Below are 56,582 nucleotides of genomic sequence, written 5' to 3' on the forward strand. Positions count from 1 at the left end.
TCATGTGCAGGCCCGTGGCGATGGAGCGCGTGCTGCCCCGGTGGTAGTCCGTGATCAGGGCCAGGGCGGCGGGAATGTAGAAGGCTTCGCTGATGCCCATGGCCCCGCGGGCGATGAGCAGGGAGGTGTAATCCTCCGCGTGCCCGGTCCACCAGGTGACCACGGACCAGACGACCAGGGAGCAGAGAATCATCAGGCGGCGGCTGTAGCGGTCCGCCAGGAAGCCTCCCACCGGGCTCAGCAGCGCGTAAATCAGCAGGAAGACGGAGGTAACCATGCCGAACTGGGCTTCCGTCTGGGGGATGTCCCGCACGATGGGCTCATGCAGGGCGGAAAGAAGCTGGCGGTCAAAGTAGTTCAGCATCACGACGAACCACAGCACGATGACGGCCACCCAGGCCCACAGGCCGGGCCTGGTGTTCGGATCCGTAACGGCGGAGACGTTCCTGACGCCGTTGCGCACGGCGGAAATGATGATGATGGCCAGCACGATGATCGTGAGGATGAGAACGGCATAGTCCACCGTGCTCATTTCAAAATGGTATCCCGCCGTTGCGGAGGCGTTCGCTGGGGTACGCTCCCCGGGAGCGGTTTCTCCGCTGATGGTGACGATCTCATTGCCCCTGGTGACGGCAGGCGCCGTGGCGATGCCTGCGGGCCATTCTCCCAGGCGGCTCCATTTATCCTTCACGATGTCGTAGGCCAGGATGTCGTTGGACTGCACCACGGGCCTGGACGGGTCCGGCGAATTGCCGCGCTTGTCTCCCCCAATCAGGATGATGGTGTTTTCCTTGACGGGGGCGGGGCCCGCCGCTGCCGCCACGGGAGTTCCGGGGCCGGTGCGCTCCTTCTTCGTCTTTCCCCACTCGGCAGGGTTCGTGGAGCCCAGGTCGTAGTCGATCAGGTCGGAAAGGTAGGTTCTTTGCGTTTCCCCTGCGGCATTTTTGGAAAGGGAACATCCTCCTACCAGGAAAAGGGTGCTGTCGGAAAAGGCGGCGGTGGCAAGAATGCGCCCCGGCCCCTGGAACGGAGGCAGGGTCTTCCATTCCATGCTGGCCGTTTCAGGGGAGGTGTCCAGCACGTACACGGTATTCAGGGCCGTTTCCGGTTCGTCCCGGTCCCGTCCCCCGATGACGTAGAGCTTGTCTCCCGAACCGACGAAGGCGGCTTCCGTCACGGGCCGGGGAAGGGGCGGGAGCTTTTCCACGGACCCGTCCGCCCTGATCAGCAGGGTGTCCTGCCGAATGCCCTCTTCATTGTGGCCTCCGGCCAGCACCACGCCCTTGCCGACACTGGCGCATGCCGCGTAGCCCAGCGGAACGGGCAGATTGCCGACTTTATTCCATTGCCCGTTGGAGAGTTTGAAAATGTCCCGGTGGTACGCCTTCGGGCCGCGTTCCTCCGGCGTGGCGGCCCCGGGGGCGGCATGGGGAAAATTGGCCCCTCCCGCGGCGATAATGGACTGGGAGCCGTCTTTTTCCGCCACGGTTCCGGCAATCATTCCGGCGCGTCCCGCAGGATCGGGCAGGTCCGGAATGCTGCCGGAGGGATGGACGTCCACGGAAAAGGATGCGTGAGCGGCCGGGACCGCCATCAGCATCATGCCGGCGAGGGCAGCGCACCATGTTTTGGTGAACCGGTTCAGGTAATGTAAGGAGTGCATCATATGATTTGTTGGTCGGGGCTGGAAGAATCAGGGAAGGGAAATGCTCCAGACTTCAGGGGAGCGTCTGCCGGGTTTGAGTTCGCCGTTGACCGCGATGAAGCGGCCTTCCCAGGCGCAGCAGGGAAGCACCGCCTGCGGCGCTCCGATGGGGCCGCCGTCGTGCCATTCCGCCGTTGTCGTGTCCAGGCACAGCGATTGGTTGTTGAAGCCGGGATTGGTCTGCGGCGTGTATTTCCTGCCGGAGCCGTCGTCGCCGCCCAGCAGGTAGATGACTCCGCTCCGGGAAACGGGCGCCGGAGTGGGTGCGGCGGCGATGGCATAAGGCATGTCCGGCTGCCGCATCCATCCGCCGGACGGGGTGAAGCTCCATGCCTCCGTCAGAAGTTCCCGTACCTGCCTCCCGTCCTCTTCTTTCAGGCCGATGCCGCCCAGGACGTACAGAACGCCGTTAACCGCAGCCATCTGATGCAGGAAGCGGCCTCTCCCAGGCAGTGGAGGAAGCTCCTGCCAGCCCTGGCCGGGATTTCGGGAATCCAGCATGAACATCCGGCTGGTACAATCCTGCTCTCCCGGACGTTCACAGCCGCCCATGAGGTACACCTTGCCGTCCAGCACGGCTGCCGCCGTGTAGGCCAGCGGGAGCGGAAGGGAGGGAAAGGCGGAGATATTCAGGGTGCCGCCGCAAACTCCCAGCAGGTAAACGTCGCTGCGGTGGCCTTCCCGGTCGCATCCTCCGATGCACAGCAGGCCGTCTTCCAGGCTGGCGGAGGCTCCATAGGCATAAGGGGCGGGCAGTACGCCCGCTTCCCGCCACGCGGGGCTTTCCGGCGCCAGGGTGAACACACGGTCCGTCCAGGTCTTGACGCCCCCTTCCAGCATGGGCCTGCCGGGGAAATTCGTTCCGCCTGCGCAAATAAGAATATTTTCGTGGGTTCCCGCATACATGCCGGCAAACCCTTCCGGATCGGGAAGTGGGGGTAAAGGACTCCAGGATGACGAGTGCGAATTCATAAACGTGTAAATGCTTCACAAAACTTTAACGAAAAGGGAACCGCCGTGCCAGTAATAACATCTGGTCATCTTTTTTTGAATAAATTTCTTTTCCGGCGCCTCTTATCTAGGTAGAACCGTTGAATCGTATGAAACCTGGAGCCTGTCTATTAATCTTGTGCGCCCTGCTGCCCGCCTCCCTGGCGGAGGATATGGCCTTGCGTTCCGGCAGGGTTCTGAAAGATGCCAGCGTAGTATCTTCCGGGGATGACTTCGTCAGCGTCCAGTACACGGACGGCGTGGCGAAAGTCTCCTACAAGGAGCTGACGGACGAACAGCAGAAGGCTTACAAAATGACGCCGGATGAGGTGGCCGCGCGGCTGGAACAGCGCCGGAACGAGGAAGCCGCCCGCAGGCAAAAGGCGGAAGCGGCCAAGAAGGCGGCTGAGGAAGAGGCCAGGAGAATCCGGGAATCCCTTTCGGAAGCGGAACGCCACCCGCGCTATTTGGAAGGAGAGGACGTCGTCCGCATGTTCCTGCTGATGGGGGATCTTTCCCGTGTGGAGGCTGAAGTCATCGCCCTCCAGTGGAACGCGCAGGAAGCGGACCGAGTGGGGCTGCCGCAGGATGCCAAAGTATTCCGCACCAGGGCCAGGACCTACCAGGACCAGATCAGTTCCATTCGTAAAAAAAGGGAAGATGCCGAGCTGTATTGGAAGGACCTGGAAAAGAAATACCTGGCCCTGAAAGACGGCACCCAGAAAAAAATCACGGACTTGAACAAGCAGGTCAACCAGTTGCAGGGTGAAATCCGTGAGGTAGCCAGTCAGCCAAAAACGGAGCGCGTTGTGGTCACACCCATCGTCAGGCCCTGGAACTATCCGCCGCCCGTCATTATCCGGCCCAATCCTCCTCCCCCACCGCCCAGGCCCCAGCCCGTTCCTCCGCCCGTGCGCCCGATACAGTCTCCTTACGGGACCACGATTGGAAGATGACGGGAAACCGTTCAGGCGGGAAAGTGCAGTCTTGCTTTCTTCGGAGTCAATTCAGGGGATGCAGCAGCATATTCCCTGAATCGAAAGAGGCGAGTTGTCTGAATCCGGCCTGACGAGTTAGTTCTGCGTCTCGCTTAAAATATCTTTAGGCATGTTTGGAATCAAATATGAAAAATGGGTGGATTATTTCCCTTTTTGAGTGGAAGGGATGACTGTTCTTGTGTAGAGATTTTTTATTTTTTCTGAAAATGGAGCAGATGGATGCGGGTGGGGCTTTGGCAGGGGAAAGATGAAATAAGGGGGTACCTGGACAATTTTCTTTTCTACTGCTGAGCAGATATTGGCGTCTCGGAATTTGCCGTTGACTTCACATTTTCAAGTTCATAAAATCTAGAGAGAAATGTTGTTTATCTCTCTCGAATTTGTTTATTTTTTAATCATTGTTTTCCTCTTATATTATATTCCCGTTCCTGGCAGATGGGGAAAAGCGTACCAGGTTACTTTGCTGTTGATAGCCAGTGCCGTGTTTTACGGGTGGGAAGACGCGCGCCTTTTAAGCATCCTTCTGGTTTCCTGCATTGGGAATACGGTTTGCAGCCTGTTTATTTTGCGCCACAGGGAAAGGGGAGATGATGCCAAAATTCGGGGATGGGTGCGGAATGCCGTGATTTTGAACCTTCTTCTTTTGGGATCATTCAAATATGCCGGGTTCTTTGCTGATATCATTCCGGGGCTGCCGTTTTCATGGACGGAATGGCTGAAATCCATTCCATTGCCTATAGGTATCTCTTTTTACACATTTCATGGCATCAGCATGATTATTGATGTGTCCAAAGGAAATGTGCGTTCCGTGGATTCCCGTGAAATTCAGATCAATTCCAGTCCTCTCGGTTTTGTCAAGGCAACCAGGGATGTAGGATTTTACATGCTGTTTTTCCCTCAGTTGATTGCAGGGCCTATTGTGCGTGCCCGTCAATTCTGGCCTCAGATAGAATCCAAAAGGTTTAGGGATATTCAGTGGGGCACTGCCTTTAAATTCTTGACGCTCGGGTATTTCCTGAAAATGGTAGTAGCGGACAATTTGGCTGAATATACGCCTTATCTGAAAAGTCTTGAATTGGTGGGAAGCATGGGAGGCAAAGAATTGCTGACGCTCATGTTTGGCTATTCATTTCAGATCTTTTCTGACTTTGGAGGTTATTCCATGATCGCCATCGGATTGGCGGTTTTGTTCGGCTACCGCCTGCCGGACAACTTCAATTTCCCTTATATCAGCACCAGCATCACGGAGTTTTGGCAAAGATGGAACATGACGCTTTCCCACTGGTTGCGAGACTATCTCTACATACCTTTGGGCGGTAACCGGAAAGGACAGGTAAGAACTTATATCAATCTTTTCATTGTCATGTTTCTTGGTGGTTTGTGGCACGGAGCGGAATGGAAATTCGCGTTGTGGGGGACTTGCCACGGCTGTTTTCTGGCGCTGGAACGTTTTCTATGGAGGGGGCGCAGCTCCACCCACTCTTTTGTCAAATGTCTTGGGGGAGTCTATTGTTTTCTTACAGTAAGTTTTTTATGGATGACTTTTTTAATGCCCGACATGGAAACTCTCTCGCTGTTTTTCCAAAGGCTTGCGGTGTGGGATAAACCTGTGTCCAATATCGTTGCTTATGCAGTGATATTATATGGTATCCCCGTCATCCTGTTCCATCTGGCTGGATGGATCAGGGAGCATCGGATTTCCTGGAATGCCCGGTGGCATGGGGGCGTGCTGGAAGGGGCCCTGTATGGCCTGATGATCTTTTTGATTTTTAATAACTCTGGTCCTGCGGAAGGATTTATCTATTTCCAATTTTAATCGTATCCCCCATCATGGATTACAAGCTTGTTGTTGAACGCAAGGAACTTTCACGCTCCTTTCTGGTTTCCGTTTTTGTGACGTTCCTGCTGTGCATGGTCGTAGTTGCTGCATGGAAATACAGCCTGGATAAGCGGGGAATTCAATGGAAATCCCATTCCAGCTATTATAGTTCCAAAGGCAGAATATTTGCTGCGAACGAATCGAAAAACCGCATAGATACGGTATTTTTGGGGTCATCCATTACGGGCAGAATTCCGGGAGTGGAATCGGGGAATGCAGGCTGGGCGAATTTGGGCATTGATGCTTCTTCTGCCCGGGAAGGATTGGAGCTAATGTTAAAAGGGCTGCTTCCGCCTGCAGAATATGTGGTTGTGGAAATGGATAGGGTGTTTGCTGATCAAATGTTCGTTTATAAAAATCCGGAACATGATTTGAGGCAGAATGTGTCCTGGTGCCCTCTATTCAATCCCTTGTTCCGTGCCTCAACATTGCTGTACACGGAATTGAGAAATGAGCGTTTTAATGTACAGAATACGGAGGGATGGGCTCTTCTGCCAATGCCTCCCGTTATTTCGCCTTTGGAAACGGAATGGTCTGAGAAGGATGCAGCTCTTCTTCAACAACTGACGGCCGTGCAGGAAAAATTCGGATCCCGCCTGGTATTGGTCTTGTTCCCGGTGAAGAGCCGTATTTCTCCCCCTGCCATGCGGTGGAAAGTAGCGCGTTTTGCCAAGGAATTAAATGTACCCTGGCTTGATTTCAATGCGCAGATTCCTCCGGAGGAGGAAATTCGCTTTTCTGATGCGGTGCATATGCAGAGCAATTTTGCCATGCGGGCGGCCGCAACAATCCGCCGGGAGGCCGAACGTTTATACCGTGAAAAAAACTACTCAAATTCCGGTCAGGGGAAATAACCGCATTTTCCCGGCAGTAAAGGAGGCCAACTGACTGAACCCGGCCCGGCGCGCCAGTTCTGCGGCCCGGTCAAAATCCCGGCCGACGTTTTCCGGAGCGTGGGCATCCGAGCTGATGGTCAGGGGAATATCCATCTCTGCGGCCAGCCGCAGGAAAAGTTCGTCCGGGTACTGTTCTGCGCACTTGTTGTACCATCCGGCAGTATTGATCTCCAGACAGGCCCCGGACCGGCTTATGGCTTCCAGGGCCGGTTCATAATAGCGGCGCAGATCCCCGCCGGGCCGGAAGCCGAACTTCTTGATCAGGTCCGCATGGCCCATGATGTGGAACAGGCCGGAGGCGGCCATGTCCCGGAAACGTTTCCAGTATTGTTCCCAGGCGTCCTCCACGTCTGTCGTGTTCCAGAAATCCATCTTGTAGGGATTGTCAAATTCCTCCTTTTCTCCCAGGTAGTGGACGGAACCGATCAGATAATCCCATTCATACAGGCCCCGCAGGTGGTCTGTCCAGGGTTCAATGCCCGGAAACCAGTCGCATTCCAGTCCGGCCTTTACCGTCAGTCCGTGCGGAGCGGCAAGTTCCGTGGCCTCTCTGATCCAGTCCAGGTAGGCGCCCATGTCCGCCTGCTTCATGCGCCAGTCGTCAAACGGCTCCTCCTGCATGGGGGCGTGGTCGGAAATGCCGTATTCCCGCAGTCCGGCGCGAACGGCTGACTGCACATATTCCTGCGGCGTACCGGAGGCATGCAGACACAGGGGCGTATGTGTATGGTAATCGCAATACATGAAGAGGGAACCCCATGCTAGCATGGCGGCATGCCCGGTTCAATCCGAAGAACGGTTTTTCCCGATTATTTGCGGTCTTTGACTTTATGAGTTGCTTTTATGGACGCGTTTTTTTAGAGTCCCATTGAATAGGACACGTGACATTATGAGTGATTGGCAAGGTTTTTCTCCGTTGAATGACTTCACTGGGCCGCTGCTGGACAACCTGAAGCGGCACCCCAAGCGCATCGTTTTCCCGGAAGGGGAGGATGTGCGCGTGTTGCGCGTTTCCGAACGTTTCGTGAGCGAACAGGCCGGCGTTCCCATTCTGCTGGGCCGGAAGGAAATCATCCGGCGCATGGCGGAAATGAACGGCATTTCCCTGAAATTCGTGCGCATCATTGAACCGGAAAAAAGCTCTGACCTTCAAATGTTCTGCGACCGTTATGAACGGGCGGAACAGATGTTCGGGAACGGCCTGCCGATGAACACCCGTGAAATCGTTTCCGAACCGGTGCACTTTGCCGCCATGATGGTGCTTTACGGCCAGGCGGACGCCATTGTGGCCGGGAACATGAAAAGGGTGGCTTCCGTATTCCGCGCCGTGAACAAATACCGGCAGGACCCCGTGCCCACGAAGCCCCTGTTTGCCATCTCCATCGTCATGGTTCCGGAATTTGCCAAAAAATTCGGAGGCCGCGGCATCTACTTCCTGGCGGATACGGGCGTGACCGCCGATCCCACGGTGGAGAACATGGCCTACTTTGCCGTGGAAACGGCCAAAATGGCCCGGCACATGCTGGGCAAAGGCGTCCGCGTGGCCATGCTCAGCGCCTCCACGGACGGTTCCGTTCCGGAACTGGCTGCGGACCGTACCCGCGCCGCCACGGCCCTGGCCCGGAGCGTTGTGGAAAAGGAATGCCTGGACAACGAAATCACCGTGGAAGGTGAAATCCAGATTGACGCGGCCCTGTCTCCGGACTCCTACAGCGTGCGCGTGCACCGCACCTCCATGCTCCAGCCCAGCGATGTATGGGTGTTCCCCACGCTGGATGCGGCGGATATCTCCAAAAAACTGATTTGCATGATGCCCTCCGTATGCAACTACGGCCTGATTCTGGGGGGGCTGCTTTTCCCGATCGCCCAGCTTCCGCGCTTGACGGATGAGGACAGGATGTTCGGCACCGCGCTGGTGGTGGGCAATGAAGCCATCAAATTCCACCTGCTGTATCCGCAGGGCGTGGCTCCCCTTTATTGATCTGTGGCGGAGCGTCTTTGACAAACAGCCGCTTTTCCTTGCGCACGGCCATCTTTCCGCCGGGCAGGGACGTGCGAGAAGGGCCGTCGGCATTCAGAATCTTCATAACCCGGAGCACGGCGGCTTCCGTCAGGTCCGGTACGGACTGCTGCCGGAGGTAATGGTGCACGGCGCATTGTTTCAACTCCTCTGGGAGCCGGTTGACGCCGGGGAGGTACAGCCGCCCCTGGGGGTCGGTCAGGTCCATGGTCTCCAGCGCCTGGGCCAGGGCGGTGCGAATTTGGTTCTCAATTCGGCAGGCGCGTGAAAAGGAAAGGCTGGTGTCCCTGCGGAATATTTCGTCCAGCTGGGGAACGACGTGGTGGCGCAGGGCGTTTCTCGTGTATTCGGTGGACTGGTTGCTGGCGTCTTCCCTCCACGGAATGTTTCTCTCCTCCAGATAGGCGGTGATTTCCTTTCTGGAAAAAGCCAGCAGAGGGCGTACGACAGTTAGCCCGTTTTCCCAGATGGACACGGGGGACATACCGTGAATGCCGGATGCCCCGCGGCACAAATGGAGCAGGGCCGTCTCCTGCTGGTCATTGCGGTGATGCGCCAGGGCTACGAGCGCCCCGGGATATTCCGCAGCCCATTCCAGAAACAGGTTCTGCCGTGTTTTCCGGGCCGCTTCTTCCGTGGAAATGCCCTGGGTGCGAGCCATGCCGGCCACGTCCGCCCGCCTCCAAACGCATGGAACGCCCGCGGATGCGGCATACTCCCGGACGAACTGCGCTTCTTCATCCGCTTCCGGGCGCAGGCCGTGGTGCACATGGCAGGCAATGACGCGGCACTCTTCCATTCCGGAAAGCAGGGAAAGCAGGGCCATGGAATCCCGGCCGCCGCTGATGCCGGCCAGCACGGGACGGCCGGAACGGAGGAGTTCCGCAGACTGGCTGTCAAAAAGGTCCGGGGTCAGCGACATGATAAGTCCAATGAAGCAGAAAAGCGGGGCAATGAGAAGCCTGCAAATGAAAAACCCCGTTTTCCAGGAAGAAAACGGGGCGGGAAAATGGAAATGAAGCGGCTCTTACTTGTTGAGCTTGGGCTTGCCGCCGCTGCGGCGGACGGAACCGAAACGCTTCTGGAACTTGTCGATGCGGCCTTCGGTGTCCACAAACTGGTTCTTGCCGGTGAAGAACGGGTGGGAATCGGAGGTGATACCGCAGGAAATCACGAAATGCTCAACCCCGTCGATAACTTCCGTCTTTGCGGAACGGGTGGTGGAACGGGTCACGAAACGGCGGCCGGTGGAGATGTCGACAAAGACAACCGGATTGTACTGGGGATGGATATCTTTCTTCATGATCATGTATTGCGTTTCCGACGCAAGGGAGCACAAGTATAGGGACCTTAACCTCCATGTCAAGCGTGCCTTTGAAAAAAACGGAACTTTGGCGATGACGGTGCCGGAGCTTGATACGAGCCTTGTTATCGGGATGATGTTGCAAAAAATGGAACAATTCTTGAAGAGGCCTCCCTGGTGGGCGTGGTTTTCCCTGATGGGGCTGGAAATCCCTTGTGCCGCAATGGCCTGGGCTTTTGCCGTCAGCCAGTCCCATCTGGTGGTTGTTTCTTCTCCCTGGCTGTACCAGTTCCTGTTCGTGGCCGTCTGGTGCGTCAACATGCTGGACAGGGTGCTTAAAGTCTTCCGCGGCGATCCCGCCGTTCATACGGATGAATGCCTGATGTTCGCCAGAAGGCACTGCTTCGTCATCTGCCTGCTGATTGCGGTGGCTGCCGTGACGGGGTTGTGGATCATGTTCTTCCAGCTGGGTGTCGTGATCTTTGAATTTGCCCTGCTTCCAGGCGTATTCAGCATTCTTTTCCTGTTTTTTTCCACCAATCCCTACCGGAAGGGGGGAATATCCACGGGATTCGGACTGGGGGCTTTCTTTGCCTCCGTAGCCTTTGCCACCGGAGCCGGCATCCCGGCCTATTTTTACGGCAATCTGGGCGGCGGCTGGGGCTCCCAGCTCTCTACGTCCACCTGGTATCTCGTGGCTTTGGTGGTGCTGGGCATGTTCAGCCGGGAAAGATGGAACGAGGAAGAGCGGGAAAAAGAGGGGGAGGATTCCGTTGCCCGGGACATGGTGTCCCTTGTCTGGATGGGCGTTATTGTGATCTACGTTGTTTTCTGTCTGGCCGCCGCGGCGCAGGAATACACGGCGGATGCCTGGATTTATTACGGCCTGGCCATGGCCGGCGCCTTCATGTTTGTCCTGGACAGGCTGAAAAAAAACATGCCTCCCCTGATGCTGCACACCTTGTCCTGGGTGGCGCTCATCTTTCCGATGGTGCTGAGCGGTCTGCTGGCGCAGGCTTCCTCCTGACGGGTCCGGCGTGGATATAAAAGAGGGCAGGGAGATTGGAAAGGATTTTTTCACTCCCGTGTCGGGCATGGGTCCGGGAAAATGAAAAAATGGTATTTTGTTGTTGCAATCCTGAAAAGGCGGTGATAGATTGCGCCCCGCAAGCACGTTCCTCGTGCAAGCAAGTGGCTCGGTAGCTCAGTCGGTAGAGCAGGGGATTGAAAATCCCCGTGTCGGCGGTTCGATCCCGTCCCGAGCCACCATTTTTATCCCAATCCTTTTTAATCCCCTCTTTTTATTCGGGAAGTAGCTCAGCCTGGTGGAGCGCCTGCTTTGGGAGCAGGATGTCGCAGGTTCGAATCCTGTCTTCCCGACCACTCTTTAACTGCAGGTTTCATGGCTTGCATTTTTTTGTCCTGTTTTCGGGGTGGCTTTCCGTCCAGTTTCCAGCTTGGAATGGCGGCTGTGATAGTACGGAGCGGAAGAAACTGTCCTGATGATGGCTTTACGATTGTTTGAATGGGGGCTGGAAATACTTTGGCCTTGCGGTTTTTGAGGGGGCCGTTCACAGTAAGGGCATGCATGGATTCCGGCGGAGAATTGCGTCCTTTCCCTGGCTTGCGGGGTTGAGATGGTCGTTTGTCGGATATGTGGCGGGGACGCTGCTGGCCGCGGGTGCAGGCGCGGCGGGAATGCCCATGATGGCGGGGATTATTCTTTTGCTGGCGGCGGCGTGTTTTGTGTTTTCCGTGGTTTGTGCGTTTCTGTCTGCCCGGAGAAGCAGGATAGCCCTTTTGTATCTGTTTCTTGCTGCGCTGATGATCGCCGTTGCCCTGCTGTTCGGGAATGGGGGATCAATTAATTAGTCATTTGTATATCTTTTGATTGACCGCTTGCACGCGCGCATATATTTTCCCGTCATGTCCATTCGATTTTTGTCGAGTCTCTCTCTTGTGGCCGGCATGTCCCTTGCAGCCCAGGCTGAAACTCTCCCCTACCCGGATTCCGATTCTTCCGACGGTTATGATTCCGCCTATTATGCCGAGGCTTATTCCGGAAGCTATCACAGTACTCCGGCCCTGGAGTCGGAATCTTCTTCCAAGTCCATTTTCCCCACCCAGTCTTATTTCGAGTTGCTGGGGCCCATGGATTCCAGAAACGGCCACGGCCATGTGAATATCCAGAACTGGGTAACGGACGTAAACCTGTGCCGCATGTCCAGCGGCTCCTGGAACTTCTCCGCGATAACGGGCCTGCGCATGACCTGGTTCAATGGGCAGGGGGCGGATGAAATGGACGTGGACCGCCTGTACACGATCTGGCTGAACATGAACGCCTCCTGCGTCATTTCAGGAAAAACGCGCCTGGTGTTTGGCTTCACGCCGGAGATTTCCACGGATTTTGATACCTGGACGCATAACAATATCTTTTTCGGCGGGCATGCCATGATTACCGGCCCTCTGAATGACCGGTTCAGCTACGGCATCGGGATCGGCTATTACCCCCAGCTTGGAGAAGCTCCCTTGCTCCCCGTATTACAGTTCAAATGGAAGACGGGCAATAACTGGAGCCTCCAGCTTGAAGGCGCGCGTCTTTCCTACACCAAGAAGGTGGGCGAAGGATTGACGTGGGGGCCTTTCGTTTCCATCGTGTCCGGTACGTGGACAATTCATCATGACCGCCGCGTGCGGCAGTTCGAGTGGATTTCCGGAGTTGCCGGGGTAGGGGCCAATATCGGGCTGGGACGCTGGGGGAGTGTCCGTCCCCGGCTGATGACGGACGTAGGCTTTTCTTTCGGAAATTCCGGCACGCTCAAGACCAGCAATGGGAATCATGAACTGGAGAAACGCCACTATGATCCCGGGTTTTATTTGCGCGCGGGTATTCAGTTTGAGTTTTAAAGGATTGGCAGGATAGCGCATTAATGATGGAAGGCCCCGGAGCGTTGAACAGCTCCGGGGCCTTTTTTCAAATTGCTTGTACAGGCGCGGGCGCCTGTTGCGGCGAATCAGGCTTCTTCGATGAAAGGACGGCCCACGGAGTGGTATTCAAATCCCACGGCCCGTATGTTGGCGGGGGACAGGATGTTCCTCCCGTCAAAAATGATGCGGTTGCGCATGATTTCCGCCAGTTTTTGCAGGTCAGCATTGGCGTAGTCGCTCCATTCCGTGGCGATGATCAGCACTTCCGCGTCCCGTGCGCATTCGTACATGTCCTCCACCGGAGTGACGCCCAGCTCCTCCAGCCTGGAACGTGCCGTGCCGATGGCCTTGGGGTCCGTCGCGGTGACGATGGCCCCTTCTTTGCGGAGTTTTTCACACAGCTTGAGGGAGATGGACTCGCGTATGTCGTCCGTGTTCTGTTTGAAGGCCAGGCCCCATACGGCTATTTTCTTGTCTTTGAGCACCCAGAGGCGGTCCCTGATTTGATCCAGGAAGTGCGTGTGCTGGGAGTCGTTGATGCGTTCCACTTCCTCCAGCAGAGTGAAGGGAATGCCCAGCGTACGGCTGATGTTGATGAAGGCTTTCACGTCCTTCGGGAAGCAGGAGCCGCCGTAGCCCAGTCCCGCGTTGAGGAAGTGGCGGGAGATGCGCTTGTCCATCCCGATGCCTTCCGCCACGAGTTCCACGTCCGCCCCGGTTTTTTCACATACCTTGGCCACGGCGTTGATGTAGGAGATTTTCAGGGCCAGGAAGGAGTTGGCCGCATGCTTGATGAGTTCCGCGGAGTTGACGTCCGTTTCCAGAATGGGGGCATGGATGGGCTGGTAAACGCGCTTGATGACATTCATGGCCCGTTCGGAATTGGCTCCGATGACGATGCGGTCCGGGTGGAGAAGGTCGTCCACGGCGCAGCCTTCCCGCAGGAATTCCGGATTGGAAACGATGTCGAATTGAACGTCCGGCCCCGCGTAGCGCTTGATGGTCTGTCTGACTTTTTCTCCTGTTTTGACGGGTACCGTGGATTTGTCCACAATGACTTTGTAGCCCATTTCCGGCTTCAGGACTTCGGCGATTTCCCGCGCCACTTTTTCAATGTAGGTCAGGTCCACGGAGCCGTCCGTGTTGGGCGGCGTGGGCACGGCGATGAAGATGACGTCGCTTTGCGGGATGGATGAAGCGATGTCCGGGGAGAATTCCAGCCGCCCCACGGCCACGTTTTTCCTGATGAGGTCTTCCAGCTTGGGCTCGTAAATGGGAATGGACCCGGATTGCAGCGTCCGGATTTTTTCCCTGTTGTTGTCTACGCAGATGACATGGTGGCCCATTTCCGCGAAGCAGGTCCCCGTAGTCAGTCCAACATATCCGCTCCCGATAATGGTTAAATTCATGATGAAGGTAAAAAATTAGTAAAAAAAGAATAAATGCGGGCAGGGGCATATTCAAGCATAATGAGGAATGATAATGGGGAATGATAATGGGGAATGATAATGGGGAATGCTTTTTTCTGCCAGCATAAAAAGTTACTGATTGAGCCTCTCCTCCGGTTGTGTTATACCTGCGGCCAGACAGAGCAAATCTGTCCATTTTTAGTTTAAGTTATGAAAACACCTATCACCGTTACCGTTACAGGAGCCGCCGGACAAATTGCCTACTCTCTGCTGTTCCGCATTGCCTCCGGCAGCATGCTGGGACCGGATCAGCCCATCAATCTGCGTCTGCTGGAAATTCCGCCGGCCATGAATGCCCTGGAAGGCGTTGTGATGGAATTGCGTGATGCCGCGTTCCCGCTTCTCAACGAGATCGTCCCCACCAGTGATCCGGATGAAGCGTTTGCAGGCGCCAACTGGTGCCTTCTGGTCGGTTCCGTTCCCCGCAAGGCCGGTATGGAACGCAAGGACCTGCTGGACATCAACGGCAAGGTGTTCATCGGCCAGGGCCAGGCCATCGCCCGCAGCGCCGCCAAGGATGTGCGCGTGCTGGTCGTCGGCAACCCGTGCAATACGAACGCCCTGATCGCCATGCATAACGCCAGCGGCGTTCCCTCCGACCGTTTCTTCGCGATGACCCGCCTGGATGAAAACCGCGCCAAGAGCCAGCTGGCTGAAAAGGCCGGGGTTCATGTGACGGAAGTGACCAACGTGGCCATCTGGGGCAACCACTCCTCCACCCAGTATCCGGATTTCACGAATGCCAAGATCGGCGGCAAGCCGGTTACGGAAGTCATCAAGGATACGGAATGGCTCAAGGGCGACTTCATCACCACCGTCCAGCAGCGCGGCGCCGCCATCATCAAGGCTCGCGGAGCTTCCTCCGCCGCTTCCGCCGCTTCCGCCGCCGTGGATACCGTGCGCAGCCTGGCTACCCAGACGCCCGAAGGCGACTGGTATTCCGTGGCCGTCTGCTCCGATGGTTCCTATGGCATTGAAAAGGGCCTCATCTGCTCCTTCCCGATCCGCACCACCAAGGACGGCGGCTGGGAAATCGTGCAGGGCCTTCCGATCGACGTGTTCTCCCAGGAAAAGATTGACGTCACCGTCAATGAACTGAAGGAGGAACGCGACGCCGTTACTTCTCTGTTGCAGCACTAAACGTTGATTTGTGTTTTGTAAACCGGGTTCCTCTGCGGGGGAGCCCGGTTTTTTATTGTCCGCATCGTTCCATAAGCCTCATTTTCGGCGGGACAGGAATTGATTTTCATGTTATAGGCAGGGTAATAGACCCGAATGCCGTTTCATTTATGGACCAGGACCGCATATTATACAGGGGAGAAGCGTTTACGCTGACCGGAAGCCGCTTGAGCCAGGATGACTCCCATTGGGCGGAAGTGGAAAAGGACGGCCGGGTGAGGACCATGAAGAACGGCCGGTATTCCGAATGGCGCATTGTGCCGGAGACGGAATACGGCCCGCGCTACCACAGCGGATTTGAAGTCTTGAACAAGGCGTACTGCCTGGCCTTGAACGAGGCGGGAGCCCTGATCAATGAGGAAGGCACCTTCCGTACCGGAGCCAACTGGCCTACGGTGTGGACCAGGGACATTGCGTACGCCACCCATCTGGGGCTGGGAATGTGGAACGTCCAGGCCTGCATGAAAAGTTTGCAGGCCCGTGTGCGGAAGGGGGAGGTGGAGCAGGATACCGGAACGGGCGGTTCCTGGCCCATTTCCTCGGACCGGGTGGTGTGGAGCGTCGCCGCGTGGGAGGTGTATTGCCTGACGGGGGACGGGGACTGGCTGCTCCGGGCGTCCCGCGTGCTGGAAAAGACCTGCCTGAAGGATGAAAAGGTGCTGACCGCAACAGGCGGCCTGATGAGAGGGGAATCTTCCTTCCTGGATTGGCGGGAACAGAGCTATCCGGCCTGGATGACTTCGGCGGACATCGGCGATTCTTCCAGCCTTTCCACCATGATTCTGCATGCCGCAGCCCGGAAAATGCTGGCCCGGATGTTCCGGGAGCTGGGGATGGAAGGAAAGGCGCGGGAATGGGACGGAAAGGGGGAGGCCCTTTCCGGAGTGATTGAAAAGTTTTTCCGCATTCCGGGCAGCGATCTGTACGGACAGTATCTGTATGGCCGGGGGTACCCCGTGCTGTCGGAAAAGGTGGACAGCCTGGGGAACATACTTTGCGTGCTGCTGGGCCATGCGCATGGCGCCCATGCGGCGCGCATGGTGGCCGCGCTGCCCCATTGCGTTTACGGCATTCCCTGTTTTCATCCCCAGATGCCGGAAGACGTGGCCCCGTATCACAACCGGGCCACCTGGCCGTTCCTGGAGGGGTATTACGCGCAGGCCGCCGCGGCCACAGGGAATGAATGCGGGCTGGCGCTGGCGCTGGCCTGCATGGTGCGGGCGGCGCTCCTGTGCGGCACCAACAAGGAGAACCTTCTTCTGGAAACGGGGCTGGACGAGGGGCTCCTGCTCAGTTCCGACAGCCAGCTCTGGAGCATTGCCGGCATGCTGGGAGGTTTTTACAAGGGATTGTTCGGACTCCGCGTTTCCCCGGATTCCCTGGAGTTCCGCCCGTGCATTCCGGATTCCTTCGCGGGCGTGCATGAACTGTCCGGACTGCAATACCGCGGCATGACGGTTGATGTCAGGGTGAGCGGGCAGGGCAGGCGGATTGTCCGGTGCCGGATCAACGGGCAGGATGCGGACCCGGTGCTGCCCGCGGGAGGAAAGGGAAGGATGGGGGTGGAACTGGAACTGGCGTCAGATGGTGAAAACGCCGGACAGGTGAATTTGTCGCATGTAAAACGGAGCCTGGCGTCCCCCGAATGGAAGGCCGGCCGCCACGGCATCGCCTGGGCCGCCGTGGACGGAGCGGATTATTACCGTGTATTCCGGAACGGCATTCCCGTATCCCAGACGGAATATTGCTACTACATTGCCGCCCCTGCGGAAGGGGAAGTGCATTACCAGGTGATGGCGGTTGCGCTGGATGGGCGGGAATCCTTCCTGAATGAGCCCAATGAGTATCCTTCCGCGGATTCGCGCCTGGAGACGCGCCCCTGCGGCCTGGCCGGGGACGAGGCCTGGTCCTCCCGCGTCACGAAGTCTCCGGACGCGCTGTTTTACAACGTGAACATCGACCGTCCGGGCGTGTACCGGGTGGATGCGTTTTTTGCCAACGGCACCTATGACGTTTCCGACGGGAATACCTGCGCCATGCGCAGCCTGTACCTGAACGGGCGGCGTGCGGGCACGCTGGCCTTCCCCCATACGTCCCGGTCGGGCAACTGGGACTACTTTATTTATTCCACTGCCGTGGAGGTTGTGCTGAAGCCGGGGCCGTGCCGCGTGGAGCTGGCGTATGATTCATTTTCCGTAAACATGAACCACCTGGTGAATGATGCGGTGATAAAACATCTCCGTTTCACGCGTATATCCTGACGACTTCATGGATTTTATGTCTAAACGCTTTTTTGTACTCCTGCTGGCCCTGGGGATGGGGAACTGGAATGCCCTCGGCATGGACGGAGATGCCTCCACTGCCGCACCCGTTCAGCCTGCTGCGCCCGCAGCAGGAGCGGAGTTTACCCGCCTGCCCGTGAGCTGGAAGGCGAATCCCCGGGATGTCGCCACCGCAAAAGCGGCCTGGAAGACTTTGAACGCCTATCATCAGGGAAAACCCGTGTCCGGCAGAAAGCTGCATGTGGTTTACGTAACGTTCAAGGACAGGCCGGCCCTGGACAAGTACCGGGAACGGTATGACCATTTGCTGAAAAATATCCAGGCCTATTATGCAGACCAGATGCAGGCCAACGGTTTTCCTCCCCTGACGTTCAAGCTGGACCTGGACGACCGGGGCCGCCTGATTGTGCATGACGCCTATGTGGACAAGCCCATGAGCGGAATGAACGTGCAGAATTCCGGTCCCGTTTCCCGTGAGGCCGCCAGGAAGGTGCTGGCTTCCAAGGGAATCGACATTGAAAAGGAGCATGTGCTGATCATCTGCCAGCTTCCGGATGGCGTGGGGCCCTATTACGGCGGCGGCTTCAGCCACCAGGGCACCGGCTGGACATGTGACCAGGAAGGGCTGGACCCCGCCAATTTCCTGGACACATCCATGATGGAGGGAGGCCGCTTCAAAGTCACCAAAGGCAGGAATGCCTCCATTTACATAGGAGGAACGGCTCATGAACTGGGGCACTCCTTCGGTCTGCCCCACACGGGGACGGGATGGGATTATCCCGATGCCGGAGAATCTCTGATGGGTTCCGGCAATTATACATACGGCAATGAATTGCGCAAGGAGGGCAAGGGTTCGTTCCTGTCGCCCACGGACGCCTTGAAGCTGGCCAGCGTGCCTCTCTTCAACGGCGTGGAAACGTCCCTTCCTCCGGACGCCTCCTTCGGCCGCATGATCGGCAAGTACGTGCCGGGTTCCTTTGAACGGCTGGAGGCCGTTCCCGTCAAGGACGGCCTGCGCCTGAAAGGGAAGGCCAGGCTGGACCGCCCCGCCTACGGGGTTGTGGTCCATCTGGACCCGCCCGGCGGTTCCGACTATGATTCCAATGCCGTGGGCGCCGCGCTGAATGACGAGGGAGAGTTTGACCTGACCATTTGCAGGCCGGGCTTCAAGGGAGGCTTCATCGAGATGCGCGTGGCCGTCCTGAACTGCGACAGCACGCGCTGCATGACCACGCTGCCCGTGTGGCTGGACGGGAAGGGGGCCAGGGTGCCTTCGCTGGCCCAGTCCGTTTACTTCGGCGATGTGCAGAACCTGTGGATACGCGGCCGCATGGATGAGGCGAGAAAAGCGCTGGCGGAAGTGGAACGCAGGCATGGCGCCAGGCCGGAGGTGCAGGAATGGCTTCCTGTCTGGAAGCGCGCCCTGGAGCGCAGGGACGCCTCCCAGGAATTCACGCCCGCCGGAGTTCCCGCCGATCTTGCCAGCATCAGCCTGAATGACTGCAAGCCTTCCGTGGCCCAGGTGGGTTGGGCGGTTCCCCTGTGGGATGTCCTTTTCCCGTCGGATCTGGGGCCCGTTCCGTTCTTCAAGACCATAGGCCGTCCGGAACGTTTCATTCTGGCGCATGCCCCGGCGGTTTTCGCCTATGACCTGAATGGCGCCTGGAAGGAATTCCGGGCGGATGTGGGTCTTCCGTTCGGCTCCCGCGGCAGCGTCAGGTTCGGCGTTTATCTGGACGGGAAAAAGCTCTTTGAATCCCCCGTGCTGAAAGACGGCTCTTCCGTACCCGTCCAGGTGGCGGTGGAGGGCGGCAAAAAGCTGGAAATCCGCGTGGATGACGCCGGAGACGGGAATACGGCGGACTGGGGCATCATTGCCAATGGCGTTCTTGCCCGGTAAAATTTGGCGGCCACTGGCGGAGAAATGTGACATTAGGCTTGTCTTTTGTCCTTTCTCATAGTGTTCTGTGGACTAGCCATGATAGGGATGAACGCAAAGCTATGGGGCGCGGCGGCGCTGATCGCCTTGAGTGTGCCCCTGATTGCGGAAACGGCTGTGGAAGACGCTCCTGGCGGACCGCCTGCCGGAGACGGGGGGAAGGAAGACCGGACGGAACGCGCCGGAAACCTGTTTTCCGGTTCCATGATGCCGGAGATGCCCTCCTATCTGGAAATCTCCAACGACGGCCCTTTCCACTATATCCACGATCGCAAGACGTTCATCTTTGAAGGCGCTCCGCAGGTTCACATCGTTACGGACACCGGGCTGGAAGTGTTTGCCGACCGGGCGGAGGTGGATGCCGCCGCCGACAAGGTTTTTTTCAAGGGCAACCTGTCCATTTACCAGCATGACAGCCGGACGAACACCAGCAGCCTGACGCGCGCCGGCAGTGCGGAATACGACCGGAAAAGCGACTTGTTCACGTCCGATGCGCTGCGGACGAAGGTGGACGGGATGATTCTGCGCAGCGGCAACTTCGAGTACAGGACGGACGAGAAGGGGGAACCCTATCTGGAGGCATTTAATGCTTCCGTAACGGCGGAGGACGTCAGCGACCCCCTCACGTGGATTTCTGCGGACAGGATACGCGTTTACCCGGAAGACAGGTTTTCCTTCAAGAATCTGACGCTCCATTACGGCGGCGTTCCCTTCTTTTATTTCCCCTACCTCAGCCATTCCCTGAATCCGGAGGTGGGGTACCTGCCCATGCCCGGCGTCAGGTCCATCTGGGGGCCTTACCTGCTGAACGAATACGGTTTTCTGCTGGGGAACAGGAGGGTGGAAAACCACATGCCCTCCGCCGATTACCTGGGCACCCTGCATCTGGACTACCGCACCCGGCGCGGTTTTGCGTACGGCCTGGACATCCGGGACGTGCCGCTGGAGGAGAGATGCCCGGACATGACGGGCCTGTCCGTGTACATGACCCGTGACCGTGGGGCGAAGATTTCCGCGGGCGACGACGAGTACCGTGAACACCTGGACCCCGACAGGTGGCGCCTGGCGCTCCAGCAGATGTGGTCCCTCCGGGAAAACGCCCTGACGGAATGGCGTCTGAAGGCCAACGTCAACATGCTGAGCGACGAGTACATGCTGCGTGACTTCTATCCGGAAATCTACCAGCGCAACTCCTCTCCGGACAACACGGTGCTTCTTTCCCGCACGGACGATACCCATGATTTTTCCCTTCTGCACCGTTTCGTGCCCAACAATTTCTACATGGCGGACCAGCGGACGGAGTTGAGCTACGAGCGCATCAAGTCTCCCGTCTTCCGCTCTCCCGTCATGTATGAAAGCCGCACCAGCTTCGCCTTCCTGAAGCAGTATGTGCCTCCCTTCATGCGGACGGATTTACGGGACCTGGTGGACCGCCTGGACCCGGGAAGCCCTGCCTATGACTACTGGGCCCGCATGCTCATGACGGACGGATACAGCAGGTTCCACACATTCCACGAATTTTCCGCTTCCCATAAAATCATGGGATTCCTGAACCTCACCCCCAAGCTGGGCGGCGGCTACACGGGATATTATGATACGGGAGACAACAAGCCGCTCAACCAGGGCATTTTTTACGCGGGGGCGGACGCGGACTTCAAATTCTCCCGCCGCTATTCTTCGGTGTACAGTGATTCGCTGGGACTCAACGGCATGAACCACATTGTCCAGCCGCACTTCACGCTGGCGTACGTGAAGACCAACACGCTGCATGAACTTTACCCCCAGATTGACGGGGAAACGCCTACTACCAATCCCCTTTCCCTGAGCATGGGAAGGTACACGGAAATCGATTCCCTTTCTACCGGACTGGTTTTCCGCTACGGGCTCCGCAACATGCTGATGACCAGCCGGGATGCCAATTCCCACCGCTGGTTTTCCTGGGACGTGTTCATGGATGCCTACCTGTATGATCCCGTTGACCAGCGGGACTTCTCCAACCTGTTCTCCTTCATGCGCTGGAATCCCGTGCCGTGGATGGAGTTCCGGTCGGAAATGCAGGCGCCCCTTCTGGGCAAGGACAAGGTTTCCGGCTGCCGTGAGTATAACAACTCCCTGCGCTTCATGCCCTGGCGGTCCACGGAAATTTCCGTGGGGCACCGTTATTTGAACCAGCACGCCCTGCTGGAGGACAACAGCCAGCTTGACCTGCGCATTCTCCAGCGTTTTTCGGAAGCCTGGGCTTTCAGCGGCAAATGGCGTTTCTCCCTGCTGGATGGCAAGCTGGATATCCAGGAATACAACGTGTATCACAATATGGGTTCATGGTACCTGGGCGTGGGAGCCTTCGTCCGCAAAAACGGCGGCAGGAATGAATTCGGCCTGGGCATTAGCTTCACGATCCAGGAAACCGGGGACCATATGCCGGTCAAATTCCTGTAGCCTTGCACTTGGAGACGGCAAAGGGAAATGCCGTGGGAACGGTGGAGATAGCCTTTTCCGCGCATTCCGCCGTTTCTTCCGGATGACGGCCGGGGCGTTTTGGCGCCATGACGCCTGTGTGCCGGAACCTTGGCTTGCATTCCGGCAGAGAAAAAGGATGATGGGGCATACAGGGCGGAAGCGGATGGCATGAAAAGTGCGTTTGGGCGCCATGCATCCGCAGGAAGCTCCGAACCATTGGTCTTATCATGAATATGAATGCTCAGGAATTGATTAAAACGCTGGAATGGCGCTACGCCACCAAAATATTCAACCCGGACCGCCACATTCCGGAGGCGGACTGGAACGCCCTGCTGGAATCCCTGCATTTGAGCCCTTCCTCCCTGGGGTTGCAGATGTGGAAGTTCATTGACGTGCAGGATCCGTCCGTGCGTGCGGAGCTCCGCTCCGTTTCCTGGGACCAGCCGCAGGTGACGGATTCCTCCCGTCTGGTGGTGTTCTGCGCGCGCAGGGGCTTTTCCCCGGAAGACGTGCAGCGCTATCTGGAACGCATTGTGGAAGTGCGCGGCGTGACGATGGAATCCCTGAACCTTTACCGGGAACGCATTGTTGAGCTGGCGGGCTCCAAATCCCCGGACGTGCTCAAGGCATGGCTGGAACGCCAGGTGTATATCGCGCTGGGATTCATGATGAGCTGCGCTGCGGACCTGCGGATAGACACGTGCGCGCTGGAAGGCATGGACCCGGAGGCATACGACCGCATCCTGAAACTGGAGGATTCCCCGTATTATACGCTCTGCGCGCTGGCGCTGGGCTACCGGGATGAGGAAGCGGACAAGTACGCCCGGCTGGCCAAGGTCCGGTTTGACCGCGGCGACGTCATCCAGGTGATCTAAGGTTTGCCTTCCTGAAGTCCCAGCAGCCTTTTCATATCCTCCGGCAGGGGGGATTCCGCGGTGAAGGTTTCTTCATCAAAGGGAAACTCCAGCCGGCAGGCGTGCAGGGCATGGCGGGGCAGGATCAGCTGCTCCTCCAGTTCCCGGCTCCAGCCGTGCTGGATGTATTCCAGGTAGCAATCCTCGGAGGGGCCGTAAATCTTGTCCCCCGCGATGGAATGGCCCAGATGCGCCAGATGCACGCGTATCTGGTGCATGCGGCCTGTTTCCGGAATGCACCGGACCAGGGCCAGAAGGCCGCTGGCCGATTTCAGGGTGCGCTCTACACGGAATGCCGTAATGCATTCCTTTCCGGCGGGATGCACTGTTTGTTTTACCCAGATGCGGCTTTCCCCTACTTCCCCCTGCCGCAGGATGGGGGCCGTGCAGACTGTTTCCTTCCATTCTGGCCATCCCCTGACGATGGCCAGGTATTCCTTGTGCATCAGCCGCCGTTGCATGGCGCGCCCCAGCTGGCGGGCGGCGCTTCTGTTTTTCGCAATCAGGGTCAGGCCGCTGGTTTCCCTGTCCAGCCGGTTGACAAGGGAAAGGGCGGCTCCGTTGACCAGTTCGTAACGCAGCAGCTCCTCCACGCCTTCCAGCAGGTTGGGTTCCCGCTTCCCGTTGGACGGATGGACGATCAGCGGGGCTCCCTTGCTCACCACAATCCAGTCTTCCGACTCCGCCGCCACATCAAAATGAGGAAAACAGGAAATGGGCTCGTCGGAGATGGGAATCCACATGGAAGGAGGGATTAAATCATGTCCGGACGGATGGGCGTCCAGGCTCCGGGTTCCAGGTTCAGGTCTTCAAGCTTCAGCCTGCCGATGGAAACGCGGCGCAGGGAGGCCACGGGAGCGCCCACGGCGGCCAGCATGCGGCGCACCTGGTGGTACTTTCCTTCCGTCAGCGTCAGCAGTGCGCGGCGCGGTTCCAGGATTTCCAGGCGGGCGGGGGCGCAGGGGTGCCTTTCTCCCTCCAGCGTCAGCGTGCCGGCGGCGAACAGTTCCACGGCCTCCGCCGGGATGTCCTGTTCCGTAACAGCCTCGTACACTTTGGCAACGTGGTGTCTGGGGGAAGTCATGCGGTGGATGAACTTGCCGTCGTCCGTGATCAGGAGCAGTCCGGACGTTTCCTTGTCCAGCCGTCCGACGGAGGAAACGGCGGGATTCCGGTGTCTCCACTGGAAGGGCAGGAGGTCGTAAATCACGTCTCCTTCCTCTTCGTCGTGGCTGCATGTGTAGCCGGCTGGCTTGTGGAGGGCCGCATACAGCCCTTCCGGGAATTCCACCGGTTCTCCGTCTATCAGGACGTCTTCCGCCTGAACTTTGTCCGCGGGGTTGGCGCACGCGCTCCCTCCGGAGGTAATGGAGTGGCGTTTGATCCATCCCGGCGCTTCCCGCCTGGAACAGTACCCGTAGCGGGATAAAAGAGCGTCCAGTCTCATGCGGCGTATTTTTTCCTAACGGGAACAAAAAACAAGATTGAAATATGCCCCACTGATTGATAGTATTAAACTATTACATGCGGGAACTCCCTGTTTGGAGTTTTTCCGATGCTTATCATTTACACTCATATAGTTCCATGATTGATACGATTACAGAAGACCAGCTGACCCCCCAGCAGGCCGAATTTTGGGTGCGCGCCCGCCAGGCGGTGGATATGAACAATTTTCCCTATGCTGTCAGCCTTCTCAAGGCGCTGGTGAAGCAGCTTCCGGGCTTTCTGGAAGGCCGGCAGGCCCTGCGCGCCTGTGAAATCAAGCTGAATCCGGAGCCCAAGAAGGGCGGCCTGTTCAGCGGCATGAAAATCAGCACCAGCAAGCTCACCTCATCCAAGAAGGATGCGGCCACCCAGCTCTCCTCCCTGGAGGACGAACTGGAAAACGATCCTTACAGCATTCCGGTGAACGAGGCGCTGTACGCAGCCGCCATGGAGGTGGACTTTCCGGACCTGGCCGCCTTTGCGCTGGAAACCATCCGCCAGGGGCACCCCACCAACAAGAAAATGCTCCATATGCTGGCTGCCCACTATGTCTCCAGAGATCTTCCGGCCAAGGCCGCGGAAGTGTTCCACGACATCGTGAAGCTGGACCCCACGGACAGCGTGGCCGTGAAAAGCGAGAAGGACTGCATGGCCCGCGCCACGATGCAGCAGCAGAAGTGGGAGGAGGCCAAGAGCTTCAAGGACGTGATGAAGGATTCTTCCGAAACGAACGCCCTGGACAAGAGCGACAAAAAGGGCCTTACCCGTGCGGAACTGGAAGAACGCCTGGGCCTTCTTTCCGCCCGCTATGCCCAGAACCAGCAGGATCAGGCCGTGGTGCGGGACATCGCCAACGTTTACGAACAGATGGAGGACTGGGCCAACGCCTATTCCTTCTATAGCTACGCCTTCAGTCTCAGCAACAACGACATCTCCCTGGAAAACAAGGCCGGGGAAATGAACGAGCGCCTGCGCAAGGCCCAGGTGGAGGAAATCCGCAAGCGCGCCGCTGCGGACCCTGACAACAAGGAGCTTCAGGAGCAGCTGGCCCAGTTCAGCCGGGAAGCCGCCGAACAGCAGGTGGCCCTGTGCCGCCAGCGCGTGGAAAACAATCCCACGGACCCGCAGACGCGTTTTGAACTCGGGCAGGCCCTCTTTGACTGCGGCAACTACACGGAGGCCATCCCGGAACTCCAGCGCGCCCGCAACAACCCCCATATCCGCATCCGCGCCATGCTGCTGCTCGGCAAATGCTATGACGCCAAGAACATGCACGACATGGCCCTTCGCCAATTGGAAGAGGCCAACAAGGAATTGATTGAAATGAATGACACCAAGAAGGAAATCCTCTACATGATCGGCCTGCTTTATGAAAAGCTCGGCAAGAAGGAGGAATCCCTGGCGGCATTCCAGCAGATTTACGATGCCGAATACGGCTACCGGGACGTGGCCCGGCGCGTAGAATCCTCTTACGGCAGTTAACGGCTGCCTGCCGCATCTCAGACGGAAACGGGATATCCCTTTGACGGGGTATCCCGTTTTTTATGGAGGCAGGGGGTGAATGCCGCAGGAAACGGCGGAAAAAAGGTCCGGCAGTTTTCAGTGCCTCCGGAATGCTGATTTTTTCTCTTGCCCCTTGAACGGGAAATGCTAGCGTTAATCATTCATGAAAAATGGTTTTGTGAAGTTCCTGGCTGTATGCGCCTTGTGTCCGTTGGCCGTCCACCTTTCCCGGAGCGGGGACGTTCCGGAGAAGGAAACTCTTTCCGCATCCCTGTGTTCAGCCCATGCCAGAACATGGTGGCGGCCCGGTGTCAAAAATCCGGAAAAGACGTTTCATGTGGATTTGGAAATCATGAAGCCTGCCTTGTGGAGGATGGTGTACTGCAATGAGAAAGATGCCCGTCTGGCTGTGCATGATTCCACGGGCGGCCGTTCCGGCGTCCTCTGTTGCGAAGAATCCCTGTTTATGGAGGACCTGGAATATCCGGTACTGGAAATGGAATGCAGGGACTGGCTTCCTGCGGCCGGGGCGGCATGGGTGGAACTGAAAGGGAAAATTCCGTGCATCATCGGAAAGGAAGAGGCCTTGTCCGAACGTCTTTCCTTCACCATGGGGCAGAAAGACCAGAAGAAGCCTTTGCTTCTGAAACGAGCCGTTCTTGAGGAGGACGGAAGCGAAAAGGATGGACGGGGCTCCCTGGAGATGTCATTTGTCCGGGACAGGGATTCCGGGGGGCACAGGATGGAGGTGAAGTTGAAATCTTCCCAGTATATGGGGATTCTGCGACTGGAGCTGACGACGCCGGAAGGCGCTCCTTTTCCGGCGAAAGAAGATTTATTCAGCCGTAGCAGCTCATCCGGGGAATATTCATGGTTCTGGTCTTATTTATTGAATCCGGATGAGAAAGGGAAAGTTCATGTTTCCGTGAATTACATGACCGGGCTGGAATGGGTGGATATGCCTGTGGAAATTAAATTCGGCATGTCCGGACTGGTGCAGGATTCTCAAAAGGGCGAATGATATGAAGATGATGCAGTCCATAGGACACGGCGCGGGAATCTTTCTTCTGTTTTCCGGAGCGGCATTCTCCAGCGAGGGCGGAAAGGATGTGCCCGCAGAAGTGGGGGTGTCATTTACGCAAGTAGGACTGGAACGTGACATGTGGTTTGACGGAGAGAAGAGTCCATTGGAATGGAGGTGCCGTGCCGTTCTTTTTATCCATGACCGTTGGGGATTCTGGAATCCTTCGAATACGGAGTGGCAATTCATGGAGGCCGTGGATTCCACAGGCCGGGAATTATCTCCGGTGAGGTTTGACTTGGGAAGGATGGATCAAAGCCGTGACAGGGGAATCTCTTATATGGAGATTGAAGGCTTTGCTCCATCTCTTCCTTCTCCCGGGGCGGAGTGGGTGCGGTTGAAAGGGTTGCTGAGGGTCCCCGAGGCACTCATCTTGGAGAGCCCTGTTTATGCACTCCCCCTGCGGAAGGGGGCGTCCGTCCTTATTCCCTTGCCGGGGAATGAAAAAGGGAATACGGGGAAGTTGGAGGATGTGGTGGCGTCCGACGACAGGCCGATGGGGATGCTTTATTTCAAGGATTTTACGTGGACGAGGAAGGATGGGAAAAAGACCTTTTCCGTAACGGTTTGCCTGGACGTGGATACTCCCTTTTATCTGGATGAATTCCAGTTGCTTGACGAAAAAGGCAAATTGCTGTCCGCCGGCATGGACAGTTATTCTTCATCCGGAAATGATAATTCAATAATATGGGAAACCGCGTTGGAGTTTTCCCCCACCACAGAAATGGAGAGTCTAGGGATACGGTTGCGTTATCAAGGAGAACCGGAACATGTATCCGTCCCTGTGGACGTCAAGCTGGGCATGGGCGGGGAAATCCGGAAGGAACCGGAGAAGCGGAAGGAAAGGCGGAATGGATAGGAACTCCGCATGAGGGGAATGATCTGGATTTTTGGAGGCCGGAACTGCGTTTTGACCTTGTTTCCGGGAGGAGGGCTGGTATGGTGAAAACTCCCCCCTGTACCCTCCCTGTCATGCTGTACCGTTTTTTATTCCCTGCCGCCATCGCCTGCGGCCTGATAACGCCGTGTTTTTCTTCCGGAGAAGAATCCGTTCCGGAACCGTCCGTTGACATATCCTTTTATCAATGGTCCACGAACACGTCTTTTCGGCAGACGCCTCCTGTGGAGAGCAGGGAATTCCAGCTGGAAATGAAGGTCGCCGGAAATTCTCCCTGGAAGGTAATCTATTGTGAAGATAAAGAACATGAATTGAGCCTGAAGGATTCCACAGGATCCTCATGTTCCGGGATGGAATGCAGGTATTACGCTTCCCCTAAGCCGGAAAGGGACAGGAGGGATGGCATTGTTTACGTAACTGCGGATTCCTGGCTTCCTTCCCCGGACGCTGTGTGGACGGAAGTGAAAGGCGACATTCCCTGCGTGGTGTCTTGTGCCACGGCTGATTCGGAAAGCGTGAAAATCAAGCTGGAGAAGGGATTTTCCATTCCTGTGGTGCTAAAGAACGCCGGAATGGAACAGGAAGGAGGGAAAGGCGGCCATGATGTGGAAGCTGTGCTGGAGGTGGAAAATTATCAGGCAGGGAAAGAGGAAGACTCCGGCAGCTGGCTGGTGCTCCAGCTGACTTCCTCTGAAAAGATAGGTTTTCTGGATTTTGAATTGAAGGCGGCTGATGGTACTGTGTTATCGGTTAGAACCTCCGGGAGGGGATTTGGAACGGCTAAAGACAAGTATGAATGGAATCGATATTTGTCTGTAGAGGGAATAGAGGGCAATGAACTGTCCGTAACTGTCAGGCATGCGGTGAATTTGAGGAGGATCATGGCTCCGGTTGATGTCCGGAGCGGCCTCTTCGGGCAGATGGAGAAGATGGAAATGAAGAAAGAGGGAGATGGCCATGAATAGGAAAAGTGTGGTAAACATGCTGCTTGTTCTGGGCGCTGCCGCTGCCATGGGCACGGGAGCATGGGGGGAAGAGGCGGCGGAGAAACCCGTAAAGGCCAGATTTATCTCCGTGAAGGTGGCAAGCAAGGAATCATGGGTGAACGGGGAGTTGAAGGAAGGTCCCTTGCAACTGGTTTTTGAGACGAGGCTGGATATCAAGCCCTCTTTGTCTTTCCAAAGTAATTCCGATTCCATTCAATATCTGGAAATGACGGATTCCTCCGGAAGAAAGCTGGCCCCTGTGGAATTCAATCTGGGCTATCTGTATCAGCAGGGTGATGATGGAGAAGCATATGCATGCGTGTTCGGGAAAGCCGGGGAATTGCCTCTTCCGGATGTGGCATGGCTCCGGCTGAAGGGGATGCTGAAGGTTCCCGTCGCCCGGCTGGTGACGGGGCCTGTTCATGAACTCGTTCCAAAAAAGGGAACGGAAATGCATGTTCCGCTGCCCAGGGAGACGGATGATAAAACTGCCGCTCCCAAAGATATCGTAGTGGCAGGAGATCCCTCCACGGGAAGGCTTTTTCTTGATGAATATGAGGTGGTTGAAAAGGAGGGCAAGAAAACGGTTACGGCAGAGATCGGGCTGGAGACGGATGTTCCTTTTGAACTGGAAGGATTCCAGGTTCTGGATGTCAAAGATGCCGTTCTGAAAACCGATTTGAGGGGCAGTTCTTCCGGAAGGTCGGGAGATTCAAGGAAGTGGACAAGATATCTCCGGTTTGAGGCTCCGAAAGACTTCTCGAAAATGAGAATAAGAATGGTGTACAGGGTTCCTGTGGAATCCGTGGCCGTTCCCGTGGATGCCAAAATAGGCATGAGGGGTGAGATACCGGAGGAGCCGGAAAAGGGAAAGGGCGGGGAGCGCCGGTAATGCGTGCTTGGGAGTGAAGATACGGCAATTTTGGGAAGTTGCTGGGATGGGCATTGGTATAGGGACATGGATTCGCGGGTGGTTGTGTCCTTCCGCAGTCTTTTCATGACTTGACGTTTCCCATTTTCGTTCGGATGTGTGTTGCAGGATGGCCTTTGTTGTTCCATCGTTGAAAAACCGGCTTCCGGAAAGTCTGCCGTATCCGTTTCGTGGCACGGTTGTATGCAGCGTGAAACTGCCGGAAATTGGCAAAAGCGTGGAATCCGTCTTCTTTCCGGGAATGTCGTGGAAGCATTTTCCCGTTTCCGCCGGGCATGATTCTCGTCTTTGGCGGGATGTTTACGTTTTCCCGGCAAAGGTATATTTTAAAAGTTGATTCAGAAAATAAAAATGTTACTTGTATGAAATAACAAACTACCTGTGAATGAGATGATACAGTATTTCCATCTGCCCCGGGTGGCAGCCGTTTGCTGTTTTTTGCTTGCTTTCCCTTCCTATGGGGAGAAAGGAACCGAAAATCCGGCTTTTTCCGCTTCGCTGTACAAATGGTCGACAAGGCCTGCCGAATCCGGGGATTTTCCCTTGAAGCGGGAACTTCAAATAGGCCTGAAGATCAAGGAGGAATCCGATTGGAAAATCGCCTATTTCCGGGAAGGAGGGACCGGTGTGACTGTGGTGGATTCAAGGGGTTCCTCCTGCTCCGGCATGAAGAGCGATTATTCCGTTTTTTTCTCTTCCGGATGCCGCATCAGGAATGAAAGAATCCTTCTGTCAACGGAGTCGTGGCTGCCGTCGGCGGGAGCGAAGTGGATTGAGGTAAAGGGAAACTTGCCTTGTGTCGTTTCCCGTGATTCTTCCTTGTCGGAAGATGTTGTGCTGAAGCTGGTCGATGATTTTTCAGCACCCCTGGTACTCAAGGGCGCCGCCCTGGATGGTGGGGATGTGAATGTTGTGCTGAAAGTGGGTTTCAATACACCGAGTCCCTCTAGAGAGGGCATTCGCGGGTTCTCCATCAGCATGAGCTCCGAAATGCCGGTGGGATTTCTGGATTTTGAGGTGCAAAGAGCGGACGGGACAGCGATTCTGGGAAAGTTCGGCGGGGAAAAAGAAAGAAATTCCGGACGGAAATATTCGTGGTACCAGTTTCTGGCACTGGACGGCATGCAGGATGAAGAAGTGATTGTGTCCGTCAAATATCTGGTCAGCTTGAAGGAAGCCGTGATCCCCGTGCAGGGGCGCAGCGGCCTGTTCGGCACGGTGGTGAAGGAAAAGGTTCAACCGGGAAGGAATTGAGATGAAAGAGCATGAGATGATGAGGAGTGCCCGGATTTTTCTCTGTACCGTTTCCATGGCATGGGCTGCCTTGGTGAATGGCGGCAATGCCGCGGAGGAAAATCCCGTGAAAGTTGGAGTGGGCCATGTCGGCTGGGAGCCCCATCTGATGTGGCACAGCAGCGGTGAAGAAGATCTGGGGGATTTTAAAGAAACGGATTCGGAGTTGATAATATCACTCATGTTGAGTATCAGGGAACCGTTGTGTTTTCCGGAAAATGCCAATGGCGGAAAACAGGTTTTAGATCTCCTTGATTCCTCCGGCAGGAAGCTGGCTCCGGTTACGTTCGATGTGAAACAATTATTTCAACAACAGAAAAAAGGAGTTACTTATACATTCATTACCGGAACTTTGAAAGAGGGGCCGGAGCCGGATATCTCCTGGCTGCGTTTGAAAGGGGAATTGAAGATACCCCTTGCGCGGCTTCAGGAAAGTCCGGTTTATGAACTGGCCTTCCAGCCGGGGGCGCAGATGGATGTTCTGCTGCCTCGCGGGAATACGGAGGAAGAGGCGGGAAATGGCGACATTGTCGTAGGTGAAGATGATTCTGCGGGAAAGCTTTCCCTCCATGAGTGCGAGACTTTTGAAAAGGAGGGGAAAAAGATGGCCCGGGTGGAAATTTCGTTGGATTTGGAGTCTCTTTTTGAACTGGCTGAGTTCCAGATATTGAATGACAGGAATGAAGTTCTGGAAACTACATGCCGATGGTGGGAAGGAGGCTTTTTTCTCTCTTCCTACTCGAAGAGAGTGCTTGAATTTGAAGCACCGGAAGATATCCGGAAACTCAGGATCAGGCTGCTTTACAGAGTGCGGCAGAAGACGGTCACCGTTCCGGTGGATATTAAATTTGGCATGAGGGGGGAAATCCGGGAGGAACCGGAAAAAGGGAAGGGCGCCCTCCTCCGTTGATTGTTGCACCGCACCCGGTACTGATTTTTTGGGAAATTATCCATGTTGATGATTGTGAGTAAATAATATATTTATTGGAATGAGACTAACGTTTAACTGTTTTATGTTTTGCCGTTTTTTATTCTGCCCGGCTGTTTGGGGGATGGCCCTTTGCTCTTCCTCTTTTGCCGGGGAAATACCTGAAGAACCTGTCATCACCGTTTCCCCTTACAACTGGTCCACACAATCTGTACGGAGGGGAGATCCTTCAAAGAAGCGGCAGCTTGATCTTGAGTTGAAAGTCACGATGAAGGCCGTAGAAGAGTCCGGTTGGAAAATTGCCTGCTGCGGAGTCGGTGAAGGAGGATTGAAGCTGGCGGACTCGGAAGGTTCTTCCTGCCCCGGCATGGAGTGTTGTTATGATGACTCACCCTCGTTGCTGGAGGGGCTGGAGAAGGGTAAAAGGATTACTTTGTCCACGGAGTCCTGGCTGCCGTCGGCAGACGCGAAATGGATGGAGGTGAGCGGAAAGATACCCTTCCTCATCTGCCGGACTTCTTTCATGTCGGAAAGCGTTTCCCTGAAAATGGAGGAGGGGAGTTCTGTTCCCCTGGTGCTCCGGAACGCCGGTCCGGATGGAGGGGATGTGGATGCCGTATTGGAGGTGGTTCCCTATAAGGTCATCGGGAGCCAGGGGTTTGTATCGCTTCGCCTGTTCGCACCGTCAAAGATAGGTTTTTTGGGAGCTAACGTGGAATCCGAAGATGGAGCCGTACTGCCCGTGGATGGACCGTCGGAATATGTTCCCGGGGAAGTGGGCCATCCCGGCAGGAAATACTGCTGGATCATGAACTTCCGGGAGGAGGACATCAAAGAGGGGGAATGGAAGGTAGCCGTCAAATATGCGGACGAATTGAAAGAAATCATGGTTCCGGTACAGGCTCGGTTCGGTCTGTTCGGAGTAATGGAAAACCGGAATATTCAACAGGAAGAGAATGGAGATGAGAAAGCACGGCATGATAAGTAACTGGCTTGTCCTGGCGGCGGTGGCCGTCTCATGGGTGGCGGTTCAGACAGGAAGCGGAGCGGCGGTGGAAAATGGAGTGGGCGTTGGAATGGACAATGTTGGGTGGGGTAGCGATCGGAGGTGTCGGAACGGCGTTTGGGAAGAAAGCGCTCTCAAGTTGAAATTCTGCATGGTTTTGAGCGTCAGTGAACCGCGATGTTTTGGGCAATATGCCGACACCGGGTTGCAGTATCTGGATGTAACGGACTCTTCCGGACGAAAACTGGCACCGGCGGAAATCCGTTTGTCAGCACCGATTCAGATTGCGGCGGATGGCATGGTGTATTTACGCATTTCCGGGACTGCCGGAGAAGCGCCCGGCCCGGATGCCTCCTGGCTGTGTTTGAAAGGAACGCTGCGGGTGCCTCTTGCCCGGCTGGTAAAGGGAGACGTTTATGAACTGCTTGCGGAGAAAGGAACGGAAGTTTACATTGACGTGCCCGGCAGCAACGGCGGGGAAGGGGAGGCAAGTGAAGATGTGGTGACAGCCCGGACGGCTTCTTCCTCAAGAATTGTTCTGAAAGAATATAAAAAAATTGAGTATGAGGGCAAAAAAATGGTCAAAGCGGAGATTGGCCTGGAGGCAGACGCCCCCATTGAGCTTTCTGCATTTCAAATCTTGAATGACAAGAATGAAGTCCTGGAAACCATGACTGGGGGAATGTCCTATTCTCCAGTGGAATCTTCCTGTAGAGCGGATGCCACGTACTTTTTTGAGGACCCTGGAGACGGGAAAAAACTCAGGATCCGGCCGATTTACAGGGCCTTCCGGAAACTAGTAAAAATTCCGGTAGATATCAAATTTGGCATGAGGGGAGAAATACGGGATGAGCCGCAAAAGAGGAAATAATATCCTCACCGGAAACGGCTCTCCGGTCATTGGAAAAATCTCTTCCGTTTTGAGATCGTCGTTGGTAATGTAATGATTATTACAAGAAATCCTGTTTGTTCCCCTACCCATGCTCTACCGAATCATACCCTGGCTGTCCGTGTTTTGCTGCATGGCCGTTTGTTGTTCCGCACCTGCGGAGGAGGCTCCCGCGGAATCAGCCATATCCCTCTCCCTGGACAGATGGAAAATCAGTACGGATTCTGAGAATATTGACCTGGAACTGTCATTCCTGGAGGAAACTGACTGGAAGGCAGCCTATTTTGATGAAAGCAACGCCAGTCTGCAATTGGTGGATTCCAGGGGAGATGCCAGTTCCAAAGGCGAGTGCCGGTATATTTCCCGCAATGACTTTTCTTTTAACGAAAAAACTGGTGAGATTTCCTTGTCCTGGGAAGGCTGGCTGCCCGCGGAAGATACGGAATGGGTGGAACTGAAGGGTGAAATTCCCTTTTTCATGTACCGGACTGCCGTACTGTCGGAGAAAGTGAAGGTCAAGCTGGTCGACGGATTTTCCGTGCCGCTGACGCTCAAGGGAGCGGGCATGGACGGCGGAGACGTGGAGGTTCAACTATCGGTGGGCAGGTTGGGGGCATGGTGCGGACGGGAAGAGAGCTCCCAGGTGAGTTTTTCCCTGGTTTCCCCCGTCAGGGTGGGACTGCTGGACCTGGAAACGCAAACGAAAGACGGTACCCCGCTGCCGGTGGCGGATTACGGTGGAAGCGGCATTGATCCCGGCGGAAAGCATGGCTGGTGCCGCTATCTGGAGCTGGGCGACAGGAAGGAGGAGGAACTTGATATTTCCGTCAGGTACGCAACCAGGATGAAAAAGATCGTGGTTCCGGTGGATATCCGCTTCGGCTTGTTCGGCATGGGGGAAAAACAGGAAGGTTCAACGAAAGAAAATTGATATGAAGAGATATGGCATTCCGGGCATCTGCCTGATTCTGGGAGCTTCCCTGGGGGCCGCCGTTACGGAGAAGGATGGGAAGAAAGAAAAGCAGCCGGTAAGAATTGAATTTGTTTCCGTAGGATTATCCAAGAGGGCGCGCAAGGAAAAAATCCCGTTGGAGTTGAATGTAGAGGCAATATTAAGTGTTAAAGAGCCTTTGTCCTTTGCGGTGTGGGAGCATTCCGGAGTCCAGTATCTGGAGGCCGTGGATTCCGCGGGGAGGAAGCTGGCTCCCGTGGAGTTTGATATAAGCCCGTTTCAATCCTCCCGGAAAGGATGGCGCCAAACCGGGATGAGAGGTACGGCGGGGGAGATTCCGCCCCCGGGAGTTTCCTGGATACGGCTGCAGGGGGTATGGCGCATTTCCCTGGCCCGGACATTGAAAAGCCGCGTTTATGAGCTGCCTCTGTCAAAAGGGGCGGAAATGGATGTGCCGTTGCCCGGAAACAGTGAAGAAGGGGAGGAAGGCATCGACGTTGTATCTGTTCAGGGGCCTTCGGCAGGAAAGCTCGTGCTGGAGGATTACAGCACGTATGAAAATCAGGATGGGAAAATGGCCAGAGTGATGATCGGTCTGAAGGCTGACTCCGCTTTCCGTCTGGATTCCTTCGAGATACTGAATGAAAAGGGTGAATCATTGAAGGCATCCTCTTTTGGTACCAACTATTCTTCTGATGAAGACGATTCTTCCGCCTCCTGGGCAAAATGTTTTGTCTTTAAAGAACCGGAAAAGCTGGAAAAACTCAGGTTCCGCATCCTTTACCAAATTCCCCATGAAACGGTAGCTGTTCCCGTAGATGTCAAACTGGGCATGAGGGGGGAAATCAGGAAGGGCAAGTGAACCTGTCCGGGGGCCGAACAGGAAAAACGATGCGGAAGCCGCTTGTATTCATTCATATGTAAGTTATACTGAATGGAGAATCTCTCTTTGACGTGATGTTCCGTACCTTGTTTTCATCCGTGCTGGCGTGCGTGCCGGTGTTGCTTCATGCGCAGCCAGTTTCCGAACCTGCCGTGAAGGCGGTTATCCACTCCGTGAATATATGGAGCGGCGAAGGCCGGTTCCATGGAGAAGACACGGTCCCGCATCTGACCATGCACATGCTGTTCCAGTGTACGGCTCCCTGGAAAATCGCCTCTGTGCATTTGGGGAAAACGCGGCTGGATTTATGTGATTCTCTGGGAAGCCGCCCTCCCGGCGTGCAGTTGCTTCATCAAGCTTCCGTGACAGAACGGTGGATCGTAAGCCCTCTCCGGCCGTGGCTTTCCGTGGAGGGAAGGGATTGGACGCCTGGGCGGGATGCCCGCTGGGTGGAAGTTCGGGGAACTGCCGCCGTCACGGTTTCAAGCATGGACAGGGATTCGGAAGTGGTGTCGGTCCCGTTGGAAAAGGGGGCCAGAGTGCCCGTGGTGCTGGAAAAAGCCGCGTTGAACAGCGGGAAGGAGGAGGACGTGCATACGGAGTTGACCGTGACAAACTGGGGTTTTTCCATTCCCGGTCAGAAAGATAGTGTATGGGTGGAGTTGAGTTTGGTCCTTCCGGACGGAAGCGGAGCCCGCGAATTGGAATTAGTGGATCAGGACAATCCGGAGGAGAAGAACAATCACTCTCTGCTGCCGGGAAATTTCAGGAACGGGAAGTCCGCATGGGCGGCATTCTTTGTTCTGCAAAGACCGGAAGACAATCGGTTGAATTTCAGGATCCGGTATGCGTCGCGATTGAAGGAAGCGGAAGTTCCGGTTTCATTCAGGATTGGCATGGCGGGAATGGTTCTCCCGGCGGGGAGGCCGGGGAAAACTGTGAAATAAACGGGAACGGAAAATGATGATGAAGAAAAGTTGCGGAATATTCTGGATGGCAGGCTTGGCGGCGTTTGCCGGAACGCAGGATGCGGGCGGCTTGAAAAGTTCCGATGTAAAAGTGGAGTTCCCGGTAGTCCAAATAGGGTTGATGGATAAAAAGGGAGAGTCCCTCCCGGTTCCGAAATTGATATTTGGAGCCATGCTGAGTGTCCCTGCCCCCCTGAATTTTGAATCTGACGACAAGGTTCAGGAGCAGGTTCTGACGGCGGAGGACTCCACGGGAAAAAAGCTGGGCGTCGTGACATTTAATCTTGGTTTTCTTGGGGATCCGTCCAGGGAGAGCGTGAACAAGGTTGTGGTTTACGGCGAGTGCCCCCACCTGCCGGCTGCGGGCGCGGCATGGGTGCGTTTGCGGGGAACGCTCCGTGTTCCTGTGGCGCGCGACCGGGAGACGCCCCTTTATGAATTTCCGCTGGAGGAAAAGGAAGTCAAAAAGGATGTGCCTTTGTCGCCGTATGCGGAAAGAGAGCAGAAAGGAGACATCATTGTTGCAGAGGAGGGACCCGCCTGTGAATGGACGGTAAGTCTGGCGGAAAGGAAGGGAGAGGAGTTCACCGTACGTGTGTCACTGGGCAGCGAGCACCGTTTCATGATTGATGAATGGCAGTTGTTTGATGGAAAGGGAAAGAAAATTGATTCTTCGGTGTTATCCTTTTTCGGGAGTGTTTCGGAGAATTTTCAGGAGGATGGCTATGTCCTGCAATTCCCTTATCAGGGAGAGTTGCCGGTGTTGAAAGTCAAGCTGCTGTACAAGCAGCACGTTGATATCGTCACCGTGCCTGTGGATGTCAGAATAGGATTGGGAGGCCAAAGAAAGTAATGGAGGCCTTCGCAAACAGGAACACCATGGGTCCTCTGTGGCGGTCACTCCGGTTGAGGCGGTGGAGGGGGCCCGTCAGCATTTTTTCTGGGTGAATCCATGTTCCGGATGGGCAGGGACGCGGTTTTTCCCTGATTCCGGGCTCTCCTTCCGTTTAAAGTACCTTGGAGAAGAATTCCTTCAGTCTGGGATGTGACGGGTGGTCGATGACCTGGGAAGGGGAGCCTTCCTCCACAATTTTTCCCCTGTCCATGAATATAATACGGGTGGCCACTTCCCGGGCGAATCCTATTTCATGGGTGACGACCACCATCGTCAGGCCGCCTTTAGCCAGCTCTTTCATCAGGGAAAGGACTTCCCCCACCATTTCCGGGTCCAGGGCGGAAGTCGGTTCGTCAAACAGGATGACGTCCGGATTCATGACCAGGGAACGCACGATGGCAATGCGCTGCTTCTGGCCGCCGGAGAGCTGGAGGGGATAGGCATGCCGCTTGTCATACAGGCCGATGCGCTGGAGCAGGGCTTCCGCCTGGGCCGTGGCTTCCTTTCTGGTGGCACGGCCCGTCTTCACGGGGGCGATCGTGATGTTTTCCAGAATGGTCAGATGAGGGAAAAGGTTGAAATGCTGGAAGACCATGCCTACGTGCTGCCGGAATTTGTTTACATCCGCATGGGGCGCGTTGATAAGTTCCCCCTTGAACCGGATTTCCCCGGAGGTGGGTTCTTCAAGAAGGTTCAGGCAGCGCAGGAAAGTGCTCTTTCCGGAACCGGAGGGGCCTACGATGAACACCACCTCCCCCTGGTTGATCTGCGTGGTGACGTCGTGCACCGCATGAACGGCATTGAACTCCTTCACCAGATGGCTGATTTCGAACATGGGCATGGGCGTATGTTGGGGCGGCTCATTCATTGTTTTTTAGTCTCCTTTCCAGTTTGCCCAGCAGCCAGCTGAACAGCATGACCATGGCCAGGTAAATCAGGGCCACGGCCATCAGGGGCATGAAGGCGGTGTAGGTCTGGCTGCGGATGATGTCGCCGCCCTTGGTCAGGTCCTGAAGGGCGATGTAGCCGGAGACGCTGGTTTCCTTCAGGAGCACGATGAATTCGTTCCCCAGTGAGGGCAGCACATTTTTAAATGCTTGCGGAAGAATGATGTAAATCATGGTCTGCGCATACCCCAGGCCCAGGCTGCGGCCTGCTTCGAACTGCCCCTTGTCAATGGCCATGATGCCGCCGCGGATGATTTCCGCCACGTAGGCGCCGGAGTTGAAGCCGAAAGCGACCACGGCCACCAGCACCTTGCTGATGTCCACGGAACCGAAGATGATGAAGTAAATGATCAGCAGCTGCACGACAACGGGGGTGCCCCGGATGACCGTGAGGTACAGCTTGCAGAGAGCATTCAGGAAACGGAGCTTTCCCGTCTTGTCGTGGGTGGCGCGGATGACGGCCACCACGAAACCCATCAGAACGCCCAGAAGTACGGAAAAGAAGGAAACCTCCACCGTAACCAGAAAGCCGTTGGCCAGGTACTTCCAGCGTCCTTCCTGAATGAAATTGACCTCAAACGACTCTTTCAGGTTCAGCCACTTGCCTTCCAGCCAGCCGGTACCTGCGGCATGGGCGCCGGATGAACCGGGGGGCCTGACCTGCATGGCGGCGTATTTGGCCCGTATCTCTTCCAGCTTCCCGGACGCCTGCATGTCGGCAATGACCTTGTTGACGTGCTGGAGGAGTTCCGTGTTTCCCTTGCGTATGGCAATGGCGTACGTTTCCGAGGTCAGGGGCTCCGGCAGTATTTCCAGCTCATCATGGTTGGCCAGGTACATCCTTGCCGGGTCCCGGTCAATAACCACCAGGTCCACCTTGCCTGCCGCCAGCGCGGCCACGGCCAGCGCCCCGTTGGGAAAGCGTTCCGGCTGCTGGATGTTGCGGGTGACGTAAATATCTCCTGTAGCGCCATGCTGAACGCCGATTCTGCGGCCCCGGATATCGTCCCTGCTCCTGATGGAGGAACCTTTGGGAACGATGATCACCTGGGCCGCTTCCACGTAAGGGATGGAAAAATCCACTTGTTTCAGGCGCTCCGGCGTCACCGTGATTCCGGAGGCCGCCACATCCGCCTTGCCGGAAACCACGGCCGTAATCACGGAATCGAAGCTCATGTCTTCAATCACCAGTTCCTTCCCGGCGCGTCTGGCTACTTCCCGCATGATCTCCGGATCAATACCCATGATGGCGTTTTCCTCCCGGAACTCATAGGGCGGGAATGTAGCCTCCGTCACCATCAGGATTCTGTCGTTATCCGCCGCGGAGGCTCCGGAACACAACAGGCACCAGCTTGTCAACAGGACTCCGAGGTATTTCAGAAGATGGATCAGCGGCATGGCAGGGTGAATGATTGCATGATGGCGGTTGAACCGCTGGGATATATGACTTACCAGCCAGGAAGGCAATATAAAATTGACGCAAGTCTCTATTCTTCCTGCATGGAAGACGGGTGACGCCTCCCGTGCCGCAATTGATTCAGCCATCCGGCGGATTGCTTGGTGAGGCGCATCCTTTTAACCTGTTCCCGGGCAGGCACGGGATGAACAGAATCACACCGCTTTAAGCAGCGTATAGCCCAGCCAGACGGCCAGGAAGCCGCCTGCCAGGCTCAGGACGGCATAGAGAAGCAGCGTGAAGAATTGAGCGCCCTGCGCCATCAGGAAATTTTCATTCATGAAGGTGGAAAAGGTGGTAAAGCCTCCGCACAGCCCGATGGTGAGAAAAATGCGCAGTTCCGGATTGATCAATGTGCCCCGGTCAAAAAAGCCGTACAAAATGCCGATTAGAAAACATCCGGCCAGATTGACGGCCAGCGTGCCCACGGGAAATCCCTTTATGACGGAATCATTCAGGCAGCAGGAAAGAAGGTGCCGGAGTACTCCGCCGATAAAGCTGCCCAAGCCGATCAGGAGGATGCTTTTCACGGCGGAAATATATGTGATGCCCGTCAGCGTGTACAGGCCTTTGATGCGTTCCCGGAATGGAAAATGAATGAGACAGGGTCCGTTACCGCGCAAAAGGTAATCGTTCCTGTCATTGTTTCGTTATAAAACGGAGGTAAAAATACCGGATAAAAACCGCTGCAAGCCTTGTCAGCCTGCAGCGGTGGAAATGATTTGGAATAAGAGATCGGATTGGAAGCTGTTGCTTCCTTGCCTGTGTTCGCTTGTCCCCATATCAGATCATGGAGTGGCAGCATCAGGCATCTTCATTTGCCGTTTTTATCAATATTTGATAAGAGGCATCAATGCAATATTAACGGGACGGTTTTCTTCTGCAGTTGGAACGGCCGCCGACGTATCAAAAGTGATTTCCGATGTGGCTGTATAGGTATTAAGTGTCAGTTTTTTCATCGGATAACTAATACCTGCATTGGTTTTATAACCAAAAGGCCCGGACAGGGTTTTTGACCATGTAGAATAATCAAGGTCGCTCATCTGTCCAAAACTACCCTTGATTTGCCGCATGGCATCACCCTGCACAGTTCCTGTTTGCCTGCTTGCGGTAGCGGCACGGATAAACAAGCCTGCATCATTGTTTGTCAGATCGGGAAGGGCAAAAGTAGTCGCTCCGTCTCCCCCATAAGTAGTGCCGATGGCTGCGTGAAGAGCCGGGTACTGGCTTATCTGCAACAGTGTTCCATTACATTCCAGCCAGCCGTCCGGCGGTGTGGAGCCGCAAAACCACATGAAGCAGCCAGGAGCAATTCCAGCTCCGCCCGGACCTTCCGGACCGGCGGGGCCGGGATCCCCCTTGTCACCCTTCGGGCCTTGTGCCCCGGCAGGTCCCGGCGTTCCCGGTTCCCCTTTGAGGCCTTGCGGTCCCTGAGGGCCTGTGGCTCCGGGATCACCTTTGTCTCCTTTCTCTCCCTTGGGGCCCTGGCCTCCGATGTTCCATTTTTCCTTTTCCTCCGCGGTGACGTGGATGGTCGTATTTTCGGCATGCCCGAAAAATTCATCCTGCATTACCATTGGAATTCCGTTGATAGTCGTGGTTTCACTCATGATGGTTCTTTTTTGGTTGTGAAGTGATGGAAAATTCCGTTGCCGCCCATAGGGAACAGGGATATTCGTGATGTATCCACTTGCCCGGAGGCGTTTTTCTTTTGCCGGATAAGCGGGAACAGCTGATAACACTTCAATGGGAATGTGCCCTCATTCCGGGAAAAGATCATCCCGCACGAAACGTTAAGAGTCCCGAAGGCATTCCTTCCTATGTAAAATGAAACCTGTGATGTTGGCGGCGCATGCATCCTCACTTAGAAGGGCAGGGAGCTCATCCGCTGTTAAAGTGCCGATTGCTTCCGTACTAGGCTGTCGGCCTTCAAATTGCAGAAATACCTTCTATTAACTTGCCATCCGCTCCCGCTCCTGCGTTGCTGATCCAATCAGTATTCTCATTCTGGATGGAAGCGGCAAGCGCGAGATAGACGGATGTCTGATCATCCGTTAACTCTTTAAGAATAATGGAATAGCTGTAGCTTCGTCCTTCAGGCTTGTCTTTGATAAACAGACGGTGTCCTGTTGCGAATCGAATTTGGCTGCTGTTTCTTTCGCGGGATCGTAAATATTGTGTATTAATATGGTTTATTGTATTCGCCCAGCTTAGTTAAGCGCATGTGATCCAATGTAAACTTTGCCCCCGTCGGAAGTAATGTAAATAGTAGTTGCATCCTTTTCTGTCAAAGCTGCATATTGGGCGTCCGTCAGGTCTGTCCGCACCTTGGCCCATCGGGTATCTCCTTCCGCCAGATTTGGTACATCCGTAGGGCTAAGGGGCTCTTTCTGGTTTTGCTTGATAATTCGCGCGGGTTCCCCATCGGTACGGCCCACGTTCAAATTGACGCCCATAGCGTAATGATCATCTCCACATAGTTCAAATACACCGCTTGATCTGTTCTGCCATACGGCTGTACCCATCTGTACGGAAAACAAGCTGTATTCCTCACTATAAACGGCACAGCGGTACATGGTTGATAGTCCTTTAACGTTAAGCGTCTGGTTCATTGTGACACCAGAATTGAACGAGGCTGTATCAAAAGCCTGAAATTCTCCAAACGTCGCAAAAATGCAATTGATACGGAATATACCAGTATTATCAGCATTCGGGCCTCCCACATACATCATACCGTTCACCGAAAATATACCGGTTCCCACTTCCCCTGACGATTCTAAGAACATGATTCCATTTGCAGCCCCGGAACCGGGTTTAATAGTTACTTTGGAATATTCCGGCGTATCGGTAAGGAGAGAATAACGGGCGTCGGCTTCTTTTCGATTAAGTACGGAGTTATCATTTAGAGAGCCGGGCTTGGCATTATCCTTGACTAGATTTGCGTATATGACATTGTTTTGGTCTCCAATTTGGACGGTTAGTTCACCAGTCCCAGATGCCCCCCCACCCGTCAAATACAGATGATCGTACGGGTGCTGGATCCATCCTCCTTCCCGACTGTCCATGCCTGGAAATATGGTTGCTCCTACGCGAAATTCTCCGCCTATTTCCGCGTACGAAGTAACTTTCAGTGTCTGACTCATCGTGACGCCGGATGTAAATGAGGCTGGCCCTTCTGCCGTAAAATTCTTTTGGACGGTTAAGTTTTCCAGTTGCGTGCGGCTGTACCAGTCAAATAATAACACAGATCCGCAATTACCGGCTTGATCTCGTAGCCATAGCCCACCATCTCGCACCTCAACATCTATGGCCGAATTATTATCGGAACACCACAATTCCGCGACTTTAGGTTGGGTGGGGGTTGAGTGGAGAGACCAATAATTAGTACCCGCATCATTGATTTGGGTAGTAATTCCACCATCTATCGTGACACTGCCAGAAAACGTTTGTGTACCATCCCATGTATTGTTTCCTTCGACCATGCCATATCGCTTGTCTGTAATATCCAGGGAGGCAGACTCACCAGGATCACCTTTGTCGCCTTTCGGCCCTTGCGCCCCGGGTGAACCCGGTTCTCCCTTGGGTCCCTGGGGGCCTGTGGCTCCAGGATCGCCTTTGTCTCCCTTCTCTCCCTTGGGGCCCTGACCTCCGGCGTTCCATTTTTCCTTTTCCTCCGCGGTGACGTGGATGGTTGTGTCTTCGGTATGCCTGAAAAAGTCATCCTGCATTACCATCGGGATTCCGTTGATAGTCGTGATTTTATTCATGATTATTTTTTGAGTTGTGAAGTATGAGAAATCTCCGTTGTATCACATGAAGAACAGGGATATTTGGAATATATCCATTTGCCTTGAGGTGTTGCTCTTTTACAGGATAGGCGGGAGCGACTGATACCACTTCAACGGGAATCTGTCCTCATTTCGGGGAAAGATCATCCCGCATGAAACGTTATAAGAGGGGAAGATGTTCCACCCCTGGAAAGTGGAACCTGTGGTGATGGCGGCTGATGTTTTTCTGCCGTAGAATGATAGGAGGGTAGCGGAGAACAGGTGAAGGCTACCGTTGCTGAAGTGCGTATTGATCCGGTTTGGAGAGCATATCTGCCTGTGACCTGCCTTTCAGCGGGAAACAGGAGGACGCTGTCTCACGCTGGCATATTTCCCGCGGCGGTCGGCATATCTTGAGAAACAGGAAAATAAAAACCGCCTTAAGTATTTAAACTTAAAGCGGTTAAAAGTGGTCGGGTTGACAGGATTCGAACCTGCGACCCCCTGCACCCCATGCAGGTGCGCTACCAGACTGCGCTACAACCCGATAAAATCGGACCGACCGGGGCCGTGTCTTGCGACGGCGAGGTGTATATAGGAAAACTTTAGTGTTGGCAAGAGTCTTTTTTCAATGCATACCTTTTTTGTCATGAAGCAAGTTCAAGTAGCAGTTGTCGGGGCCAGTGGCTATACCGGGCAGGAGTTGTTGCGCATTCTGCTGAATCACCGCGGGGTCAGGCTGGTATGCGCTACGTCCCGCCAATATGCCGGACAGCCGCTGTGGGAGGTGTTTCCCCGTTTCCGGCAGGTGCCGGGTTCCGATTTGAGGTTTACGGATTCCGATGTGGAGGCCATTGCCGCCACCGGGGCGGAAGTGGCGTTTCTTGCACTGCCGCATGGCGTGGCCGCCTCCTATGCCCGCGGGCTGGTGGACCGTGGCGTGCGCGTGATTGATTTGAGTGCGGATTTCCGCCTGAATTGCGCGGATGTGTATGAAGAGTATTACGGGAATGCCCATCCGGATACCGCCCTGATGCAGGAGGCCGTGTACGGGCTGCCGGAATGGCGCGCGGCGGAAATCGCCCGGGCGCGCATCGTGGCGTCTCCCGGTTGTTATCCCACCAGCATCCTGCTGCCGCTCATCCCTCTGTTCAAGGCCGGGATTCTGGAACCGGAAGACGTGGTGGTGTGTTCCGGCAGTGGCGTAAGCGGCGCGGGGCGCAAGGCGAGCATTCCCCTGCTGTTCTGCGAATGCAATGAAAGTTTCCATGCCTACGGCGTGCCGAAGCACCGCCATTTGAGCGAGATTGAACAGGAGCTTTCCTGGGCTGCGGGGGAGACGGTGGTGATGTCCTTCACCCCCCATCTGATCCCCGTGAATACCGGCATTTGCTCCACCATTACGGCCAGGGTGAAGGAGGGGGCGGACCCCGATTCCGTCGGCCGCCTGCTGGAAGAAGCATATGCCGGGGCTCCGTTCGTGCGTTTGCTGGGCCGCAACCAGCCGGCGGATACCAAGAATGTGACCCGCACGAATTGCGTGGACATCGGCTGGGCCTACGATCCGCGCACGAAACGCGTGATTCTGATGAGCGCCGAGGACAACGTGGTGAAGGGGGCGGGCGGGCAGGCCGTCCAGTCCTTCAACATCATGTGCGGGTTTGATGAGACGGAAGGCTTGTGGGTATTGTAGTTTTTTGTTATGCTGAAAGGTACTTCAAGACGATGAATGATTCATCCTATATTCCGGTTGACGGTGGCGTTTGCGCGCCTCAGGGCTTTCTAGGCAGCGCGGTGAGCTGCGGCATCAAGAAGCCTGAGGCCACGCGCCTGGACCTGGCCCTGATTTATTCCACGGAACCCTGCGTGTCCGCGGGCACGTTTACGACGAACCGCGTTCAGGCGGCCTGCGTGAAAGTGAGCCGGGAGCATCTCCGCAAGGGGGATATCCGCGCCATTGTGGCGAACAGCGGCAACGCGAACGCCTGCACTGGAGCCCGGGGGGTGGAAGACGCCAGGGGGGAATGCACGCGCATTGCGGAGATTCTGGGGCTGAAGCCCTGCGAAGTGGCTGTCTGTTCCACCGGGGTGATCGGCCTGCCAATGCCCATGATGCGTATCTATCCGAAGTTCCCGGAACTGGCGGAAGGCCTTTCCCGCGAAAAGGGGCATGAAGTGGCGCAGGCCGTGATGACGAGCGACACGAAGGAAAAGATAATCGCCATTGAATTCATGGTGCAGGGCAGGCCCGTACGCATCGGCGCCTGCTGCAAGGGGGCCGGCATGATCAACCCCTGCATGGCTACCATGCTGTGTTTTATCACGACGGATGCGGGCATTTCCCGCGACGTGCTGGAACTGTGCGTCCAGTCCGGAGTGAAAAGTTCTTTCAACTGCATCACGATTGACGGCGACATGAGTACGAACGATACGGTGCTGGTGATGGCGAACGGAGCATCCGGCGTGACGCTGGAATCCCCGGAGGACATTTACGCATTTCAGCAGGCCCTGGCATACGTGATGCTGGAGCTGGCCAAGCACATTGTGCAGGACGGGGAACGCGTGACGAAGTTCGTCACCGTCCGTGTGACCGGAGGCCGTACGGAGGATGAGGCGAAGAAGGCGGCGGAAGCCGTGGCCAAGTCCTCCCTGGTGAAGAGCTCCTGGAACGGGAATGACCCCAACTGGGGGCGCATCATCCATGCCGTCGGCTATTGCGGCGCGAAGGTGGATGAAGAGAAGATCGACATTGATATTGCCGGGCTTCCCGCCTGCCGGGGCGGTGTGCAGGCCGATACTCCGTCCGACGATTTGCGGCAGGCCGTGCAGGTTCCGGCGTTCCAGGTGGACATTAATCTGAACCGCGGCGAGTTTTCCCACACGGTGTACACGACGGATTTGTCTCCGGAATACGTGGATTTCAACCGTTCCGAATACGCATACTGGAACCAGGCGAAGGCCGACGGCCTGACCCGGTAGTGCTATCGATCATGGCCTCAGGCAGGAGCCGTCATGGAAGGGCGGAGGGGAATGCCCCCTCCGCCGATGTTTTAGCGGCGGTGCGCCGGCTGCTGGAGGAAGGCGCCCGGCGTGCTTCCCATGCGCAGCGTTTCTGCACGGGTACGGCGGACTGCTGCCGCTTCCGTCTGACGGGAGAGACGCCGCACGTTACCTTGGGCGAGGCATGGCTGGCCTGGAAGGCATGGCGCGCGTCCGGGCGTACCCGCGTGGAGTTACCGGATGACGGAAGCTGCCCTTTTCTGAGCGGAGAGGGCAGATGCATGATTTATGAAGGAAGGCCGCTGGCCTGCCGCACCCATTTTTGCGTTTCCGCAGGCGGAGCCCTCCCGCGCCGGGATGTGATCGACTTGATTCATGGCCTGGAAGACATGGACGCTGCACTGGGCGGCGACGGCGCCTGCCGCCTGCCTGAAGCTGTCGAGCGGCTGTCCAGGAAAGGCGCCGGGAGAGGGAGAAAAGCCGGCTGTTAGCGGGATTTGAATTGCGCGCCGTTCAAGGTATGGCCTTTAAAGGGTACGTCCCCATGAAGCGGGTGATCACCGCTGTGTGCCGGAATGAGTCCCGCTGCACGGCAGGGCACATGTGAAGGGGAATGCCGTCCGGTTATCTGCCGGCGGCATGAGCCCGTGCAGGGTGAATAAACTGTTCAGACCTGGGAACCGGATTCCTGGTTTTTCTCCTGCTTTGAATGGAGGTGGCGCAAGGCGCTTGCCGCCTTTTTATTGCCGTTGGCAATGGCTTTCCGGTACCAGGCTTCTGCCTCTTCATCATTTTCTTCAATGCCGTAGCCGTGCGCATAGCAGTTGCCTACGTTGAACATGGCTGTAGCGTTGCCCTGGTCGGCTGCCTTCAGGTACCATTTCAAGGCCTCCGCGTGATTGACGGGGGTGCCTTTGCCGTTCAGGTGGCACCATCCCAGATTGAGCTGGGCCGTATTGTGTCCCTGTTCGGCTGCCTTGGTGTACCAGTAAACGGCCTTGTTCATGTCCACTTCCACTCCGCGGCCGTTGCCGTAGCACCACCCCAGAGTATATTGGGCGGTGATTTGCCCCTGCAGGGCTGATTTGTGGTACCAGACCAGGGCTTTGTCCAGGTTAGGCTGGACGCCGAATCCGTTTTCATAACACCATCCCAGGTTGTACTGGGCCGTGGCATGGTTCTGCTGGGCGGCTTCCTCATACCAGTAGGCGGCTTTTTCCGGGTTTTTGGGCGTACCGCTCCCGTTGCCGTAGCACCATGCCAGGTTGTATTGGGCGCGGGGATCTCCCTGTTCCGCCGCCTGCCCGTACCAGTATACGGCCTGTTCCCAGTTCTGCTGGCTGCTGCTGTTTGCATAAATCCAGCCCAGATTGAGCTGTGCGACGGCATGCCCCTGTTCCGCCGCTTTCGTGTACCAGCTGATGGCCTGGTGTTCGTCCTTTTCCACTCCCAGACCGTTGATGTAGCAGAATCCCAGGTCGAACTGGGCGGTGGGGTGGCCCTGCCGGGCCGCCTTTTGATACCAGTAGAATGCCTTGTCGTTGTCCTGCGGGACGCCGATTCCATTGGAATAGGCCCATCCCAGATTGAGCTGTGCGGTGACATGGCCCAGTTCCGCCGCCTGATGGTAGCAGTAAAAGGCTTCCTGATGGTTTTCCGCCACGCCGCGGCCCTGCTCATAATTGATAGCCAGTTGGAACAATGCCTGGGGATCTCCCGCCAGGGCCGCCTGCTGGAGGGTTTCTATATCGACGGAATAGGTAGAGAGTGTGTTTTCCTGGTCGCCGTGATTGTCGGAAGCGTCGTTCATTTCACAAATGCGCACTGGAGAACATTGGAACAATTGGTGCTCTCCTGAGTTGTGCGTTTGCCTATTCTGCACATTTGCCCAGTAAGAATCAAGGCCCGTTTTTGAAAGAGCAGGGGAGTGGAAGCTCGTTTAACGGAGGACGCGCCTGCGGCGGGGCAGGAAAAGGAAGACGCCGCACAGGGAGAGAATTCCGACAGACGGTTCCGGAACCCTGAGATCGCCCAGAGGTGCTGTAAAACTCTGCATTTCACCAAGCATGGTGCCGGTCAGCTGTGCTTCATCGTAAGTATAGCCGTATACGTTTCTTCTCCTTCCAGGCTGGTCAGATAAATGTCGCAGTGGAGAAACTCATACTCATCCTTGTAGTTGTTGATAATAACCTTTTGACGGAACATCCCCAACTTGTAATCGTCAGAGTCCGTCAGATACACAATCAGGCTGCCGTCCACATCCATATCATATCCCCACATGGTGATAGCGTGGCCTCTTCCATCCTCCCCAATTGTCAGCGTAGTTCCCCAATTGTTGTTAATGCTTTCCATCAACATTTGGTAAACTTCGTTTTTGGTATTCCCAGAGTGGAATCCATATCCAGTAAATAAAGGATTATCTACGGCGCCTCCAGTGATGGATGGCGGAACCGTCAGTCCAAGCTCCTGCCAGTATCCTCCCGGAGCGGATGTCGTGGATCCGGTTGGGTAAGCGGTGGTGGATAGCATGCCTCCGTTGAACCACCAGTTGTAGGCCTGTTCCACGGAACCGCCCGCATTAGACCAGTTTTTTGAGATCGTCTGGTAAATGCGCAGTTGGCAGGCTTCCGGCATGTTGTCGTAAGTAGAGGATTTGCCGTTGGGTGTGGTTGGGGCCAGGTCGCTTCTGGTATCCTGCCACCACTGGAGAACGTTGGAGGCTGCCGCTGCCCAGCATAACTGATTGTCAACCGGATTGTCCGGATTATAGTATCCGGAAGGGCGGTCAGAAATGGAACCATCACCCCATTTCCATTTGGTTTTCTTGTTGCAGTCGTACCATCCTCCGGATTCCGAGACGTTTTCCAGGAATACGGGAGTGGCGCATGACGGTTCAGGCAGAAGGCTCAATGCAAGAAAGGCCGCTGGCAGGAGACGAGAAAATAAAGTAAACATAGGTATGAGAACAGAATTCTCCTAGCTTCTAGGGAAAATCCTGTTCAGCGTCAAGATAATAATTAAACCAGTTTTTAAGCAGGATTCAGCCAGCGGGACGTGGGCGCCTCCGGAATGGCCGCCACGGTGGAGGGTGCCCCTTCCGCGACGATGTTTCCGCCGTGCCTTCCGGCGCCCGGTCCCATGTCGATGAGATGGTCCGCCGCATTCAACAGGTCCCGGTGGTGCTCCACGCACAGAACGGTGTGTCCGGCATCCCTCAGCCGGAAAAGGGCCTTCAGGAGAAGTTCCACTTCATTAAAGTGCAGCCCCCCCGTGGGTTCGTCCAGAATGAACAGGGCGCACTTGTCGTCTTCCGCCAGTTTCCAGGCCGGCGCCTTGGCGAGCTCCGAGGCTATTTTGATGCGCTGGGATTCCCCGCCGGAAAGGGTGTCCGCCCGGCGGTCGAGGTTGAGGTAGCCCAGCCCCACGTCTTTCATGCTTTTCAGAATGGCCGCCGCCTTGGGCAGCGTGGCGAAGAATTCCGCCGCTTCATCCACGGTAAGGGCCAGCGCCTGGGCGATGGATTTTCCCTTCCATGTTACTTCCAGTGTTTCGCGGTTGTAGCATTGGCCCTGGCAGGCGTCGCAGGGCATCGTTACGTTGCCCAGAAAATTCATGTCCACTTCTATCATGCCGGTTCCCAGGCACCGTTCGCAGCGGCCGCCGCGGACATTGGTGGAGAAGCGCGCCGCCGTGTAGCCCCGCTGCTTGGAGAGGGGCAGTTGGGCGTAAAGGGGCCGCAATATATTGAGCAGTCCCGTGGCGGTGGCCGGCGTGGAGCGCGGGGATTTGCCGATGGGCGACTGGTCGATGACGACCAGGCGGCTGAGACGTTCCGATCCCTGTACGAGGCGGGGGACTCCCTTTTTCCCGCTTAAATCCTTTTTAAGCGCGGGAATGAGGCAGTCCCGCACCAGGGTGGATTTGCCGGACCCGGACGGCCCGGAAATGCAGGTGAGGGTGCCAAGCGGAAGACGCAGCGTGATATTGTTCAGGTTGTGCCTGTTCGCATGTGTCAGAACGAGTTGGCCGCTGGGGGCTGCCCTGCGTGGCGGTGCTGGCATTTGCCGCGTTCCGGAAAGCCATGCCCCGGTGGGACTGTCGGCATTTGCCATGATGTCCTGAAGGGAACCCTGCGCCAGGATATGGCCGCCGCTGGCTCCGGAGCCCGGACCCATGTCCACCAGGTGGTCCGCCGCACGCAGAATTTGTTCGTCGTGTTCCACGGCAAGCACCGTATTGCCCAGGTTGCGCAGCGTTTGGAGCGCCCGCAGCAGGCGGTCCGTGTCGGAAGGGTGCAGCCCCGTCGTGGGTTCGTCCAGGATGTACAGGACGCCGGAGAGGCCGCCCCCCAATTGGGAAGCCAGACGTGCGCGCTGCAATTCTCCTCCGGAGAGCGTGTTTGCCTGGCGGTCCAGGGAAAGGTAGGACAGCCCCAATTCATTCAGGAAGTAGGTGCGCTTGTTGATTTCCTCCATCACGGAATTCAAGGCGGGGGCCAGGGCTGCGGGAATTTCCAGCCGTTTGGTCTCTCCGGCCATGTCCTCCAGCGGGAGCGCCGTGAGTTCCGCCAGATTGTAGGCGTGGTCCGGCGTGTGCATGGTAACGGCCAGAGCCAGCGGGGAAAGCCTTTGCCCGCGGCATTCAGGGCATGGACCGTTTTCCTGTTTGTTGAGCCCGGTGCCGTGGCAGGCGGGGCAGGCGCCCAGGGGGGAGTTGAAGGAAAAATGGCGCGGCGTGAGCTGGGGAAGCAGGTATCCCGTTTCCGGATTGCGGTAGCGGGTGTGGAAGGCCTGGACGGCGGGTTCCTCTTCCGGCCTGGTGATGACGGCCCTTACTTCGTCCGGATTGATGCGGAGTGCGGTTTGCAGGGAGTCCGCCAGGCGGGAAGAGGAGCTTTCCCTCCGGATAATGATGCGGTCAATGACCAGGGCCGCGTCCGGCGCCGGAACGTCCGGAACCCCCAGCTCCTCGATATCCCGCACTTCCCCGTTCCAGTAGATGCGCAGAAAGCCCTGTCTCTGGAAGTCGCCCAGCGTGGCGGCGGGGTCCTGGGCCAGCAGGGCTTCCGCGGGGGCCGTCAGCACCAGGCGCGTTTGTTCGGGGAGGGAGGCCAGGGCGTCCGCAATCTGGTCCGGGGTTTGCCGGACCAGTTCCTTTCCCGTCTCCGGGTCGTGGGGGCGCCCGGCCGCCGCGTACAGGATGCGCAGGTAATCCAGGATTTCCGTGATGCTTCCCAGCAGGGTCCGGGGGTGCTGGTGCCGGGCGGACTGCTCCAGGGAAAGAGCGGGGGGAAGTCCCGTGATACTGTCCACGTCCGGCTTGTCCGGCTGTTCGATCCCCTGCCTGGCCCTGGCGGACAGGCAGTCCAGAAAGCGTCTGCGGGATTCGGCAAAAAGCGTGTCGAACGCCAGGGAGGACTTGCCGGAGCCGGAAGGACCGCTAAAGGCGATCAGCTTGCCGGAAGGCAGGTCCAGGTTCAGATTCTGCAGGTTGTGCTGGCGGGCGCCACGGATGGAAATGGGAAGATTCATGTCAGGACAGTCTGGTGAGGGAGCCCTGGTGGATTCCCCCTTCTTCAATGACAAGGCGGCGCGCCGTAATGTCACCAAGAAATTTGGCATGCCGGTGGATGGTGACAGTACCTTCCGCCGTGAGGGCGCCTTCCAGAGTCCCCTGTATCCAGGCGTTTTCCACATGCACGCCGCCCGTGACCAGTACGGCCGTCTTTTTTTCCACGGTCAGCCTGCGGGCGCGCAAAGTCCCGGAAATATGCTGGTCCGCCTTGATTTTGCAGATGCCGCTGCACAGCAGGTCCCCGGAGGCTTTTCCATTCAGGATCAGGTCCCGGCATTCAATATGCAGCCCTTTCAGGTCGGCGTTCGCCTGCACGGTCACGCAGCCGCAGGTCTGTACCTTGGTCCGGTGTGTCCTGCTGTGCAGGGTAATGTCGTCCAGCTTGATATAGGCGGAGCAGTGGCTGCACCTGGCGGAGACGGCGGTAACGGGCACGGCGGTACGCTGGCGGCAGGCAAAACATTCCACTTTCCGGGAAGGAGCCCGGCTGCTGCCAGTTGCCGCCGGAAGCGTCCAGGGCGGGGCGGGGCTTGGCTGGCGGATTTTTCCGGAGGGTCCGGGGCATATCCGGGGCACGGGATGGAAAGGAGTGTTCATGGGACAAGGAGGGGCGGCAAAAGAACCTTGCGTTCCTTTGCCGCCCCTGAAAATGGCTGATGGGTGGAATGTTTATTCCGCATCAATGTCCAGCGTGCTCTGGCTGGCCGGAGCGGCGGCTTCCGGTTCCGGAGAGAAGGAGGAAGCGGGCAGCGGCTTCTGCGCGGTAGCGCCCACGGTGGGGGCGCCTACGGTGGAATGGCCGATGAAGATGGCTCCCGCTTCAATCGCCAGGGAGGCGGCCTGAATATCGCCCACAAGTTCCGCCGTGCTTTTCAGTTCCACGCGGTCCGTAACGGTGACGTTGCCGATGACCTTGCCGTGGATGATGACGGACTTGGTATTGATTTCCGCGCGGATGACGGCGTTCTGGCCGACGGAAAGGACGCCTTCGGAAGAAATGTCGCCTTCCACCGTACCGTCAATCAGCAGGTCGTCGGAGAAGCGCAGGGAGCCGACGACTTCCACGTCGGAATTCAGCACGTTGCGTGTCAATTGCTGGACGCGGGTGGTGGGAGCGTATGATTCGGGAGCGGAAACGGGGGGCGCGGCTGGTTCCGGAGCGTCCTGCCCTTTGGCGATGTCCATCCAGCTGGGGGAAGGTTCCGCGTTCTTGTTGCCCTTGGGGGCGGGGACGGTGGTGAATGATCCAAACATGGTGTTTAAGAGGGGGGGGTAAAGGTTAGGTAGGAGCTCTTGAAACTCGTCGCATCCAATGTACATCACCGCCCCGGAGAAGTGAAACAATTTTCACCGGAAGGGATAAAAAAATGTGTCTGTTTTTTATCGTTGCGTTGCCCCCGCCGTTCCGGTAGTGTTTGGGCATTCTTCCGCAGGGGTTTCTTGCGGATATTCCCGGTTTGCAATGAGTGATTTATCTGAAAATACCCCGGTTACTCCCAGGATGAAGGAGGGGCGCGGGCGTCCAGGCGGAACGTCCGTGAGTCGCATTCTTTCCGTGATCTTTTTCCTGGCGGCGCTGGGCGTGTTTTTAGGAGGAGCCTTTTTCTGGCTCCGCAAGCATCAGGCGGCGAAGGATTCCTCTGAGGCGGCGCGGATTTGCGCCACGCCGGAAATGCTTTCCGGAAAGGTGAATGTCGCGTTGAAGGACAAGGTGGATTACAGTTTCTGGCCGCCTCATTACGTTCCTCCCATGGAGCGGCAGGACTTGCTGCGCCAGTGCCTCCAGACGGCCCAGCAATACTTGAGCTCCGGCGACATGGTGCAGAAATCCTCTTTCGTGTGGAATTCCCTGGAAGCGCTGCCCCTCATGGTCAAACATTATGCCGTGACCAAGCCGGAAGTCATGCTGAGCCGTCCCGCAGGCCCTAAAAAATTTGCGCTTCTTGAAGTGGAGGGCCACCCCTGCGCCCAGCTTCTGATTGCCTTTACCGATTCCCCCGACATGGAATTCTGCTTTTTCAAGGATGAAAAGGACGGACTCTGGAAGTTGGACTGGCAGCAGTTCGCCCGCTACCAGCCGCAGAGCTGGGAGGACTTCGTCCGCGGCAAGGGGGAGGACATCGGGGAATTCCGCGTCTGGATGATCCGGGACCGCATGTCGGAAAGCAGGGACGATTACGCGTACAGGCTGATCGCTCCCGGCATGAACGGCACGAATGACCGCAGCATTGCCCGCCCCATGGTGTACGTACCCAAGAAGTCGGACATGGGCAAGCGCCTGTTCATGCTGTTTAAAATGGACGAGGAAATGCTTAATTCACCGTACAAGGTGCTGAACGCAAACGATGACCGTGGCGCCCTCCGCGTCCGCGCCCTGCTTTCCCGTAGCAAGGAGCCCAACCGCAAGGGGGAATATTCCTTCACGCTGGTAAAACTGCTGGGGGAAGGGTGGTACGGCCTTTCCGCGGCAAAATAGGCGGAAATGGAAGACCCCGGAGTCTGGCAAATGGACGGAACTTGTCAATGATTCCTTGTTCAGGGTATCAGGGTGAATTCGATGCTATCGGAGCTGCTTTCTTTCGTTCCGTCCTTGAAGTATAGTGTCACCGTGCAAATAACCTTCCCTCCGGGCCAGATGTTAGGATTTTCCGGCAGCTTCCATCCGTTCAGGCCATGCATGGTGACATTGGCCAAGGGGCTGTTCTTGTCCGTTTTTTTAGCGCTTACGGCTTCACCGACGATCACCCAGTGGTACTCGACTCTTTCCAGATTCTTGTGCCTGTTGGTTTCATCCAGAGTGTAGCTGGCCCTGTAATCATATTTTTCACCCTCCACGGGATACGACGGTCCGCTGAGTGTGACGGACCAGGCAAAAACATTGGCGCTGCAGAGAGCGGACAGGAGGATTAAAATAGAGAGAGATTTCATAGGCAGATAAGTTTATTATTTTATAAAATGGTTGATTGTCAAACGTTTTTTATTTTTTTCAACATGGCGGATTCTGTAGTGGAAAAACCGTTATCATTCCACATTTTCTGAAGTTAAAGACGCGATGTATTCCTTAACTTCTTCTCTTGTTTTTTTGTCGCTGGAATGAAGAAGTTCATGGAGTATGTTGGTAATGTCGAATGATAAAATCAGCATTTTGTCGTCTTCGTTGAAAGTGGCGCAAATGAGGATGTATTTACCGTTCTCCTTGATCAGGCCGCTCCCCCTGTGTGTTTGGCCTTCATGATTTTTTGTGATATAATCATTGATTAAACTTTTCATTTCCTCACAGGTTTTAACGTTCCTGTAATCCAGCAAAATTGGATTTTCCATATTCTTGACAGACTCCTTCAGTTCTTCTGTCACCAGATGAGTGTCGGAGGCTGGAGTCTGATCTGAATAAGATAGATTCATGAGGCTGCAGGAGATACATGCCGTGACCAGTGTTTTTATGTTGGAGGTTTTCATGGGCCTATTATTTTTTGTTTTTCTTCTCGGCGTTTTTACAAGGTACATGGTTTCATTCCTTTACGGAATGGATGGGCAGAAAAATGGATTGTTGATCATGCGCTCATGGAAACAACTGTGCGGATATCGGGAAGCGGGGGAATACCGGTGAGGATTTTTTAAGGAGAAACATTATCGGTGCCTGTGGAAACGGGACGGATGTACGATGGGGCGGGGCTTGGGGCTGCGGGAACGGTAGCAGGGGCTGGGAGGAGGAAGCGGTCTTGCATGTCTGCGGGGCGCTGGCGGAAAGTACTCGCGGCGCACGTCCACGGGCCAGGAGTGGCCGCGGTAGTGCGGGCGGGGATTCCATGCCGGGACGAGGCATCCGCTGTGAATGCCGCTGATGAGGAAGATGGGCTTTCCTTCGGGAGAATAGGCGTAAATGGGGCGTCCGCACGGGCTGTAGCCCCAAATGGGAAATCCCGCGGAGTCGTACCGGATGAATATTCTGTCTCCGGCGGGAGTGTGCAGGACCTCTCCAGCATGGACTCCTGCGGCGGCCTGTCCGGCGGAAAAAGCGGCGAGAGCCAGCAGGGCGCTTCCGGCACAATAGGAGAGGATATGGCTTTTGGCTGATTTGTTTTTCATAAAGCGTACAGGGTAGGTGCTTTTAATGGAAAGCGGATGATTCCGCCGTTTTTGTTTAAAATATGTTGGAGAAGGGTTTTCACGGGCGGCGG

51 protein-coding genes, 3 tRNA genes and 1 pseudogene (1 of these 55 only partly in view) are annotated in these 56,582 nt (G+C 56.1%); 30 read left to right on the forward strand and 25 right to left on the reverse strand.

What is annotated here, in order from left to right; all coding sequences use genetic code 11:
* Window positions 1-1,666: the 5' portion of an MFS transporter gene (locus HMPREF3039_RS05285; RefSeq protein WP_067571231.1), read on the reverse strand. Its footprint begins 887 nt before the window's first position; 1,666 of the gene's 2,553 nt are visible here — the first part of the coding sequence; it begins with the start codon at window positions 1,664-1,666; its stop codon lies beyond the left edge, outside the window.
* Between the two features lie 27 nt (window positions 1,667-1,693).
* Window positions 1,694-2,545, reverse strand: a complete 852-nt coding sequence (locus HMPREF3039_RS05290) for a hypothetical protein (RefSeq protein WP_231863853.1) — start codon at window positions 2,543-2,545, stop codon at window positions 1,694-1,696.
* A gap of 260 nt (window positions 2,546-2,805) precedes the next feature.
* Here HMPREF3039_RS05290 and HMPREF3039_RS05295 point away from each other — a divergent pair, with 260 nt between their 5' ends.
* From HMPREF3039_RS05295 to HMPREF3039_RS05305, 3 genes are all read left to right on the forward strand, one after another.
* Window positions 2,806-3,651, forward strand: a complete 846-nt coding sequence (locus HMPREF3039_RS05295) for a hypothetical protein (RefSeq protein WP_156473601.1) — start codon at window positions 2,806-2,808, stop codon at window positions 3,649-3,651.
* Between the two features lie 400 nt (window positions 3,652-4,051).
* Window positions 4,052-5,509, forward strand: a complete 1,458-nt coding sequence (locus HMPREF3039_RS05300; protein ID WP_067571237.1) for an MBOAT family O-acyltransferase — start codon at window positions 4,052-4,054, stop codon at window positions 5,507-5,509.
* Window positions 5,510-5,523: 14 nt separating this feature from the next.
* Window positions 5,524-6,426 (forward strand): hypothetical protein, encoded by a 903-nt coding sequence (locus HMPREF3039_RS05305; RefSeq protein ID WP_067571239.1) that lies wholly within the window; start codon window positions 5,524-5,526, stop codon window positions 6,424-6,426.
* On the opposite strand, the gene HMPREF3039_RS05310 is transcribed toward HMPREF3039_RS05305, so the two are convergent.
* Window positions 6,403-7,236 carry a histidinol-phosphatase gene (locus HMPREF3039_RS05310; protein ID WP_231863854.1) on the reverse strand — a complete coding sequence of 278 codons (834 nt, stop codon included), beginning with the start codon at window positions 7,234-7,236 and terminating at the stop codon, window positions 6,403-6,405. The genes HMPREF3039_RS05305 and HMPREF3039_RS05310 overlap by 24 nt on opposite strands.
* A gap of 121 nt (window positions 7,237-7,357) precedes the next feature.
* Here HMPREF3039_RS05310 and HMPREF3039_RS05315 point away from each other — a divergent pair, with 121 nt between their 5' ends.
* Window positions 7,358-8,449 carry a phosphate acyltransferase gene (locus tag HMPREF3039_RS05315; RefSeq protein ID WP_067571243.1) on the forward strand — a complete coding sequence of 364 codons (1,092 nt, stop codon included), beginning with the start codon at window positions 7,358-7,360 and terminating at the stop codon, window positions 8,447-8,449.
* On the opposite strand, the gene tilS is transcribed toward HMPREF3039_RS05315, so the two are convergent.
* Together tilS and HMPREF3039_RS05325 are read right to left on the reverse strand one after the other, a co-directional pair.
* Window positions 8,403-9,410: a tRNA lysidine(34) synthetase TilS gene (gene tilS, locus HMPREF3039_RS05320; RefSeq protein ID WP_067571245.1), complete on the reverse strand. Its 1,008-nt coding sequence runs from the start codon at window positions 9,408-9,410 to the stop codon at window positions 8,403-8,405. The two genes, HMPREF3039_RS05315 and tilS, sit on opposite strands and share 47 nt — an antisense overlap.
* Before the next feature lie 105 nt (window positions 9,411-9,515).
* Entirely contained in the window at window positions 9,516-9,791 is a 276-nt protein-coding gene (locus HMPREF3039_RS05325) for a type B 50S ribosomal protein L31 (protein WP_067571247.1), read from the reverse strand.
* 148 nt (window positions 9,792-9,939) lie between these two features.
* Between HMPREF3039_RS05325 and HMPREF3039_RS05330 the strand changes: the two genes are divergently transcribed.
* From HMPREF3039_RS05330 to HMPREF3039_RS05350, 5 genes are all read left to right on the forward strand, one after another.
* Window positions 9,940-10,818 (forward strand): hypothetical protein, encoded by an 879-nt coding sequence (locus HMPREF3039_RS05330; protein WP_215711594.1) that lies wholly within the window; start codon window positions 9,940-9,942, stop codon window positions 10,816-10,818.
* 166 nt (window positions 10,819-10,984) lie between these two features.
* Window positions 10,985-11,060, forward strand: a tRNA-Phe gene (locus HMPREF3039_RS05335).
* A gap of 37 nt (window positions 11,061-11,097) precedes the next feature.
* A tRNA-Pro gene (locus HMPREF3039_RS05340) sits at window positions 11,098-11,174 on the forward strand.
* A 138-nt stretch (window positions 11,175-11,312) separates the two neighbouring features.
* Complete coding sequence (locus tag HMPREF3039_RS14335; protein WP_067571251.1) at window positions 11,313-11,663, forward strand: hypothetical protein; 351 nt, start codon at window positions 11,313-11,315, stop codon at window positions 11,661-11,663.
* A 54-nt stretch (window positions 11,664-11,717) separates the two neighbouring features.
* Entirely contained in the window at window positions 11,718-12,698 is a 981-nt protein-coding gene (locus tag HMPREF3039_RS05350) for an Amuc_1434 family mucin 2-degrading aspartic protease (protein WP_147549627.1), read from the forward strand.
* Window positions 12,699-12,805: 107 nt separating this feature from the next.
* Here HMPREF3039_RS05350 and HMPREF3039_RS05355 read toward each other — a convergent pair whose 3' ends face one another.
* The gene (locus HMPREF3039_RS05355; RefSeq protein ID WP_067571255.1) at window positions 12,806-14,128 is read right to left on the reverse strand and encodes a UDP-glucose dehydrogenase family protein; all 1,323 of its coding nucleotides are present in this window, start codon (window positions 14,126-14,128) and stop codon (window positions 12,806-12,808) included.
* Window positions 14,129-14,338: 210 nt separating this feature from the next.
* Here HMPREF3039_RS05355 and HMPREF3039_RS05360 point away from each other — a divergent pair, with 210 nt between their 5' ends.
* The 4 genes from HMPREF3039_RS05360 to HMPREF3039_RS05375 all read left to right on the forward strand — a co-directional run bounded on the left by HMPREF3039_RS05360 (window position 14,339) and on the right by HMPREF3039_RS05375 (window position 22,027).
* Window positions 14,339-15,328, forward strand: a complete 990-nt coding sequence (locus tag HMPREF3039_RS05360; RefSeq protein WP_067571257.1) for a malate dehydrogenase — start codon at window positions 14,339-14,341, stop codon at window positions 15,326-15,328.
* Between the two features lie 149 nt (window positions 15,329-15,477).
* Window positions 15,478-17,628 (forward strand): hypothetical protein, encoded by a 2,151-nt coding sequence (locus HMPREF3039_RS05365; protein ID WP_067571259.1) that lies wholly within the window; start codon window positions 15,478-15,480, stop codon window positions 17,626-17,628.
* A gap of 16 nt (window positions 17,629-17,644) precedes the next feature.
* Entirely contained in the window at window positions 17,645-19,549 is a 1,905-nt protein-coding gene (locus tag HMPREF3039_RS05370) for an NPCBM/NEW2 domain-containing protein (RefSeq protein ID WP_067571261.1), read from the forward strand.
* Window positions 19,550-19,636: 87 nt separating this feature from the next.
* Window positions 19,637-22,027, forward strand: coding sequence for an LPS-assembly protein LptD (locus tag HMPREF3039_RS05375; protein ID WP_067571263.1), 2,391 nt, complete (start codon window positions 19,637-19,639; stop codon window positions 22,025-22,027).
* Here the strand turns inward: HMPREF3039_RS05375 and HMPREF3039_RS14470 are convergent.
* Window positions 22,014-22,136, reverse strand: a complete 123-nt coding sequence (locus tag HMPREF3039_RS14470; protein ID WP_269447927.1) for a hypothetical protein — start codon at window positions 22,134-22,136, stop codon at window positions 22,014-22,016. The two genes, HMPREF3039_RS05375 and HMPREF3039_RS14470, sit on opposite strands and share 14 nt — an antisense overlap.
* Window positions 22,137-22,275: 139 nt before the next feature.
* Here HMPREF3039_RS14470 and HMPREF3039_RS05385 point away from each other — a divergent pair, with 139 nt between their 5' ends.
* Window positions 22,276-22,923, forward strand: a complete 648-nt coding sequence (locus HMPREF3039_RS05385) for an NAD(P)H-dependent oxidoreductase (RefSeq protein ID WP_067571266.1) — start codon at window positions 22,276-22,278, stop codon at window positions 22,921-22,923.
* Here the strand turns inward: HMPREF3039_RS05385 and HMPREF3039_RS05390 are convergent.
* Complete coding sequence (locus HMPREF3039_RS05390; protein WP_067571268.1) at window positions 22,920-23,705, reverse strand: RluA family pseudouridine synthase; 786 nt, start codon at window positions 23,703-23,705, stop codon at window positions 22,920-22,922. The genes HMPREF3039_RS05385 and HMPREF3039_RS05390 overlap by 4 nt on opposite strands.
* 11 nt (window positions 23,706-23,716) lie before the next feature.
* Window positions 23,717-24,409, reverse strand: a complete 693-nt coding sequence (locus HMPREF3039_RS05395) for a pseudouridine synthase (protein ID WP_067571270.1) — start codon at window positions 24,407-24,409, stop codon at window positions 23,717-23,719.
* 137 nt (window positions 24,410-24,546) lie between these two features.
* On the opposite strand from HMPREF3039_RS05395, the gene HMPREF3039_RS05400 reads away from it, so the two are divergent.
* The 11 genes from HMPREF3039_RS05400 to HMPREF3039_RS05455 all read left to right on the forward strand — a co-directional run bounded on the left by HMPREF3039_RS05400 (window position 24,547) and on the right by HMPREF3039_RS05455 (window position 35,776).
* Complete coding sequence (locus tag HMPREF3039_RS05400; RefSeq protein WP_067571272.1) at window positions 24,547-25,929, forward strand: tetratricopeptide repeat protein; 1,383 nt, start codon at window positions 24,547-24,549, stop codon at window positions 25,927-25,929.
* A gap of 184 nt (window positions 25,930-26,113) precedes the next feature.
* Window positions 26,114-26,971 (forward strand): hypothetical protein, encoded by an 858-nt coding sequence (locus tag HMPREF3039_RS05405; RefSeq protein WP_067571274.1) that lies wholly within the window; start codon window positions 26,114-26,116, stop codon window positions 26,969-26,971.
* Between the two features lie 433 nt (window positions 26,972-27,404).
* Window positions 27,405-27,890, forward strand: a complete 486-nt coding sequence (locus HMPREF3039_RS13665; RefSeq protein WP_147549624.1) for a hypothetical protein — start codon at window positions 27,405-27,407, stop codon at window positions 27,888-27,890.
* 80 nt (window positions 27,891-27,970) lie between these two features.
* A complete protein-coding gene (locus HMPREF3039_RS05415) occupies window positions 27,971-28,894 on the forward strand; it encodes a hypothetical protein (RefSeq protein WP_067571278.1) in 924 nt (307 codons plus the stop codon).
* On the forward strand, window positions 28,887-29,807 hold the full coding sequence (locus HMPREF3039_RS05420) for a hypothetical protein (RefSeq protein WP_147549621.1): 921 nt from the start codon (window positions 28,887-28,889) through the stop codon (window positions 29,805-29,807). The genes HMPREF3039_RS05415 and HMPREF3039_RS05420 overlap by 8 nt, the downstream gene beginning before the upstream one ends.
* Before the next feature lie 582 nt (window positions 29,808-30,389).
* Window positions 30,390-31,100: a hypothetical protein gene (locus tag HMPREF3039_RS05430; RefSeq protein WP_147549618.1), complete on the forward strand. Its 711-nt coding sequence runs from the start codon at window positions 30,390-30,392 to the stop codon at window positions 31,098-31,100.
* Between the two features lie 55 nt (window positions 31,101-31,155).
* Window positions 31,156-32,049, forward strand: a complete 894-nt coding sequence (locus HMPREF3039_RS05435) for a hypothetical protein (RefSeq protein ID WP_067571283.1) — start codon at window positions 31,156-31,158, stop codon at window positions 32,047-32,049.
* Window positions 32,050-32,191: 142 nt separating this feature from the next.
* Window positions 32,192-33,055, forward strand: coding sequence for a hypothetical protein (locus HMPREF3039_RS05440; RefSeq protein WP_067571285.1), 864 nt, complete (start codon window positions 32,192-32,194; stop codon window positions 33,053-33,055).
* A 64-nt stretch (window positions 33,056-33,119) separates the two neighbouring features.
* Window positions 33,120-33,944 carry a hypothetical protein gene (locus tag HMPREF3039_RS14340; protein ID WP_167506735.1) on the forward strand — a complete coding sequence of 275 codons (825 nt, stop codon included), beginning with the start codon at window positions 33,120-33,122 and terminating at the stop codon, window positions 33,942-33,944.
* Window positions 33,945-34,053: 109 nt separating this feature from the next.
* The gene (locus HMPREF3039_RS05450; RefSeq protein WP_067571289.1) at window positions 34,054-34,893 is read left to right on the forward strand and encodes a hypothetical protein; all 840 of its coding nucleotides are present in this window, start codon (window positions 34,054-34,056) and stop codon (window positions 34,891-34,893) included.
* 1 nt (window position 34,894) lies between these two features.
* Entirely contained in the window at window positions 34,895-35,776 is an 882-nt protein-coding gene (locus HMPREF3039_RS05455; protein WP_067571290.1) for a hypothetical protein, read from the forward strand.
* 373 nt (window positions 35,777-36,149) lie between these two features.
* Here HMPREF3039_RS05455 and HMPREF3039_RS05465 read toward each other — a convergent pair whose 3' ends face one another.
* Window positions 36,150-36,428, reverse strand: coding sequence for a hypothetical protein (locus HMPREF3039_RS05465; protein ID WP_067571295.1), 279 nt, complete (start codon window positions 36,426-36,428; stop codon window positions 36,150-36,152).
* 509 nt (window positions 36,429-36,937) lie between these two features.
* On the opposite strand from HMPREF3039_RS05465, the gene HMPREF3039_RS05475 reads away from it, so the two are divergent.
* Entirely contained in the window at window positions 36,938-37,618 is a 681-nt protein-coding gene (locus HMPREF3039_RS05475; RefSeq protein WP_147549612.1) for a hypothetical protein, read from the forward strand.
* Between the two features lie 154 nt (window positions 37,619-37,772).
* On the opposite strand, the gene HMPREF3039_RS05480 is transcribed toward HMPREF3039_RS05475, so the two are convergent.
* The 7 genes and pseudogenes from HMPREF3039_RS05480 to HMPREF3039_RS05505 all read right to left on the reverse strand — a co-directional run bounded on the left by HMPREF3039_RS05480 (window position 37,773) and on the right by HMPREF3039_RS05505 (window position 44,377).
* On the reverse strand, window positions 37,773-38,495 hold the full coding sequence (locus tag HMPREF3039_RS05480; protein ID WP_147549666.1) for an ATP-binding cassette domain-containing protein: 723 nt from the start codon (window positions 38,493-38,495) through the stop codon (window positions 37,773-37,775).
* A 25-nt stretch (window positions 38,496-38,520) separates the two neighbouring features.
* On the reverse strand, window positions 38,521-39,204 hold the full coding sequence (locus HMPREF3039_RS14595) for an ABC transporter permease subunit (RefSeq protein ID WP_067571698.1): 684 nt from the start codon (window positions 39,202-39,204) through the stop codon (window positions 38,521-38,523).
* An 87-nt stretch (window positions 39,205-39,291) separates the two neighbouring features.
* Window positions 39,292-40,152: pseudogene (locus tag HMPREF3039_RS14600) on the reverse strand (basic amino acid ABC transporter substrate-binding protein); the annotation flags it as partial.
* Window positions 40,153-40,218: 66 nt separating this feature from the next.
* Window positions 40,219-40,593 (reverse strand): fluoride efflux transporter CrcB, encoded by a 375-nt coding sequence (gene crcB / locus HMPREF3039_RS05490; protein ID WP_067952008.1) that lies wholly within the window; start codon window positions 40,591-40,593, stop codon window positions 40,219-40,221.
* Between the two features lie 300 nt (window positions 40,594-40,893).
* Entirely contained in the window at window positions 40,894-41,673 is a 780-nt protein-coding gene (locus HMPREF3039_RS14475; protein ID WP_067571301.1) for a tail fiber protein, read from the reverse strand.
* Window positions 41,674-42,273: 600 nt separating this feature from the next.
* A complete protein-coding gene (locus HMPREF3039_RS14120) occupies window positions 42,274-43,830 on the reverse strand; it encodes a collagen-like triple helix repeat-containing protein (RefSeq protein WP_067571303.1) in 1,557 nt (518 codons plus the stop codon).
* 470 nt (window positions 43,831-44,300) lie between these two features.
* Window positions 44,301-44,377: transfer RNA gene (locus HMPREF3039_RS05505), tRNA-Pro, on the reverse strand.
* Window positions 44,378-44,479: 102 nt separating this feature from the next.
* On the opposite strand from HMPREF3039_RS05505, the gene argC reads away from it, so the two are divergent.
* The 3 genes from argC to HMPREF3039_RS05520 are packed head-to-tail and all read left to right on the forward strand — an operon-like array spanning window position 44,480 to window position 47,321.
* Complete coding sequence (argC, locus tag HMPREF3039_RS05510) at window positions 44,480-45,523, forward strand: N-acetyl-gamma-glutamyl-phosphate reductase (RefSeq protein ID WP_067571703.1); 1,044 nt, start codon at window positions 44,480-44,482, stop codon at window positions 45,521-45,523.
* A 32-nt stretch (window positions 45,524-45,555) separates the two neighbouring features.
* Window positions 45,556-46,809, forward strand: coding sequence for a bifunctional glutamate N-acetyltransferase/amino-acid acetyltransferase ArgJ (gene argJ, locus HMPREF3039_RS05515; RefSeq protein ID WP_067571305.1), 1,254 nt, complete (start codon window positions 45,556-45,558; stop codon window positions 46,807-46,809).
* A gap of 11 nt (window positions 46,810-46,820) precedes the next feature.
* A complete protein-coding gene (locus HMPREF3039_RS05520; RefSeq protein ID WP_067571306.1) occupies window positions 46,821-47,321 on the forward strand; it encodes a YkgJ family cysteine cluster protein in 501 nt (166 codons plus the stop codon).
* Window positions 47,322-47,497: 176 nt separating this feature from the next.
* Here the strand turns inward: HMPREF3039_RS05520 and HMPREF3039_RS05525 are convergent, their stop codons facing one another.
* The 5 genes from HMPREF3039_RS05525 to HMPREF3039_RS05545 form a co-directional block, all read right to left on the reverse strand.
* Complete coding sequence (locus HMPREF3039_RS05525; RefSeq protein WP_067571308.1) at window positions 47,498-48,640, reverse strand: tetratricopeptide repeat protein; 1,143 nt, start codon at window positions 48,638-48,640, stop codon at window positions 47,498-47,500.
* A gap of 266 nt (window positions 48,641-48,906) precedes the next feature.
* Window positions 48,907-49,740, reverse strand: a complete 834-nt coding sequence (locus tag HMPREF3039_RS05530; RefSeq protein ID WP_067571310.1) for a hypothetical protein — start codon at window positions 49,738-49,740, stop codon at window positions 48,907-48,909.
* A gap of 119 nt (window positions 49,741-49,859) precedes the next feature.
* Entirely contained in the window at window positions 49,860-52,361 is a 2,502-nt protein-coding gene (locus HMPREF3039_RS05535) for an excinuclease ABC subunit UvrA (RefSeq protein ID WP_067571312.1), read from the reverse strand.
* 1 nt (window position 52,362) lies between these two features.
* On the reverse strand, window positions 52,363-53,001 hold the full coding sequence (locus HMPREF3039_RS05540; RefSeq protein WP_067571314.1) for a polymer-forming cytoskeletal protein: 639 nt from the start codon (window positions 52,999-53,001) through the stop codon (window positions 52,363-52,365).
* 72 nt (window positions 53,002-53,073) lie between these two features.
* Window positions 53,074-53,658 carry a bactofilin family protein gene (locus tag HMPREF3039_RS05545; protein WP_231863855.1) on the reverse strand — a complete coding sequence of 195 codons (585 nt, stop codon included), beginning with the start codon at window positions 53,656-53,658 and terminating at the stop codon, window positions 53,074-53,076.
* Window positions 53,659-53,941: 283 nt separating this feature from the next.
* On the opposite strand from HMPREF3039_RS05545, the gene HMPREF3039_RS05550 reads away from it, so the two are divergent.
* Window positions 53,942-54,880: a hypothetical protein gene (locus HMPREF3039_RS05550; protein ID WP_147549606.1), complete on the forward strand. Its 939-nt coding sequence runs from the start codon at window positions 53,942-53,944 to the stop codon at window positions 54,878-54,880.
* A 59-nt stretch (window positions 54,881-54,939) separates the two neighbouring features.
* Here HMPREF3039_RS05550 and HMPREF3039_RS05555 read toward each other — a convergent pair whose 3' ends face one another.
* From HMPREF3039_RS05555 to HMPREF3039_RS05570, 3 genes are all read right to left on the reverse strand, one after another.
* Window positions 54,940-55,332, reverse strand: a complete 393-nt coding sequence (locus HMPREF3039_RS05555; RefSeq protein WP_067571317.1) for a hypothetical protein — start codon at window positions 55,330-55,332, stop codon at window positions 54,940-54,942.
* A 93-nt stretch (window positions 55,333-55,425) separates the two neighbouring features.
* A complete protein-coding gene (locus HMPREF3039_RS05560) occupies window positions 55,426-55,908 on the reverse strand; it encodes a hypothetical protein (RefSeq protein ID WP_147549603.1) in 483 nt (160 codons plus the stop codon).
* 123 nt (window positions 55,909-56,031) lie between these two features.
* Window positions 56,032-56,490, reverse strand: coding sequence for a hypothetical protein (locus HMPREF3039_RS05570; RefSeq protein WP_067571323.1), 459 nt, complete (start codon window positions 56,488-56,490; stop codon window positions 56,032-56,034).
* Between the last annotated feature and the right edge of the window lie 92 nt (window positions 56,491-56,582).

Origin of the sequence: Akkermansia sp. KLE1798 (assembly GCF_001580195.1) — a bacterium.
Classification (GTDB): Bacteria; Verrucomicrobiota; Verrucomicrobiia; order Verrucomicrobiales; family Akkermansiaceae; genus Akkermansia; species Akkermansia biwaensis.

Coding starts and splice junctions, on each gene's coding strand:
- HMPREF3039_RS05290 (WP_231863853.1), bottom strand. CDS start 2,545: ATGCTGGAAGGGGGCGTCAAGACCTGGACGGACCGTGTGTTCACCCTG.
- HMPREF3039_RS05295 (WP_156473601.1), top strand. CDS start 2,806: ATGAAACCTGGAGCCTGTCTATTAATCTTGTGCGCCCTGCTGCCCGCC.
- HMPREF3039_RS05300 (WP_067571237.1), top strand. CDS start 4,052: ATGTTGTTTATCTCTCTCGAATTTGTTTATTTTTTAATCATTGTTTTC.
- HMPREF3039_RS05305 (WP_067571239.1), top strand. CDS start 5,524: ATGGATTACAAGCTTGTTGTTGAACGCAAGGAACTTTCACGCTCCTTT.
- HMPREF3039_RS05310 (WP_231863854.1), bottom strand. CDS start 7,236: ATGCTAGCATGGGGTTCCCTCTTCATGTATTGCGATTACCATACACAT.
- HMPREF3039_RS05315 (WP_067571243.1), top strand. CDS start 7,358: ATGAGTGATTGGCAAGGTTTTTCTCCGTTGAATGACTTCACTGGGCCG.
- tilS (WP_067571245.1), bottom strand. CDS start 9,410: ATGTCGCTGACCCCGGACCTTTTTGACAGCCAGTCTGCGGAACTCCTC.
- HMPREF3039_RS05325 (WP_067571247.1), bottom strand. CDS start 9,791: ATGAAGAAAGATATCCATCCCCAGTACAATCCGGTTGTCTTTGTCGAC.
- HMPREF3039_RS05330 (WP_215711594.1), top strand. CDS start 9,940: ATGGAACAATTCTTGAAGAGGCCTCCCTGGTGGGCGTGGTTTTCCCTG.
- HMPREF3039_RS05350 (WP_147549627.1), top strand. CDS start 11,718: ATGTCCATTCGATTTTTGTCGAGTCTCTCTCTTGTGGCCGGCATGTCC.
- HMPREF3039_RS05355 (WP_067571255.1), bottom strand. CDS start 14,128: ATGAATTTAACCATTATCGGGAGCGGATATGTTGGACTGACTACGGGG.
- HMPREF3039_RS05360 (WP_067571257.1), top strand. CDS start 14,339: ATGAAAACACCTATCACCGTTACCGTTACAGGAGCCGCCGGACAAATT.
- HMPREF3039_RS05365 (WP_067571259.1), top strand. CDS start 15,478: ATGGACCAGGACCGCATATTATACAGGGGAGAAGCGTTTACGCTGACC.
- HMPREF3039_RS05370 (WP_067571261.1), top strand. CDS start 17,645: ATGTCTAAACGCTTTTTTGTACTCCTGCTGGCCCTGGGGATGGGGAAC.
- HMPREF3039_RS05375 (WP_067571263.1), top strand. CDS start 19,637: ATGAACGCAAAGCTATGGGGCGCGGCGGCGCTGATCGCCTTGAGTGTG.
- HMPREF3039_RS14470 (WP_269447927.1), bottom strand. CDS start 22,136: ATGGCGCCAAAACGCCCCGGCCGTCATCCGGAAGAAACGGCGGAATGC.
- HMPREF3039_RS05385 (WP_067571266.1), top strand. CDS start 22,276: ATGAATATGAATGCTCAGGAATTGATTAAAACGCTGGAATGGCGCTAC.
- HMPREF3039_RS05390 (WP_067571268.1), bottom strand. CDS start 23,705: ATGTGGATTCCCATCTCCGACGAGCCCATTTCCTGTTTTCCTCATTTT.
- HMPREF3039_RS05395 (WP_067571270.1), bottom strand. CDS start 24,409: ATGAGACTGGACGCTCTTTTATCCCGCTACGGGTACTGTTCCAGGCGG.
- HMPREF3039_RS05400 (WP_067571272.1), top strand. CDS start 24,547: ATGATTGATACGATTACAGAAGACCAGCTGACCCCCCAGCAGGCCGAA.
- HMPREF3039_RS05405 (WP_067571274.1), top strand. CDS start 26,114: ATGAAAAATGGTTTTGTGAAGTTCCTGGCTGTATGCGCCTTGTGTCCG.
- HMPREF3039_RS05415 (WP_067571278.1), top strand. CDS start 27,971: ATGGTGAAAACTCCCCCCTGTACCCTCCCTGTCATGCTGTACCGTTTT.
- HMPREF3039_RS05420 (WP_147549621.1), top strand. CDS start 28,887: ATGAATAGGAAAAGTGTGGTAAACATGCTGCTTGTTCTGGGCGCTGCC.
- HMPREF3039_RS05435 (WP_067571283.1), top strand. CDS start 31,156: ATGGCATGGGCTGCCTTGGTGAATGGCGGCAATGCCGCGGAGGAAAAT.
- HMPREF3039_RS05440 (WP_067571285.1), top strand. CDS start 32,192: ATGGCCCTTTGCTCTTCCTCTTTTGCCGGGGAAATACCTGAAGAACCT.
- HMPREF3039_RS05450 (WP_067571289.1), top strand. CDS start 34,054: ATGCTCTACCGAATCATACCCTGGCTGTCCGTGTTTTGCTGCATGGCC.
- HMPREF3039_RS05455 (WP_067571290.1), top strand. CDS start 34,895: ATGAAGAGATATGGCATTCCGGGCATCTGCCTGATTCTGGGAGCTTCC.
- HMPREF3039_RS05465 (WP_067571295.1), bottom strand. CDS start 36,428: ATGGAAAAACCCCAGTTTGTCACGGTCAACTCCGTATGCACGTCCTCC.
- HMPREF3039_RS05475 (WP_147549612.1), top strand. CDS start 36,938: ATGCTGAGTGTCCCTGCCCCCCTGAATTTTGAATCTGACGACAAGGTT.
- HMPREF3039_RS05480 (WP_147549666.1), bottom strand. CDS start 38,495: ATGTTCGAAATCAGCCATCTGGTGAAGGAGTTCAATGCCGTTCATGCG.
- HMPREF3039_RS14475 (WP_067571301.1), bottom strand. CDS start 41,673: ATGAGTGAAACCACGACTATCAACGGAATTCCAATGGTAATGCAGGAT.
- HMPREF3039_RS14120 (WP_067571303.1), bottom strand. CDS start 43,830: ATGAATAAAATCACGACTATCAACGGAATCCCGATGGTAATGCAGGAT.
- argC (WP_067571703.1), top strand. CDS start 44,480: ATGAAGCAAGTTCAAGTAGCAGTTGTCGGGGCCAGTGGCTATACCGGG.
- argJ (WP_067571305.1), top strand. CDS start 45,556: ATGAATGATTCATCCTATATTCCGGTTGACGGTGGCGTTTGCGCGCCT.
- HMPREF3039_RS05520 (WP_067571306.1), top strand. CDS start 46,821: ATGGCCTCAGGCAGGAGCCGTCATGGAAGGGCGGAGGGGAATGCCCCC.
- HMPREF3039_RS05525 (WP_067571308.1), bottom strand. CDS start 48,640: ATGAACGACGCTTCCGACAATCACGGCGACCAGGAAAACACACTCTCT.
- HMPREF3039_RS05535 (WP_067571312.1), bottom strand. CDS start 52,361: ATGAATCTTCCCATTTCCATCCGTGGCGCCCGCCAGCACAACCTGCAG.
- HMPREF3039_RS05540 (WP_067571314.1), bottom strand. CDS start 53,001: ATGAACACTCCTTTCCATCCCGTGCCCCGGATATGCCCCGGACCCTCC.
- HMPREF3039_RS05545 (WP_231863855.1), bottom strand. CDS start 53,658: ATGTTTGGATCATTCACCACCGTCCCCGCCCCCAAGGGCAACAAGAAC.
- HMPREF3039_RS05555 (WP_067571317.1), bottom strand. CDS start 55,332: ATGAAATCTCTCTCTATTTTAATCCTCCTGTCCGCTCTCTGCAGCGCC.
- HMPREF3039_RS05560 (WP_147549603.1), bottom strand. CDS start 55,908: ATGTACCTTGTAAAAACGCCGAGAAGAAAAACAAAAAATAATAGGCCC.
- HMPREF3039_RS05570 (WP_067571323.1), bottom strand. CDS start 56,490: ATGAAAAACAAATCAGCCAAAAGCCATATCCTCTCCTATTGTGCCGGA.